The organism is Corynebacterium sp. ACRPZ, assembly GCF_022346205.1.
Lineage (GTDB): Bacteria > Actinomycetota > Actinomycetes > Mycobacteriales > Mycobacteriaceae > Corynebacterium > Corynebacterium lehmanniae.
Window position 1 is genome coordinate 57,672 of the sequence record NZ_JAKRMR010000006.1, and the last position, 56,193, is coordinate 113,864.

The 56,193-nt window shown below is 66.3% G+C and carries 57 protein-coding genes (2 of these 57 running past the window's edge); 15 read left to right on the forward strand and 42 right to left on the reverse strand.

The genetic code is table 11. The annotated features are described in order from the left end of the window. On the reverse strand, positions 1–1,130 hold the 5' portion of the coding sequence (gene gatB / locus MHX64_RS05740; RefSeq protein WP_239356234.1) for an Asp-tRNA(Asn)/Glu-tRNA(Gln) amidotransferase subunit GatB. It extends 373 nt beyond the left edge of the window; only the first 1,130 of its 1,503 coding nucleotides appear in the window; it begins with the start codon at positions 1,128–1,130; its stop codon lies beyond the left edge, outside the window. 36 nt (positions 1,131–1,166) lie between these two features. After that, entirely contained in the window at positions 1,167–2,114 is a 948-nt protein-coding gene (locus tag MHX64_RS05745; protein WP_239356233.1) for a GNAT family N-acetyltransferase, read from the reverse strand. 76 nt (positions 2,115–2,190) lie between these two features. Between MHX64_RS05745 and MHX64_RS05750 the strand changes: the two genes are divergently transcribed. Continuing rightward, a complete protein-coding gene (locus tag MHX64_RS05750; RefSeq protein ID WP_239356231.1) occupies positions 2,191–2,712 on the forward strand; it encodes a hypothetical protein in 522 nt (173 codons plus the stop codon). Further along, a complete protein-coding gene (locus MHX64_RS05755; protein WP_239356229.1) occupies positions 2,712–3,515 on the forward strand; it encodes a PrsW family glutamic-type intramembrane protease in 804 nt (267 codons plus the stop codon). The genes MHX64_RS05750 and MHX64_RS05755 overlap by 1 nt, the downstream gene beginning before the upstream one ends. Here the strand turns inward: MHX64_RS05755 and MHX64_RS05760 are convergent. The 6 genes from MHX64_RS05760 to MHX64_RS05785 all read right to left on the reverse strand — a co-directional run bounded on the left by MHX64_RS05760 (position 3,473) and on the right by MHX64_RS05785 (position 9,319). Then, on the reverse strand, positions 3,473–3,997 hold the full coding sequence (locus MHX64_RS05760) for a mismatch-specific DNA-glycosylase (RefSeq protein WP_239356227.1): 525 nt from the start codon (positions 3,995–3,997) through the stop codon (positions 3,473–3,475). The genes MHX64_RS05755 and MHX64_RS05760 overlap by 43 nt on opposite strands. After that, on the reverse strand, positions 3,998–5,029 hold the full coding sequence (locus tag MHX64_RS05765; RefSeq protein ID WP_239356225.1) for a 6-phosphofructokinase: 1,032 nt from the start codon (positions 5,027–5,029) through the stop codon (positions 3,998–4,000). Between the two features lie 10 nt (positions 5,030–5,039). After that, the gene (locus MHX64_RS05770; RefSeq protein WP_370642077.1) at positions 5,040–6,350 is read right to left on the reverse strand and encodes an MFS transporter; all 1,311 of its coding nucleotides are present in this window, start codon (positions 6,348–6,350) and stop codon (positions 5,040–5,042) included. Continuing rightward, positions 6,325–7,806 (reverse strand): Asp-tRNA(Asn)/Glu-tRNA(Gln) amidotransferase subunit GatA, encoded by a 1,482-nt coding sequence (gene gatA / locus MHX64_RS05775; RefSeq protein ID WP_181888279.1) that lies wholly within the window; start codon positions 7,804–7,806, stop codon positions 6,325–6,327. The genes MHX64_RS05770 and gatA overlap by 26 nt, the downstream gene beginning before the upstream one ends. A gap of 6 nt (positions 7,807–7,812) precedes the next feature. After that, entirely contained in the window at positions 7,813–8,112 is a 300-nt protein-coding gene (gene gatC / locus MHX64_RS05780; RefSeq protein ID WP_070474874.1) for an Asp-tRNA(Asn)/Glu-tRNA(Gln) amidotransferase subunit GatC, read from the reverse strand. A gap of 67 nt (positions 8,113–8,179) precedes the next feature. Next, positions 8,180–9,319: a cytochrome P450 gene (locus tag MHX64_RS05785; RefSeq protein WP_239356221.1), complete on the reverse strand. Its 1,140-nt coding sequence runs from the start codon at positions 9,317–9,319 to the stop codon at positions 8,180–8,182. Between the two features lie 82 nt (positions 9,320–9,401). On the opposite strand from MHX64_RS05785, the gene MHX64_RS05790 reads away from it, so the two are divergent. From MHX64_RS05790 to MHX64_RS05805, 4 genes are read left to right on the forward strand one after another with little or no spacing between them, the layout of a single operon-like run. Continuing rightward, a complete protein-coding gene (locus MHX64_RS05790; protein ID WP_239356219.1) occupies positions 9,402–10,067 on the forward strand; it encodes an amino acid-binding ACT domain protein in 666 nt (221 codons plus the stop codon). A 51-nt stretch (positions 10,068–10,118) separates the two neighbouring features. After that, positions 10,119–10,583: a helix-turn-helix transcriptional regulator gene (locus tag MHX64_RS05795; RefSeq protein ID WP_239356217.1), complete on the forward strand. Its 465-nt coding sequence runs from the start codon at positions 10,119–10,121 to the stop codon at positions 10,581–10,583. Beyond that, complete coding sequence (locus MHX64_RS05800) at positions 10,583–11,596, forward strand: serine hydrolase (RefSeq protein WP_239356215.1); 1,014 nt, start codon at positions 10,583–10,585, stop codon at positions 11,594–11,596. Before MHX64_RS05795 ends, MHX64_RS05800 begins: the two co-directional genes overlap by 1 nt. Beyond that, positions 11,593–11,871 carry a hypothetical protein gene (locus tag MHX64_RS05805; RefSeq protein ID WP_239356214.1) on the forward strand — a complete coding sequence of 93 codons (279 nt, stop codon included), beginning with the start codon at positions 11,593–11,595 and terminating at the stop codon, positions 11,869–11,871. Before MHX64_RS05800 ends, MHX64_RS05805 begins: the two co-directional genes overlap by 4 nt. Here MHX64_RS05805 and ligA read toward each other — a convergent pair. Both ligA and MHX64_RS05815 read right to left on the reverse strand, forming a co-directional pair. Further along, a complete protein-coding gene (gene ligA, locus MHX64_RS05810; RefSeq protein WP_239356213.1) occupies positions 11,816–13,843 on the reverse strand; it encodes an NAD-dependent DNA ligase LigA in 2,028 nt (675 codons plus the stop codon). The genes MHX64_RS05805 and ligA overlap by 56 nt on opposite strands. 18 nt (positions 13,844–13,861) lie before the next feature. Then, complete coding sequence (locus MHX64_RS05815) at positions 13,862–14,614, reverse strand: cyclase family protein (RefSeq protein WP_239356212.1); 753 nt, start codon at positions 14,612–14,614, stop codon at positions 13,862–13,864. Positions 14,615–14,986: 372 nt separating this feature from the next. Here MHX64_RS05815 and MHX64_RS05820 point away from each other — a divergent pair, with 372 nt between their 5' ends. Next, positions 14,987–15,661: a 3'-5' exonuclease gene (locus tag MHX64_RS05820; RefSeq protein ID WP_239356211.1), complete on the forward strand. Its 675-nt coding sequence runs from the start codon at positions 14,987–14,989 to the stop codon at positions 15,659–15,661. A gap of 7 nt (positions 15,662–15,668) precedes the next feature. Here the strand turns inward: MHX64_RS05820 and MHX64_RS05825 are convergent, their stop codons facing one another. The 3 genes from MHX64_RS05825 to mnmA are packed head-to-tail and all read right to left on the reverse strand — an operon-like array spanning position 15,669 to position 17,996. After that, positions 15,669–16,052 (reverse strand): hypothetical protein, encoded by a 384-nt coding sequence (locus MHX64_RS05825; RefSeq protein ID WP_239356210.1) that lies wholly within the window; start codon positions 16,050–16,052, stop codon positions 15,669–15,671. After that, positions 16,049–16,906, reverse strand: coding sequence for a methionine synthase (locus MHX64_RS05830; protein ID WP_239356209.1), 858 nt, complete (start codon positions 16,904–16,906; stop codon positions 16,049–16,051). Before MHX64_RS05830 ends, MHX64_RS05825 begins: the two co-directional genes overlap by 4 nt. 10 nt (positions 16,907–16,916) lie before the next feature. Further along, on the reverse strand, positions 16,917–17,996 hold the full coding sequence (mnmA, locus tag MHX64_RS05835; protein ID WP_239356208.1) for a tRNA 2-thiouridine(34) synthase MnmA: 1,080 nt from the start codon (positions 17,994–17,996) through the stop codon (positions 16,917–16,919). Positions 17,997–18,172: 176 nt separating this feature from the next. On the opposite strand from mnmA, the gene MHX64_RS05840 reads away from it, so the two are divergent. Both MHX64_RS05840 and MHX64_RS05845 read left to right on the forward strand, forming a co-directional pair. Then, entirely contained in the window at positions 18,173–20,314 is a 2,142-nt protein-coding gene (locus tag MHX64_RS05840) for a heavy metal translocating P-type ATPase (RefSeq protein ID WP_239356207.1), read from the forward strand. A gap of 31 nt (positions 20,315–20,345) precedes the next feature. Then, positions 20,346–20,633: a metal-sensitive transcriptional regulator gene (locus tag MHX64_RS05845; RefSeq protein WP_070569367.1), complete on the forward strand. Its 288-nt coding sequence runs from the start codon at positions 20,346–20,348 to the stop codon at positions 20,631–20,633. 36 nt (positions 20,634–20,669) lie between these two features. On the opposite strand, the gene MHX64_RS05850 is transcribed toward MHX64_RS05845, so the two are convergent. Together MHX64_RS05850 and MHX64_RS05855 are read right to left on the reverse strand one after the other, a co-directional pair. Then, positions 20,670–21,353 carry a hypothetical protein gene (locus MHX64_RS05850; RefSeq protein WP_239356205.1) on the reverse strand — a complete coding sequence of 228 codons (684 nt, stop codon included), beginning with the start codon at positions 21,351–21,353 and terminating at the stop codon, positions 20,670–20,672. 5 nt (positions 21,354–21,358) lie between these two features. Then, positions 21,359–21,547 carry a hypothetical protein gene (locus MHX64_RS05855; protein ID WP_181888263.1) on the reverse strand — a complete coding sequence of 63 codons (189 nt, stop codon included), beginning with the start codon at positions 21,545–21,547 and terminating at the stop codon, positions 21,359–21,361. Positions 21,548–21,734: 187 nt separating this feature from the next. Between MHX64_RS05855 and MHX64_RS05860 the strand changes: the two genes are divergently transcribed. Continuing rightward, positions 21,735–22,523, forward strand: a complete 789-nt coding sequence (locus MHX64_RS05860) for a spermidine synthase (protein WP_239356203.1) — start codon at positions 21,735–21,737, stop codon at positions 22,521–22,523. Positions 22,524–22,531: 8 nt separating this feature from the next. Here the strand turns inward: MHX64_RS05860 and MHX64_RS05865 are convergent, their stop codons facing one another. Genes MHX64_RS05865 through MHX64_RS05885 form a run of 5 tightly spaced genes read right to left on the reverse strand, consistent with a single transcriptional unit; the run spans position 22,532 to position 27,585 of the window. Beyond that, on the reverse strand, positions 22,532–23,596 hold the full coding sequence (locus MHX64_RS05865; protein WP_239356201.1) for a glycoside hydrolase family 25 protein: 1,065 nt from the start codon (positions 23,594–23,596) through the stop codon (positions 22,532–22,534). 51 nt (positions 23,597–23,647) lie between these two features. After that, entirely contained in the window at positions 23,648–24,757 is a 1,110-nt protein-coding gene (locus MHX64_RS05870) for a cysteine desulfurase family protein (protein ID WP_239356200.1), read from the reverse strand. 10 nt (positions 24,758–24,767) lie between these two features. Beyond that, positions 24,768–25,907 carry an SAM-dependent methyltransferase gene (locus MHX64_RS05875; protein ID WP_239356199.1) on the reverse strand — a complete coding sequence of 380 codons (1,140 nt, stop codon included), beginning with the start codon at positions 25,905–25,907 and terminating at the stop codon, positions 24,768–24,770. Further along, positions 25,897–26,772: an NUDIX domain-containing protein gene (locus MHX64_RS05880; protein ID WP_239356198.1), complete on the reverse strand. Its 876-nt coding sequence runs from the start codon at positions 26,770–26,772 to the stop codon at positions 25,897–25,899. Before MHX64_RS05880 ends, MHX64_RS05875 begins: the two co-directional genes overlap by 11 nt. A gap of 18 nt (positions 26,773–26,790) precedes the next feature. Next, positions 26,791–27,585, reverse strand: coding sequence for an ABC transporter ATP-binding protein (locus MHX64_RS05885; protein WP_239306089.1), 795 nt, complete (start codon positions 27,583–27,585; stop codon positions 26,791–26,793). 139 nt (positions 27,586–27,724) lie between these two features. Between MHX64_RS05885 and MHX64_RS05890 the strand changes: the two genes are divergently transcribed. Both MHX64_RS05890 and glgB read left to right on the forward strand, forming a co-directional pair. Then, positions 27,725–29,752, forward strand: coding sequence for a maltotransferase domain-containing protein (locus tag MHX64_RS05890; RefSeq protein ID WP_239356197.1), 2,028 nt, complete (start codon positions 27,725–27,727; stop codon positions 29,750–29,752). 8 nt (positions 29,753–29,760) lie between these two features. Next, the gene (gene glgB, locus MHX64_RS05895; protein WP_239356196.1) at positions 29,761–31,950 is read left to right on the forward strand and encodes a 1,4-alpha-glucan branching protein GlgB; all 2,190 of its coding nucleotides are present in this window, start codon (positions 29,761–29,763) and stop codon (positions 31,948–31,950) included. Here the strand turns inward: glgB and MHX64_RS05900 are convergent. The 19 genes from MHX64_RS05900 to rho all read right to left on the reverse strand — a co-directional run bounded on the left by MHX64_RS05900 (position 31,947) and on the right by rho (position 48,165). Beyond that, a complete protein-coding gene (locus MHX64_RS05900) occupies positions 31,947–32,780 on the reverse strand; it encodes a tetratricopeptide repeat protein (protein WP_239356195.1) in 834 nt (277 codons plus the stop codon). The two genes, glgB and MHX64_RS05900, sit on opposite strands and share 4 nt — an antisense overlap. Position 32,781: 1 nt before the next feature. Further along, positions 32,782–33,084, reverse strand: coding sequence for an MTH1187 family thiamine-binding protein (locus MHX64_RS05905; protein WP_181888249.1), 303 nt, complete (start codon positions 33,082–33,084; stop codon positions 32,782–32,784). 10 nt (positions 33,085–33,094) lie between these two features. After that, positions 33,095–33,382: a hypothetical protein gene (locus MHX64_RS05910; protein WP_239356194.1), complete on the reverse strand. Its 288-nt coding sequence runs from the start codon at positions 33,380–33,382 to the stop codon at positions 33,095–33,097. After that, positions 33,382–34,074: an endonuclease NucS gene (gene nucS / locus MHX64_RS05915; RefSeq protein ID WP_239356193.1), complete on the reverse strand. Its 693-nt coding sequence runs from the start codon at positions 34,072–34,074 to the stop codon at positions 33,382–33,384. The genes MHX64_RS05910 and nucS overlap by 1 nt, the downstream gene beginning before the upstream one ends. A gap of 22 nt (positions 34,075–34,096) precedes the next feature. After that, positions 34,097–34,561, reverse strand: a complete 465-nt coding sequence (locus MHX64_RS05920) for a DUF2550 domain-containing protein (protein WP_181888246.1) — start codon at positions 34,559–34,561, stop codon at positions 34,097–34,099. Between the two features lie 140 nt (positions 34,562–34,701). Then, positions 34,702–35,070, reverse strand: a complete 369-nt coding sequence (locus tag MHX64_RS05925) for a F0F1 ATP synthase subunit epsilon (protein ID WP_194989527.1) — start codon at positions 35,068–35,070, stop codon at positions 34,702–34,704. Between the two features lie 11 nt (positions 35,071–35,081). Further along, entirely contained in the window at positions 35,082–36,593 is a 1,512-nt protein-coding gene (gene atpD, locus MHX64_RS05930; protein ID WP_236883397.1) for a F0F1 ATP synthase subunit beta, read from the reverse strand. Between the two features lie 3 nt (positions 36,594–36,596). Beyond that, complete coding sequence (locus tag MHX64_RS05935) at positions 36,597–37,565, reverse strand: F0F1 ATP synthase subunit gamma (protein ID WP_239356192.1); 969 nt, start codon at positions 37,563–37,565, stop codon at positions 36,597–36,599. A gap of 51 nt (positions 37,566–37,616) precedes the next feature. Further along, entirely contained in the window at positions 37,617–39,281 is a 1,665-nt protein-coding gene (gene atpA, locus MHX64_RS05940; protein ID WP_239356191.1) for a F0F1 ATP synthase subunit alpha, read from the reverse strand. Positions 39,282–39,289: 8 nt separating this feature from the next. After that, positions 39,290–40,123 (reverse strand): F0F1 ATP synthase subunit delta, encoded by an 834-nt coding sequence (locus tag MHX64_RS05945; protein ID WP_239356190.1) that lies wholly within the window; start codon positions 40,121–40,123, stop codon positions 39,290–39,292. A 5-nt stretch (positions 40,124–40,128) separates the two neighbouring features. After that, positions 40,129–40,701 (reverse strand): F0F1 ATP synthase subunit B, encoded by a 573-nt coding sequence (locus MHX64_RS05950; protein WP_239356188.1) that lies wholly within the window; start codon positions 40,699–40,701, stop codon positions 40,129–40,131. A gap of 47 nt (positions 40,702–40,748) precedes the next feature. Continuing rightward, positions 40,749–40,994 (reverse strand): ATP synthase F0 subunit C, encoded by a 246-nt coding sequence (locus MHX64_RS05955; RefSeq protein WP_034999811.1) that lies wholly within the window; start codon positions 40,992–40,994, stop codon positions 40,749–40,751. Positions 40,995–41,091: 97 nt separating this feature from the next. Beyond that, entirely contained in the window at positions 41,092–41,886 is a 795-nt protein-coding gene (gene atpB / locus MHX64_RS05960) for a F0F1 ATP synthase subunit A (protein ID WP_181888242.1), read from the reverse strand. A 355-nt stretch (positions 41,887–42,241) separates the two neighbouring features. Then, a complete protein-coding gene (locus MHX64_RS05965) occupies positions 42,242–42,640 on the reverse strand; it encodes a hypothetical protein (protein ID WP_070844173.1) in 399 nt (132 codons plus the stop codon). Between the two features lie 19 nt (positions 42,641–42,659). Then, positions 42,660–43,823, reverse strand: coding sequence for an MraY family glycosyltransferase (locus MHX64_RS05970; RefSeq protein ID WP_070844087.1), 1,164 nt, complete (start codon positions 43,821–43,823; stop codon positions 42,660–42,662). A 6-nt stretch (positions 43,824–43,829) separates the two neighbouring features. Beyond that, positions 43,830–44,486 carry an L-threonylcarbamoyladenylate synthase gene (locus MHX64_RS05975; RefSeq protein WP_239356187.1) on the reverse strand — a complete coding sequence of 219 codons (657 nt, stop codon included), beginning with the start codon at positions 44,484–44,486 and terminating at the stop codon, positions 43,830–43,832. A gap of 25 nt (positions 44,487–44,511) precedes the next feature. Beyond that, a complete protein-coding gene (gene prmC, locus MHX64_RS05980) occupies positions 44,512–45,357 on the reverse strand; it encodes a peptide chain release factor N(5)-glutamine methyltransferase (protein WP_239356186.1) in 846 nt (281 codons plus the stop codon). Continuing rightward, entirely contained in the window at positions 45,344–46,423 is a 1,080-nt protein-coding gene (gene prfA, locus MHX64_RS05985; protein WP_181888238.1) for a peptide chain release factor 1, read from the reverse strand. The genes prmC and prfA overlap by 14 nt, the downstream gene beginning before the upstream one ends. Next, the gene (gene rho / locus MHX64_RS05990; protein ID WP_370642075.1) at positions 46,423–48,165 is read right to left on the reverse strand and encodes a transcription termination factor Rho; all 1,743 of its coding nucleotides are present in this window, start codon (positions 48,163–48,165) and stop codon (positions 46,423–46,425) included. Before rho ends, prfA begins: the two co-directional genes overlap by 1 nt. Before the next feature lie 240 nt (positions 48,166–48,405). Between rho and MHX64_RS05995 the strand changes: the two genes are divergently transcribed. The 3 genes from MHX64_RS05995 (at position 48,406) to MHX64_RS06005 (ending at position 52,950) form a co-directional block, all read left to right on the forward strand. Next, positions 48,406–50,136, forward strand: a complete 1,731-nt coding sequence (locus MHX64_RS05995) for a long-chain fatty-acid--CoA ligase (protein ID WP_239305940.1) — start codon at positions 48,406–48,408, stop codon at positions 50,134–50,136. A 29-nt stretch (positions 50,137–50,165) separates the two neighbouring features. Further along, positions 50,166–51,311, forward strand: a complete 1,146-nt coding sequence (locus MHX64_RS06000; RefSeq protein ID WP_194989515.1) for a glycerol dehydrogenase — start codon at positions 50,166–50,168, stop codon at positions 51,309–51,311. 331 nt (positions 51,312–51,642) lie between these two features. Next, positions 51,643–52,950, forward strand: a complete 1,308-nt coding sequence (locus MHX64_RS06005) for an HNH endonuclease signature motif containing protein (RefSeq protein ID WP_070474839.1) — start codon at positions 51,643–51,645, stop codon at positions 52,948–52,950. Here the strand turns inward: MHX64_RS06005 and thrB are convergent, their stop codons facing one another. The 3 genes from thrB to lysA all read right to left on the reverse strand — a co-directional run. Beyond that, positions 52,951–53,880: a homoserine kinase gene (thrB, locus tag MHX64_RS06010; RefSeq protein ID WP_239305941.1), complete on the reverse strand. Its 930-nt coding sequence runs from the start codon at positions 53,878–53,880 to the stop codon at positions 52,951–52,953. It lies immediately after the preceding gene. 11 nt (positions 53,881–53,891) lie between these two features. Continuing rightward, positions 53,892–55,244, reverse strand: coding sequence for a homoserine dehydrogenase (locus MHX64_RS06015; protein WP_239356185.1), 1,353 nt, complete (start codon positions 55,242–55,244; stop codon positions 53,892–53,894). An 86-nt stretch (positions 55,245–55,330) separates the two neighbouring features. Then, a protein-coding gene (gene lysA / locus MHX64_RS06020) for a diaminopimelate decarboxylase (protein WP_239356184.1) crosses the window boundary here: on the reverse strand, positions 55,331–56,193 show its 3' portion. It continues 502 nt past the right edge of the window; the window shows 863 of its 1,365 coding nt (coding positions 503–1,365); its start codon lies off the right edge, out of view; its stop codon occupies positions 55,331–55,333.

The following is a 56,193-nucleotide window of genomic DNA, read 5'->3' on the forward strand; positions in this document are numbered from 1 at the left end:
TTGCCGTTGATGTAAGAGACCCACCAGGCGCGGGCCTCATCTGGGGTGGCGCCGGCCTCGACGGTGTCCACGATCAGGTCGAGCGCACCGGCGTTGACCAGGTCGCGGAATTCCTTCTCCGGCAGCTGCCACTCCTCCTGGATGCGTGCGCGGCGCACCCACGGCAGCTCCGGCAGGGTCGCGCGAATCTCCTCGACCCACTCCGGCTTCGCGATCACCGGCGGCAGATCCGGGTCGTTGAAGTAGCGGTAGTCGGAAGCCTCTTCCTTCGGGCGGCCCTTGGAGGTGGTGCCGTCCTTTTCCTGGTAGTGGCGGGTCTCCTGCACCACTTCCCCGCCGTCTTGCAGCACGGCGGCCTGGCGCTGCATCTCAAAGCGCACGGCCTGCTCCACGGACTTCAGGGAGTTGATGTTCTTCGTCTCGGTGCGGGTGCCGAACTTTTCCTGGCCGACCGGGCGCAGGGACACGTTGGCGTCGCAACGCATGCTGCCCTGGTCCATGCGGGCGTCGGAGACGCCGAGGGCTTTGACCAGCTCGCGCAGCGCGCCCACGTAGGCCTTCGCCACCTCAGGTGCGCGCTCGCCGGCGCCGATGATCGGCTTAGTCACGATCTCGATCAGCGGGATGCCCGCGCGGTTGCAGTCCACAAGCGACGCGGTTGCGCCGGTGATGCGGCCGGAGGCGGAACCCAGGTGGGTGAGCTTGCCGGTGTCTTCCTCCATGTGCGCGCGCTCGATCTCCACGCGCCACTCGGTGCCGTCCTCGAGCACGACGTCCAGGTAGCCGTCGTAGGCGATTGGCTCGTCGTACTGGGAGATCTGGTAGTTCTTCGGCTGGTCCGGGTAGAAGTAGTTCTTGCGCGCAAACCGCGATGACTCGGCGATCTTGCAGTTCAGCGCCAGGCCGATCTTGATGGCCCACTCCACGCCCTTGGCGTTGACCACCGGCAGCGCGCCCGGCAGCCCGAGCGAGACCGGGTCGATGTTGGTGTTCGGCTCCGCGCCGAAGTGGGCGGAGGAGGTGGAGAACATCTTCGTCTCGGTGGCGAGCTCGACGTGCACCTCAAGGCCCATCACGGGGTCGTACTTTTCCAGTACTTCGTCGTAATCCATCAGGTCGTACGCAGTCATGCGCATCAGTCTACTGCCCCGCCCCGCGCGCCTGCGCTACAGCTCGCCGCGCCGCCGCACCCACACAAATGCGGCGGTCTTCTCACGGCCGACAGCGAGCGCATTGCCTATCGACGGCCCATTGCCCACGTGCACCGTCCCCCACAATGTGTCGCCGGTTTGGGCCGGTAGGACGTCGCAAAGCAACTGCATCGCCGCCGGTGCGAGGCCGCGTCCGCGAGCATTGTCGTCGAGGAGGAACTCGTAGACCTGGAATCCGCGCATGCCGTTTGCGTCGTCGCGGGCGGCGGCGAAGATGCCCGCTCGCCGCCCGTCCACCTCGATTTCGCGCAGCGCGCCCGTGTCCGCGCAGCGTTGCAGTTGCTCCAGAGTTGCGGCCTCCGTCCAGGTGCGCACCTCGGGCAACTGCTTTGCGACGTTGCCGAGCACCTCGTCGGCGTATCCTGCCGTCTCCCCGGGGTCTGCCGGGGTAAGACGCACGCGTTCGTGTTGCGGGCGACGCGGTTTCCGCCGCAGCCCGGAGACGAGCCCGGCGATGATCCACTGGTCGATGTCAGCGTCCTCGGGCGGGTTCGGCAGCTCGAAGCGGATGGCCAGCGGGCCGAAGTCCGCGAACTCGCGGTGCAGCTGCTCGGCGTACGGGCCTAGGCGGTCGTGCTGCGGTGGCACGGATGTCGCGACGACGTGCACGAACGGTTTGTCGGGATCCAGCCCCAGAAAGCGGATCCCCGCGACGCACCAGTGCCCGTCCGCGAACTCCACGCGCCGGTTCGCCCATGCCAGCGGGTCGGGCACGTCCGGCCCGCCGAGAGGTTTCAGGTGGTCGCGGAAGCCGGCGCCGAAGTCCACGTCGGCAGTGTGCTCGGCCTGCGGGCGCATCCCCTCCACCGCGAGCTCACGCCGCTGGTCTGCGGTGTACCACTCGCGTAGATGATGTGGCATCCACGCCTCGTACGCGCGCGCCATCTGTTCAAGCAGCGTCATGCGGGAAACGCTACTGCATCCCGGCACATATAGGCCCCCGCTGCAACCGAGAGAGGGTTTCCCTATGCTGTCGAGGGTGGATTATCCCGATTTTTCTGACAGAAATACCCGCACCGGCACCATAGGGATCGTCGCCGTCGGAGCGCTCATCTTGGCGGCACCATTCGTGGCCCAGGCAGCGGCGGAGGGAGGCGAGCCCGAAACATCCGAGGTCGCGGCGGCTGGCGTCACGCTGCGCGACGCAAACGGCGCACCCCTGCAGTGCACCCAGACTGCTGCCGCCGACAGTGCGGGTGACGGCACCGGCACGTGGGTGTGGGACTGTGACGGCACGAAAATCCAGCTGCGCACCGACTACACCATGACCGACGAGGCCGAGCGCGCCAACGCGGTCACGCGCATGTACTGGCTGGCAGCAGACGGCGAGCGAATCGACACGGACGAGCTCGATCAGCCAGCGCCCGGGGTGTACGCGGTGCACCGCAACGACATTTCCGTCGCCGCCGTCGAACGCGGTGACCTCACGGTGTACGTGGCAACGGCTCTCGCCGCCGGCCAAGAGATCGTCGAGCGTCTAGTCGAAGAGGAGGCCCGGTAGTGCAGAAGAACCGTATTTTCCAAGGCATCGCTGGCCTGGTCATCCTCGCGGGCGTGGCGCGCTACGTCTACGCGCTCACCCAGGTGCCGTGGACGCCCGCGTTCGGCGCTGCAGCGGCGGCATTCGTCCTCATTTCTGTCGCGGTGGCGTGGCTCCTTTTGCACCGCCACCCAGGACGGCCTGAGAATCCGTGGTGGCTGCCAGTCGGCATGATTGCCGCGGCGGGCTTGTGCGGCGTAGTGCCCTTCGTCAACTCCGCGTACCTCGCCGCGGCGCAGGAGCTGCCCGACGCTGTTACGTACCTGTTTTCCTCGATTCCGGAGGAGACTGCCAAACTACTGGCTGCGTTCCTTGTCATCGCCGCTTTCGCGCCGGTGCGCCGGCCCGTCGAGGCAGCCGTGGTCGGCATGGCCATCGGCGCGGGATACACCGTCGCCGAGACCGTGAACAATTCCGCGATCGCGGCGGCGCTAGATCTGCAGTCCGAGTACTACGACGGTGTCGCGTCAATGCTCGTAATGGTTGTCACGGGCCCGTTCTCGCACGCCGTGTACACCGGTCTGGCGGCGTGGGGCCTCGGCCAATTCCTGTGCCGCACCGATCAGCCTCTCGGCTGGCGCGTGTCGCGGCTCATCGGTTGGTTCCTCCTCGCCGCCGCGATCCACGGGGCGTTCAACGCCTCCAAAGAGCTTCCCGGTGTCGCGAGTCTCTTCGGCTCGATTGCGGTGACAATCCTGCTCTGGGTGCTGCTGGTGTGGCTCTACCGCCGTTCCCGAGCCGTCGCCTCCCAGACTTCGCGGTAGCTCTCCGCGAGCGTGGCCACCGTCTCATGCGCGTTGAGCCCGCTGGGGTTGCCCACCACCCACACCGGCACGCCGGCGAGGGTCTCGGGCTGGAGGCCGCGGGTGGCCTTTGGTCGTCGATAGGCATCGCGGTACGCCCCGATGCCTGCGAACATGACGGCAGTGGGCTGATGCTTCTCGACGACACTCCGCACGACCTCGCCTCCCTCAACCAACTCCGCCTTGGTCAGGTCGGACGCCTTCGGCGTCATGCGGTTCACCAGATTGGTGAACCCGATGCCGAGCTCGGCGAGCATGGCCGCGTCCTTGTCGGACAGCCCCTCGTTGGCGTGGACGCGGTAGGGCGTGATGCCCGCGGCCTCGAGCGCCGGCCAGAAGCGGTTACCCGGGAACGCGAACGGCGCGTCCACCTCCTCGGTGAGGCGGCCGGGGTTGATGCCGACAATGAGCAAGCGGCAGGGGTCCGGGATACGGTCGTGCATCTACGTGAACATGGCCTTCGCGGTGGTGTAGCGGCGCTCCGGCACGGTCTTGAGGTGCGCTACGGCGTCCTCGAGCGCCACGAGTTCGATGTCCTCGCCGTGCAGCGCCACGCAGGAGCCGAAGTTGCCCTCGTGGGCGGCGCGGGCGGCGTGGACGCCGTAGCGGGTGGCCAGCACGCGGTCGTAGGCGGTTGGCGTGCCGCCTCGCTGGGTGTGGCCGAGCACGGTGGTGCGCACGTCGTAGCCCAAGCGCTTTTTCACCTCGTCGCCGATGATCTGGCCCATGCCGTTGAAGGTTTTGTGGCCGAACTCGTCTTCCTCGCCGAGACCTGCGTCCATGGTGCCTTCTTTAGGCGTCGCGCCCTCGGCGACGACGATGATGCCGTACTTCTCTCCCATCTGAAACCGGCGCTCCATCGCCTTGCAGATATCAGCGATGTCGAACGGCTCCTCCGGGATCACGGTGTAGTGCGCGCCGCCAGCCATGCCCGCGTGCAGGGCGATCCAGCCGACGTGGCGGCCCATGACCTCCACGATGAGGATGCGGTTGTGGGACTCGGCCGTGGTGTGCAGCCGGTCGATCGCGTCGGTGGCCACGGACACCGCGGTGTCGAAGCCGAAGGTGTAGTCGGTCGCGGCGACGTCGTTGTCGATGGTCTTGGGCACGCCGACGACGGGGATGCCGTTGTCGGAAAGCCACTTCGCGCCCTTGAGCGTGCCCTCGCCGCCGATGGCGATCAGGGCGTCCACGCCGGCGTCGTCCAGGTTGGCCTTGATGGTGTCCAGCCCGGCCTTGAACTTGTCCGGGTGCAGGCGGCCGGTGCCCAGCACGGTGCCGCCGCGCAGGAGGAGGGAGTCCATGTAGGCGTCGTCGTAAAGGTCGACGCGGCGATCCTCCATCAGCCCCACCCAGCCGTCGCGGTACCCCACGACGGTGGAGCCGTACTCCGTGTTGGCGGTGCGGACGATGCCGCGGATGACGGCGTTGAGGCCGGGGCAGTCGCCGCCGGAGGTCAAAGTGGCAAGTCGCATACCTGCCAGGCTACCCGCGAAGCCGAAGCGACGACACCGCGCCGATCAGCATCGCAACGCACGGCAGCGCAAGCGCCCAACCGGCGGTGGATTCGATGGCGCCGGAAGCCAGCACCATGCCCACCAGCGCCACGCCGAGCACCGAGCCGACCTGGCGGGCGGTGTTGTACAGCCCGGAAGCCGCGCCGGTTTCGTGCTCGGGGATGCCGCGCATGGTCACCGCCGCGTTGGGTGCCCACACGAACGCCCCGCCAATGCCCAACAGCGAGGTCACGGCGGTAAACCACCACACGCCCGCCCCGGTGTGAATCAGAGCGATCGCGAGCGCCAGCCCCGCCGCGGAGACGCTAAAGCCCGCCGCGCACAGCTTGCCCGGGTCGCGGCGGTCCGTCAGGTACCCGGCCACCGGGGTGAGCACGAGCGCGAACACGGACATCGGTGCGGTAATCGCGCCGGATGCCGTCGGCGAGGCTCCGGCGACGGTTTGCAGCCAGTACATCAGCGGGATGAACATCGACGCCACGGTAAAGCCCATCGCCGCCACGCCCAGGGCCCCGAGGGCAAACGAGCGGTTGAGCATGAGCTCCACGGGCAGGAACCCGTCGTCGGTGCCGTTGCGGGCCGAGAGCACCAGCACGCCGATCAGCAGCGCACCGAAGAGGATCGAGGGCCACTGACCGAACTGGATGCCATACACAAGCAACCCCAGCCCGCCGAACGACAGCAGCACCGGCAGCAGGGTCACCCGCTCGCCGCTTCGTGGCAGACGCGGCAGGGCAACCACCCCGGCGACAAGCGCCATCGCACCGAGCGCGGCTTGGGCGAAGAACGCCGCGCGCCAGCCGAAGCCGTCCGCCACTGCCCCGCCGGCCACGGGGCCGATCAGGGACGCCACGGAGCCGATCACGCCCCAGGCGGCGAACGCCCGGCCTTGTTTGTCCTCCGCGAACACGCGCGGGATCAGCCCGAACGCCTGCGGCAAAAACACTGCGGCGCCCGCACCCTGCAGGCCGCGGGCCACCACCAGGGCCCAGAACGACCAGGACGCGCCCGCGAACACTAGTGCGGCCACGTAGATGGCCAAGCCGATGAGGAAGACGCGGCGTTGCCCGAAGGCGTCGCCAAGTTTGCCCGTCGCCGGCATCGGGGCCACCGTGCACAGCAGGTAGATGCTGGTCAGCCACACGGCGGAGCTGACGTCGAAAGGCAAAAGCGGCGTGATCACGGGCATGAAGCCCTGATCGATCAGGACAAGAAAATACCCCGCAGCCAGGGCTGCGAGGGTATTCCAGGGATTAACGGCCGGCTTCAAAAGCGGCACCCACGCGGTACAAGCGCGCGTCCTCGAAGGCCGGGGCGATCAGCTGCAGGCCCACCGGCAGGTTGGTGTCGGACGCCTCGCCCGCCGGCACCGACATGCCGGGCAGGCCGGCCAGGTTCAGCGGCAGGGTGAACAGGTCGAAGTTGTACATCGCCAGCGGGTCGTCCACCTTGTCGCCCAGCTTGAACGCTGTGGTGGGCGTTGACGGGGCGGCGATGACGTCGCAAAGCTCGAATGCCTTGGCAAAGTCCTGCGCCACCAGGGTGCGCACACGCTGCGCCTGCAGGTAGTACGCGTCGTAGTAGCCCACAGACAGCGCGTAGGTGCCCAGGATGATGCGGCGCTTGACCTCCGCGCCGAAGCCCTCGCCGCGGGTGGCGGCCATGACTTCCTCGGCGGAGCGGGAGCCGTCGTCGCCGACGCGCTGGCCGTAGCGCATGCCGTCGAAGCGGGCGAGGTTGGAGCTGACCTCGGAGGTCTGAATCAGGTAGTACGCGCCCATGACGTCTTCGAAGCTCGGGCAATCCACCTCGACGATCTCCGCGCCCTGCGCCTCAAGCTGCGCGTAGGCCTTGTCGATGGCGTCCTTCACGCCGTCCTGCGTGCCGGGGCGCTCGAACTGCTTCACGCGGCCGATCTTCACGCCCTTCAGGTCGCCGGAAGCGCCCTCGCGGGCGGCGTCGGCGAGCGCCGGGACCTCGCGGTCCACGGAGGTGGCGTCGAATTCGTCGTGGCCGCCGATGATCTCGTGCAGCAGCGCGGTGTCCAGCACGTTGTTCGCGCACGGGCCCACCTGGTCCAGGGAGGACGCGCAGGCGATGACGCCGTAGCGGGACACGCCGCCGTAGGTCGGCTTCACGCCCACGGTGCCGGTCAGCGATGCCGGCTGGCGGATCGAGCCGCCGGTGTCGGTGCCGATGCCCAGCGGGGCCTCGCCGGACGCGAGCGCCGCCGCGGTGCCGCCGCCGGAGCCGCCAGGGACGCGCTCCAGGTCGTGCGGGTTCTTCGTCTGCTTGTACGCCGAGTTCTCCGTGGACGACCCCATGGCGAACTCGTCCAGGTTGGTCTTGCCCAGAATCGGGATGCCGGCCGCGCGCAGCTTGGCCACCACGGTGGCGTCGTACGGGCTCATGTAGCCCTCAAGCATCTTCGACGCGGCGGTGGTCGGCGCGTCGGTGGTGACCAGCAGATCCTTCAGCGCAAGCGGCACGCCTGCAAGTTTGGAGGCCGGCTCCTCGCCGCTTTTCACCTGCTCGTCCACCTTGTCCGCAGCCGCGAGCGCCTCCTCGGCGCCGACGTGCAGGAAGGCACCGAGATCGCCGTCGACCTCAGCGATGCGGTCGAGGAAGGCTTGGGTGACCTCGCGGGAGGTGACTTCGCCGGACTGGATCATTGCGGCGAGCTCGTGCGCTGGCTTTGCGACGAGACCTTCGGCCGGAATCGTGTACTGCGTCATTTCCTTCTAGTCTCCCTCTCCGAGAATCTGCGGAACCACGAAGCGATCGTCTTCCACGGCCGGGGCCTGGTCCAGCGCCTCGGCCTGCGTCAGCGTCTTCTTCTCCACGTCCTCGCGCATACCTGCGTCGATGGAGTGCGGGTGGCTCATCGGCGTGACACCCTCCGTGTCGACGCTTTGCACCTTCGAGACCGCGTCCACGATCGTGTCCAGCTGCTGGGCAATGTCGTCCAGCTCCTCGTCCTTCAGCGCGATTCGCGCCAGGCGTGCGATGCGCGACACCTCGTCGCGTGAAATCTCAGCCACAGTCCAATCCCTTCCACATCGCGTGGGTTGCGTATGACGCGCCTTATCTTACGTCAACGCAATTCGCTCACCCGCGAGCGGTGAGGCGCACTGGCAGCGAAGCCCAGCCGCCCACAGGGTGAACCTCCCGTTCGCCTTGTCCGGCGCTGGATAGCTCCGCCACTGCGAGGAGTTCCTCGGTGAATGCTTGAAGCTCAACGATCGACAACGTCTTGCCAGGGCAAGCGTGCGGCCCGGCGCCCCAGACCAGGTTCTCGTCGGCGTTCGTCTCCGGTTCGAAGCCGTCCGGGTCTGCAAACGTTTCCGGGTCGCGGTTTGCCGCTGTCCAGTGGATGCGCACCCTTTGGCCTTCGGGCAGATCGTGCCCGTCGAGCGACACCGGGCACGTGGTCACTCGCCGGTTGCTCACAAACGGCGAGTCAGCGCGAAGGATTTCGTCGGCGATCGCAGTGAACTCCTTTTGCGAAACGCCGCCTGCGAGGCGGTCCTGGAGCTCAGGGCGTTCGATCAGCGCGTCCAGCACAACCCCGATGCAGTAGGCCATCGAACTCAAATCTCCCGCAGTCCAGTTGCGTAGCACGGAGACCACTTCCTCGAATTCCAGACGCCGACCGAGACTGTCGTCGTGGACAAGACGCGAGGTGACCGAATCGTCGGGGCTGTCCTGGAGGGGCTGCACGACGGAGCGAATGATGTCGTCGAAACGCTCGGCGACCGCCGCTGTGCGCTTGAGTTCGCCGGACCGCGTTGCCGCGTTGTTGTCGGCCACCCACGCAATGAGGGTGTCGTCGAGCTCGCTGGGCCAACCGAGCCAGGCGGTCATGGCGCGGACCGCATACTGGGCACCCAAGTCGCCGACGGCGTCGACCTCGCCGTTCGACAGCGCTTCTTCAGCCAACTGGCGCGCGATCTTGCGGAACACCGGATCGAGCTGCTCGACCTCCTCCGCCGCGAGGTAACGGTCGATCAACGCGCGCATCTCGGTGTGCTTTTCGCCGTCGAGACCGTTGGGCAACTGCAAAAATCGCGACACCCCCGACGAGAACTGTTCCGGGTTCTCCGCCACTTCGCGGGCGAGAGCGTTGCCCGTGACGACGACCTCCTTGCCGTCGCGAGCCAACTTCGCGCCGTCGCGAAGTAACGCGTCCCCGACCGCGCGAGGTTCGGCGCCGGCGAGTGTGGTCTGCGGGATTTCGGGGCGGCTCATCGTGCTCCTCCTTAGTTAGTAGACTGCTGCGATTTCGACCGTACACCCGCTGCCGGAGTGCCGAATTGCTATAAATAAGGCCATGTCGTACCTCATCCGCGTTTCCCTTCCGGACGTCCCCGGCAGCCTTGGTCAGCTCGCCGAGGCGTTCGGCATGGTCGACGCCGACATCAACTCCGTGGACATTGTGGAAACCTCCACCGACGGCGCTGTGACCGACGACATCGTGGTCACCCTGCCCACCGGTGTGATGGTGGACACCCTGATCACCGCCGTCTCTTCTGTCGACGGCGCGGAGGTGGATTCCATCCGCCCGTTCACCGGACGCGTGGACCGCCGCGGGCAGATCCAGATGCTCGCCCAAATCGCGGCGCAGTCCGGAAGCGTCGAGGACCGGATTAGCGAGCTTGTCGACGTCATACCGAGCGCCGTGACCTCCTCCTGGGCCGTGGTGCTGCGCACCTCAGACGAGGGCCTCACCCGCGCCGCCGCCTCCCCCGCCGCGCCGGAGGACGACGGGTCGCACCCAAAGATGCCGCCCATCGAGGCCGCGCGCATCCTCCAGCCGGACTTCGACGGCTGGGCCCCGGAGTCCTGGTTCCAGCTCGGCACTTCGCTCACCATCACTCCCCTGCCCGGCACCGACATGGTGCTGGTGGTCGGCCGTGTGGGCGGACCGGATTTCCTCGCGTCCGAGGTGCGCGAGATTGGCGACCTCGGCTGTATCACCGGCGCGATGCTGCGGTAGCCGCAACCCACACCGTTGCACACTTTCTAGAATTCTGTAATTCTGGAAACTATGCAACCGATTGAAACACGCCTCTCTGACCTAGAAGCTCGCGTTACCGCGCTCGAACAGACGGCATCGCTGGAACCCACTACTCTCCCCGCTTCCGACGACAAAACGCACCACGGCACAGTCACCTTCAAAGGCGACGTGGAGCTGCCGACCGGCACTTACTCGTACGAGTGGATCCGCCCCACAGCCTGGATAGCAGACCAACCGTGGGACGACGCGATGGACCGCATCGCCGCGCTCGCGCACCCCGTCCGCGGCGCCATCCTGCGCCACCTCTTAGCCACACCAGCGAGTGTCACGGAGCTGGTCGAATCTAAGCTGGTCTCCTCCACCGGCACGGCCTACCACCACCTGAAGGAGCTGCAGGCCGGCGGCTGGGTGCGCAAGCAGAGCGGGGTGTTTGAGATTCCCCCGGCCCGCGTCATCCCGCTCATGGCGATCGTGATCGCAGGGGAGGACCACTGATGCGCGCTACAAACATTGCCACCGGAGGAATCTCCGCCGTCCTCGCCGCCGCGTTGATGCTCTCCACCGGCCCCCGCGATATTTCCGTGGCCTCTGAGCACACCGGCGATACCGAGATCTCCTCCGCCCTCGAACACCTCGCGGAAAACGGCCACCACAACCTCGCCGCCTTCACCTATGACGACGGAGAGGCCCGCTTCGGCGGCCTCGGCGCCGACGAGCACACCGAATTCGAAATCGGCTCGATCACCAAGACATTCAACGCAGAGCTGGTCCGCCAGTTCATCGACGCCGACGAGCTCAGCTTGGACACTCAGGTGCAGGAGCTTATCGACGTCCCCTCCGCCCCCGTCGCCGACGTGACCATCGAGGAGCTGCTCAACCACACCTCCGGGCTCGCCGCCACCGAAAGTCTCAGCCTCGCGGACATGTTCGCGGCCAACATCCGAGACGGCGGCAACCCCTACCGGCGCGACACTCCGCAGGACATCCTCGAGGCCGCCGGTGCCGCCGAGCTGAACAACCGCGGCGAAGAACAGTACTCGAACTACGGCCACGCGCTGCTCGGCCAACTGCTTGCCACACATGCCGGCGTGCCCTACGACGAGTTGCTGCGTACCCGAATCTTCGAGCCCGCCGGCATGACGTCGACCTACGTGGCGCTACCGGGCACCGTCGACGAAGCACCGACAGGCCTGGCCGCCAACGGGCACCCCGCCAGCCCGTGGGACATGGACGGCTGGGCCCCGGCCGGCGCGATCCGCTCCACTGCTGCCGACATGGCGAAGTACGTGGAATGGGTGTCCTCGCACGGTGTGCCCGACTACGGCTGGGCAAGCGTCGACGAAGACGGACAGGAGATCACGTTCCACAACGGCGGCACCGGCGGCTTCCGGACCATGTTGGTCTGGGACCCCGAGCGCACCGACCACAGCCGCGCCACGTTCGTCGCGGGCGACACAGAAGCCTGGGTGGACGCGCTCGGCATCGATCTCATGGAGGAAACCCGATGATCGCACTCGTCATGATTCTGCTGCTCCTTGCGTCCGCGACTTTCAGCGCCGTGCGGAACGTCAAGGGCCTCATTTACACCCTCGTCAACGCGGTCATCACCGCAGCGGTGGTGTGGATGCTCTCATTCGGCGTGAACTGGAATGGCCAGTTCCCCATCTGGCTGTGGTGGGCCCTCGCCGTCTGGGCGGCTGCACTGATCGGCCTGAGCGCCGCGCGCCTTACGCAAGCGCGTCAGGGCCGCCCTCGAGCAGCTGCACAAACTGCGCCTCGGTAAGGATCGGCCGGCCCAGCTCCTCAGCCTTCGCGGCCTTCGAACCGGCGTTTTCGCCCACGACCACGTAGTCGGTCTTCTTCGACACCGAGCCGGCCGCCTTGCCGCCGCGCGACAGGATGGCCTCCTTCACCTCATCGCGGGTGAAGCCCTCCAGCGTGCCGGTGGCGACGATGGTCAGCCCCTCCAGCGTCTGCGGGGCGCGGTCCTGATCGTCGGACTCCATGGTCACGCCGGCGGCGGCCCAGGTGTCCACGATGTTTTGGTGCCAGTCCACGGTGAACCATTCTTTGAAGCTCTCGGCGATCACGTCGCCCACGCCGTCGGTGTCGGCGAGGTCGGCCACGGGGGCGTCGATAAGCGATTGCACCGAGTGGAAGCGCGACGCGAGCGCGCGGGCCGCGGTGGGGCCGACGTGGCGGATGGATAGCGCGACGATGACGCGCCAGAGGTCAGCGCCCTTGGCGGTCTCCAGATTGGCAAGCAGCTTTTTGCCCGACGCGTTGACCTCGCCGTCCTTGCGGGTGTACACGCTGGACTTTTTCAGGTCGTCCTCGGTGAGATCGAACAGTTTCGCCTCGTCCTCGAGCACGCCGGAGGCGATGAGGTCGACCGCGCCCTTCTCCCCGAGGGCTTCGATGTCGAACGCGCCGCGCGAGGCGATGTACTCCAAACGCGTGGCCAGCTGCGCCGGGCACGAGCGGGTGTTCGGGCAGCGCCAGTCCGCGTCGCCCTCCTTCGCGGGCGCGAGCTTCGTGCCGCAGGCAGGGCAGTTTTCGGGGTAGACGAACTCGCGCTCGGTGCCGTCGCGAAGATCCGCCACAGGCCCGAGCACCTCCGGGATGATCTCGCCGGCCTTGCGCACCACCACCGTGTCGCCGATCATCACACCCTTGCGCTTGACCTCGTGCTGGTTGTGCAGCGTGGCCATGGACACTGTCGAGCCGGAGACGAACACCGGCTCCAGCACCGCGAACGGGGTCGCGCGGCCCGTGCGGCCGACGGAGACCTCGATGTCGAGCAGCTTCGTGGTCACCTCCTGCGGCGGGTACTTGTACGCGATCGCCCACCGCGGCGCGCGCGAGGTCGCTCCCAGGGCGCGCTGCTCGGCCACGGAATCCACCTTGACCACCAGGCCGTCCATCTCGTGGATGGCGTCGTTGCGGTGCTCGCCCCAGTAGTTGACCGCCTCGATGACCTCATCGGCGGTCTCGGCCCGGCGCGTGTACTCGCTGACCGGCAGGCCCCACTCGGCGAGTTTCTCGTAGGCCTCGTGTTGGCTTTCCGGGGCGAAGCCCTCGCGCGCGCCGATGCCGTGGCAAATCATGCGGAGCTTTCGCTTCTTGACGTCCTCCGGGTTCTTCTGCCTCAGCCCACCAGCCGCGGTGTTGCGCGGGTTGGCAAACGGCTTGCCGCCTTCCTTCTGGCGCAACTCGTTGAGCTCCGGGAAGTCCTCGGGGCGGATGAACACCTCGCCGCGGACCTCGAGGAACGCCGGGGCGTCGCCAGTGAGCTTCTGCGGGATGTCCTCGATCACACGGGCGTTGGCGGTGATGTCCTCGCCGGTGGTGCCGTCGCCGCGGGTGGCCGCGCGGGTCAGCTCGCCGTTTTCGTAGACGAGGTCGATGGATAGCCCGTCGATCTTCAGCTCCGTCAAGTACGGGCCGGGGGCCTTGGTAAGCCACTCGCGCATCTCGTCTTCGTTGAAGACGTTGTCTAGGCTCATCATGCGCTCGGGGTGGGTAACGTCCGCGAACGCGGTGTCGGTGGCGGGTGCGCCGACCTCCTTCGTGGGCGAGTCCGGCACCGCCAGCTCCGGGTGATCCTCCTCCAACTTCTGAAGGCGGCGGAACAGCTCGTCGAACTCGCCGTCGGTGATCACCGGCTGGCCGTTGTAGTACAGGTCCCGGTGCTTGCGGACCTCAGCGGCCAGCTCGTCCCATTCACGGTGCAGATCAGCGGAAATTTCACTCACGGCAAGCCAGTGTAGGTCTTACACGGGTACATAGTTGTTGAAGAGGGCGAACACGCGTGAGGTGATGCTCGGCGCACCCTTGATCTTCGGCGGCCCAACGACGATGACGGCACCGGTGGCCGGAACTTGGTCCAGGTTTGCCATGACCTCTACCTGGTAGATGTTCTGCTCGAGTACGTAGAGCTCGCCGTACAAAAAGCCGGTTTCGGCAGCAACCACACCGGGATCCGTGTCCAGCGTCTCGTGGCCGATAGCTGAAACGTTGCGCTCCTCCACTAGGAACTTCAGCGCGTCCAGGGTCCAGCCCGGGGTGTGCTGCACGCCGTTGTCGTCGTGGTTCACAAACGCGTCCGGGTCATCCCAGCGTTTGTGCCAATTGCTCGAGAACGCAACGAAGCTACCGGCTGGGATTTCACCGTGCTCGGCTTCGAAGGCTTCGATGTCTTCCACGGTCACCCCGTGGTCAGGATTCTGCGCAACCGAGTCTTCCAGGTGCAGTACGAACAACGGTAGGATCAGTTCGTCTGCACCAATCGCATCGACAAGCCGCTTTCCGGCGGCGAAGTGGCCCGGCGCGTCGATGTGCGTGCCATACGGGGTGGCCAGGGTGTACTCCTTGGCGAAGAAGCGATGCTCTTCAATCGTGTTGACTGTCCGTTCAGTCATCGGGTTGAAAGCTGGGAAGCGCGGGATACCGGCGTGGACATCGTGTGAGAGATCCACGCGCTTTGCGCTAAGGATCTGCTTCTGCCATTCGCTGAGTTCTGTCATGGAATTGACTATCAGCCACCTGCCTGCGCCAGACAAGTTTCTATTCATCGGTGCACTGGTGCACCTAGAATGCGTTACAGGAAAGGAGGACAGCTCATGACCGCAGCACGAACAACTGCTACTTCGACCCCGACGGAATTTTCCCGTGAGGCCGCAGTGGCGTCGATGAAGCTCGAGGGCCGAAGTCTTCCGCCTGAGTACTCGCGATCTGAAACGACGGCAACCATTCTTTCTGACCTCCGAAGGGCACGCGGGTGGGATTAAACCCCGGGTACCGCGACCCAGTGCCTCTGTCGGAGTTCATCAGCGTGCGCACGCTCGGCGAATGACTTGCCCGCTGCCCGTGTCGGCGCGCTCATTACAATGTCGCCCATGGCCACTTTCGACGCCTCCCGCATGCTCTCCTTCGACCTGGAGACCACCTCCGCCAACCCGCGCGAGGCCCGTGTGGTCACCTCTGCGATCGTGCGTATCGACGGCTCCGAGGTCGACGCCAACGAAACCCTCGCCGACCCCGGGGTGGAGATCCCCGAGGAGGCCGCGAAGGTGCACGGCATCACCACCGAGAAGGCCCGCGCGGAGGGACGCGACCACGACGAGGTGGTGCGCGAGACCGTGGAGGCGATCAAGCAGGGCTGGGAGGACGGCCTGACCCTGGTGGTGTTCAACGCCCCCTACGACCTGACGGTGCTGCGCCAGCTCACCGGGGACTTCACGGTCACCGGCCCGGTGTTCGACCCCCTGCTGATCGACCGTGCCAAGGACCGCTACCGCAAAGGCCCGCGCAACCTGACGTCGATGTGCGAGCACTACGGCGTGCGGCTGGACAACGCGCACGAGGCCACCGCCGACGCGTTCGCCGCCGCGCGCGTGGCGTGGATGCAGGTACGCAAGCTCTACCCGGAGCTTGCCCAGATGGACGCCGGCGAGCTCATGGAGTACCAGGCGGTGCAGTACTTCACGCTGCAGGAGGACCGGAAGCGCTATTTCGAGTCCCAAGGCCGCGACGCCTCGAACGTGCTGCCCGGCTGGCCCATGCTCGGCTAGTTCTGGGCTAGTTGAGCGCAAGCTCCGCGCGCAGCTTCTCGGCGAAGTTGTGCAGACCCCGGTTGTCGCCCTCGGATTCGACCGAGTACGTCTCCCCCGACTTCGTCTTCACCACCATTGCGCCCGACTCGCTGATGATCACGTCGGCGATGCTGGCGGCGTCGAGCTCTGTGGTCTCTTTCTTCTCCACCAGGCGCAGCGTCTGCCCGTCAAAATCGGCCTCGCGCTTGCCCGACAAAAGCCCAAACGCGGCGAAGAACGCGATGCCGATGGCAATGCCGAAAATCATGTCGTCCATCATGAGGCCGAAGACGACGAAGAACATCACGCCGAAAACGATCCCTGTGGAGAGGTCGGCCTTCTTCTTGTCCCAGTGCAGCGGTGCGCTCATGCCTCCACTGTAAGTGCCTCGGCCATCTCCCGAGCCGCCCGGTAGTTCGCCGCGCTGTCCACCAGTGTGGCGGCCGGCTCGGCGTAGACGTCCACGGTCGTGGTGGCCGGGTCGATCTGCAGCTCGTCGAAGAGGTTGTACAGCTCGCGTGGGGCCATCACCGGAATCGCGATGCGTGTGCCGGCGTCCAACAGCCGGGCCAGCGCGTCTTTGTCGGCGCGGCGCGGGTCGCAGGTCAGCCACGGGACGTCGACAAGCTTGGGCGTATGCAGCAGGTGCTCGCCGAAGCGCGCGAGTGTCTCCCCCGGCTCGGGGATCGCGCGGATGGTCTCGAAGTCGGTGGTGCCTTGCAGCGTGCCAGCGACGACCTCGGGCAGGCGCGGCTCGTCAAGCTGCAGCACGCTTTTGCCAAATCGCTTCTCGACGTCCCTCCGGTGCCCCACGCACACCTCCAACAGCGCGTCCGTGAGGTCGCGAAGCGCGCCAGGGTCGGTGATCATGCGGTGGCCGTTGGCCATCTCAATCTCGGCGGCGAGCGTGAACGGGCCCGCCAGCTGCACCTTCACGGTGTCTGCTTTGCCGTGCCAGAGCTCCTCGAGGTGGTCGAGGTCGCGCTCCATGCGGTCGGCATCCTTGCGTGCCCGAGCCGCCACGCGCCAGCCGCGGGGCCCGCGCGCCACGGGGATTTCCAGCATCGCGGCGGTGCGGCCGATCAGGTCCGAGCCGACGCCGCGGTCCGGCAGCTGCGGGACGTGCGGCAGGGGCGACTCGGAGAGCACCACGTCCGCAGCCTGCGTGAGGTCGGTGCCGGGAAGCGACCCGAGGCCGAACGCGGTTGGAGGAAGTGTTGTCACGGCGCTGATGTTACGCAGTGGCGCAGATGGTGCCGGAGCCGAGCACGATGTCGCCCAAACCGTCCGGGTCCGGCAGGTAAAGCACTGCTGCCTGGCCGCGGGCCACACCCTCGAGCGGCTCGTGCAGGGCGAGCGTCATCTGATCGCCGTCGATGCGGGCAGTGCAGGGCACGACCCCGCCGTGGGCGCGGATTTGCACGTTGGCCTCGAACTCGCCCTCCATCGCCGGGTGCAGCACCTTCAGGCGGTCGGCGGTGATCTCGTGGACCTTCAGCGCCTCGCGAGGGCCGACGGTGACCGTGCCGGTGGTGGTGTCCACGTCGGTGACGTAGCGCGGCTTGCCGTCTTCCGCAGGCACACGGATATTCAGTCCCTTGCGCTGGCCGATCGTGTACTGGAACGCGCCGTCGTGTTCCTTCAGCTCGCGGCCCTCGGTGTCCTTGATCATGCCGGGGCGCATGCCGATGGAACGGCCCAAAAACGCCTGCGTATTGCCGTCTGGGATGAAGCAAATGTCGTAGGAGTCTGGCTTGGACGCGGTGGCGAACCCGTGGCGGGCCGCCTCCTCGCGGATCTGCGGCTTTTCAGTATCCCCTACAGGGAAGATGCAGCGGTCCAGCTCGTCGCGCGTGAGCACGCCGAGCACGTAGGACTGGTCTTTCTTCGGGTCGGTGGATCGGCGGAGGTTTCCTTGGTCGTCGATAATTGCGTAGTGCCCGGTGGCGATCGCGTCGAAGCCCAAGGTCACCGCGCGGTCGAGCAGTGCCGCGAACTTGATCTTCTCGTTGCAGCGCAGGCACGGGTTGGGGGTCTCGCCGTGCTCGTAGGACCACACGAAGTTGTCGATGACCTCTTCTTTAAAGCGGTCAGAGAAGTCCCACACGTAAAACGGGATACCCAGGTGGTCGCACACGCGGCGCGCGTCGGCGGAGTCCTCCAGGGAACAGCAGCCGCGGGCAGACTCGCGCGTCTGCTGCGCGTCCTTGCTCAGTGCAAGGTGCACGCCGACAACGTCGTGGCCCGCCTCCACCAGGCGCGCAGCAGCGACAGAGGAGTCCACTCCCCCGCTCATGGCCGCCAATACTCGCATGTCGGCGCAGTGTAGTCCCGTGAAGGCGAAAGGTGAAACGTCCGGCTGGTCGCGTGGAAACACCCCCTCGACATATACCCCCCTGGGGTATTAAGGTGGAAGACGGCCGTCGTGCTAGGGCCCCCCGGCACGGCCGAACCGACCACAACGATGAACTGCAACGAGAGGACAGAACCATGAACGACAGACACGCCCACTCCAGCACCGAACCCGGTGGGCACGCCAGCCATCACGAACACAGCAACCACGGAGGCCATGCCGGCCACAACCACACAGAGCACGCGGGCCACGGAGAACATGGAGGCCATGGCCACGCGGGCCACGCAGGCCATGGCGATCACGTAGCCCAGTTCCGCAGGCTCTTCTGGATCATGCTGGTTCTCGCGATCCCGGTCGTCGGATTTAGCGAAACCTTCGCCCACCTCATCGGCTACCAGCTACCTGACGCGGAATGGACCCGCTGGATCTCGCCGCTCCTGGGCACGGTCATTTACTTCTGGGGAGGTCGCCCGTTCTTAACGGGTGCTGTCTCCGAGATCCGCTCACGAAAACCCGGCATGATGCTGCTGATCGCCCTGGCGATCACGGTCGCTTTCGTCTCCTCCTGGGGTGCGAGCCTGAACTTGCTGGACCGCGAGCTGAATTTCTGGTGGGAACTGGCGCTGCTGGTGGTCATCATGCTGCTGGGGCACTGGATCGAGATGCGCTCCCTCGCCCAGACCACCTCGGCCCTGGATTCGCTCGCCGCACTTCTGCCCGACGAGGCCGAGAAGATCGACGGCGACGAAGTAGTGAAGGTCACCCCGGCGGATCTTGAGGTCGGCGATGTCGTGATCGTGCGGCCCGGCGCGTCCGTGCCTGCCGACGGCATAATCGTCGACGGCAGCGCCAGCATGGACGAGTCGATGGTCACCGGTGAGTCGAAAACGGTGCGGCGCGGTGAAGGCGAGCACGTGGTCGCTGGCACCATCGCGACAGACTCGGGTCTGCGCATCGAGGTCACAGCCACGGGTGGCGACACCGCGTTGGCCGGCATTCAAAAGCTCGTCACCGATGCGCAAGAATCGTCATCGCGGGCGCAGCGCCTCGCAGACAAGGCCGCCGCGTGGTTGTTCTGGTTCACCCTCGGCGCCGCCATTCTGACCGCCGTGGTCTGGACCGCCGTCGGCATGCCAAACGACGCCGTAGTGCGCACCATTACGGTGCTCGTCATCGCCTGCCCTCACGCCCTAGGTCTCGCAATCCCGCTGGTCGTCTCGATTGCGACTGAGCGCGCCGCCCGCGGCGGGGTACTGATCAAGGATCGGCTCGCTCTCGAATCCATGCGCACCGTCGACGCCGTGTTGTTCGACAAGACCGGCACCCTCACCAAAGGCGAACCCACCGTCACCGCGATCGACACCATCAGCGGATATGAGGAAGCAGACGTGCTCGCGCTGGCAGCGGCCGCCGAAGCGGACAGTGAGCACCCACTCGCTCGCGCCATCACCGGTGCGGCGAAGACCCGTGACGTGGCTGTGCCGAGTGCCAGCGACTTCTCCTCCTCGCCAGCTGTGGGCGTGAAGGCAACTGTTGACGGTGAGGTAATCGAGGTCGGCGGCCCCTACCTGCTTGAGAAGCATTCCGCCGAAGAGCTCCCCATCGCAGACGAGTGGCGAAAGGAGGGCGCGATCATTCTCCACGTCCTCGCCGACGGCGAAGTGATCGGAGCACTCCGGCTTGCCGACGAGATCCGCCCCGAGTCCCGCGACGCCGTCGACGCACTGCACTCTGCGGGTGCCCAGGTCGTCATGATCACCGGCGACGCGCAGGCCGTCGCGGACACCGTAGCCAAGGATCTGGGCATTGACCGGGTCTTCGCGGGTGTGCGTCCCGAGCACAAGGCCGCGAAAGTCAAGGAACTGCAAGGCGAGGGCCACAAGGTCGCCATGGTAGGCGACGGCGTCAACGACGCCCCCGCGCTGGCCCAGGCCGATGTCGGCATCGCGATCGGTGCCGGCACAGACGTGGCCATCGGCTCGGCGGGCGTCGTCCTGGCAAGCTCCGACCCGCGATCGGTGCTCTCGGTCATCGAGCTCTCCCGTGCGACCTACCGGAAGATGAAGCAGAACCTGTGGTGGGCGGCCGGCTACAACCTGCTGTCCGTTCCGCTGGCTGCCGGTATCCTCGCCCCAATCGGGTTCGTGATGCCGATGAGCGTCGGCGCAATTCTGATGTCGGCCTCGACCGTCGTCGTCGCCCTCAATGCGCAGCTGCTCCGCCGCCTCGACCTCACCCCGCAGAGCAGCGCCGACCGGATGCTTAACCGGTCCAAGTGACCCGACACCGTCCACACCACTCAGGAGGCCCATGATGAACGACCACGGCTACATCAGCGATAAAGACCGCTACCTCGCCCGGCTCAAACGAATCGAGGGGCAAACCCGCGGTATCCACCGCATGATCGACGAAAACGCCTACTGCATTGACATCCTCACCCAGATCAGTGCGGTCAACGCGGCGCTGAAGGGCGTAGCACTGGGTTTGCTGGACGACCATTTGAAGCACTGTGTTGCCGATGCGATCAGCGACGGGCAGGAAGCCGACGCCAAGATCGAAGAGGCGTCCGCCGCAATCGCGCGAATGGTGAAGTCCTAGACAGCCGTGGGGGACTCGTGCGTCTGTTGCGTGTCCCTACTCAGCGAGAGGTGAAACGTCGGTCCACTCCGATGGAGGCTGCACATAACATCCGGCGGAGCGTAATACCTCAACTGCCTTTGCGGGGTCCCGCCGGATAACTGCCTCAGTTTGCATTTCAATGAATCGTCTACGCCCCTCCTCCACGCGTTCCTCCCACCCCGGCATTGGTTGTGCATCGAATTCTCTAACAACTAACTCCACAACATCCTCCACCGTGACGCGGAACTGCGGGTCACCGAGGGGAAAGTGAATATTCTGCTGCTGCGCCGCAGTCTCGTAGCGGCCGCTTCTTGCTAGGAGTAACCCCAACGGTACGGATTCCGCGTGAAACTGAAAATGGCTCGGGGGTTTGTTTCTGGCTTCGCGGTCGAACTCGAAGCGAACAATTGGTACGAAGCGTTGTGTCGCCTTAAATTCGACCTTTATCGAGCTTTTCTCGACGGCTACACCGCTCCCGGAACTGCTTGGACGCAACCGGAACTCGACAGCAAGATGTAATCGATTGCTTCCAGATTTGCCTATTACGAGTTCCTTCGAGATTTTGAACCACGATCGAAGGCTCTCTTTGGAATTCTCGAAAATTTCGAGTGTGGTGGACCCTACTAGTGTGCTTTCGAGCAGATCCTGGATTTCCCCGACGAACGTAGTCGCGTGTTGTACCCAGGCTGTGTCGGTCAAAGCACTTACCCGTTAAGCATCCACGACAAGGCTTCGTGACGTTCCAGCAGACGTTCTTCGTCGAACTTCAAGGCACCTGCGTCTCGCAGCCTACGTAGGACTTCGACGTTGTAGGGCTGCATCTCTTTTTCGATGTTTGCCAATTCCTGGATGATCTCGTCGTTCGAAAGCATTCGGGGAACCGGAGTCGACATTTGCCCTCCTTTCGCGAATATCCCGCAGACGTCGATCCTCTGGATCAGTAGTAGCGATGGTAGCGCAAGACCTTCATTCTTAGGCGTCATACCGCTGTACGACGCGACTGCTCGCGGCAGCCGGCTGGGCCGCCTCGGTGGCCTACCTGCGCGGGACCGACGCGCGCCTCTAGTACCCTCACCTGCCATGGTCGCAAAAAGCGAGTTTTACGAGATCGACACCGGCGTCGCCGAAGTCCTGCACGAACCCGACGGCTCCATGGTGCTGCTGGTCAACGGCGTGCCCAGCTCCCACGTCGTCCCCGGCGAGCCGACCCGGCTGGATTTCGAGTACATGCGCTGGATGGCGGACTTCCTCGATTCCGCCTACCCGGAGACAAAGCGGGCCAAGTCGCGACTGACGCACCTCGGCGGCGGCGCGTGCACCCTCGCCCGCTACTTCGCCGCCGCGTGGCCCGGCTCGCGAAGCACGGTCGTGGAGATCGATTCGGAGCTCGCCGTTCTTGCGCGCGAGCGTTTCGACGTCCCCCGGTCCCCCACCGTGAAAATCCGCGTCGGCGACGCCCGCGAGGTCACCGACGCGTTCAAGCCGGCGACCCGCGACGTGATCATCCGCGACGTGTTTACCTCCGCCACCACCCCGCGCAATCTGACGACGGTGGAGTTTTACCGGGCAGCGTGGACGTCGTTAAGCGAAGGCGGCTTCTACGTGGCAAACTGCGGCTCGCACTCGGACCTCAAGGAGGCCAAGGAGGAGCTGGCGGGGATGCTGGAGGTGTTCCCGCACGTCGCGGCCATCGCGGACCCGCCGATGCTGAAGGGCCGCCGTTACGGCAACATCGTGCTCATCGGCGCGAACTCCCCGCTTGAGGCGAGCGACGCGCTCACCCGCAACCTGCTCAAAGGCGGGGTGCCGGCGCAGTTCAAGGACGAGGCGTGGTGCCGCCGCCTGGCGACGCAACCTCGGCACGACTAGCGCTCGATCTAGCCCTTGTTCGCTTCCTTCGCGGCGTTGTCCAGCAGGATGAGCAGGTCGCCGATCTGGTAGTCGCCGACCATCATCTTCTGCAGGTCCTCGATCGGCAGCTCGCCCTGGCCCGCCAACGCGCGGACGAGGTTGGCGATGTTGTCCGCGTCGGTCGGGTCGAAGCCGGCGAGGCGGGCGGCGTCGATAAGCTGCTGCGCACCCAGACCGCCCGCGGCGAGCGCGAGGATGGCCACCACGAGCTTGGTGCTGTCCTGCTCGAGCACCTTCAGCTCGCCGGAATCCGGCGCCTGGAACTGCTCCAGCACGCCGCCGCCTGCGCGCAGGTCGCCGGCCGCGAACTGGCCCAGCTGCGCGGCGTTGCCGTTGAAGATGTTCATGTCCACCGGCGTGTTGATGCCCACCACTCGGCCGGAATCGCTGCGCTGCCAGAAGGAAAGCTTGTCCCAGCCGCCGACCGGGGCCGGCGGGCGGTTCTGGTAGGCCGCCAGCCACAGCGGGTAGGAGGTGAACGCGCGGGTGTCGTTCATGCGCTCGTACCAAAAATAGCGGTAGGTGTAGATCATCGGGCGCTTGCCTGTGCGCGCCTCCAGCTCGGAGAGGAACGCCTGCGTCCAGCCCGCCAGCTGCACCGGGCCCAGGCCTTCGTCGACCTCGAGGTCCAGCACGGGCGGCAGCTGGGTGGCCGGGCCGTCGTTGACCACGGAGGCGAAGTAGCGCGCCTGCGCCACCGGGTCCTCCGCCGGGCGCGCGTAGTGGTAGGCGCCCACCTTCAGCCCGGCATCGGCCGCGGCCTTGGCGTCCTCGTTGTAGAAGTCGTTCTTCCAGCCGTCGCCCTCGGAGGCCTTCACGTAGGCGAAGTCCTGGCCGCCGGCGGTGCGGACGGAGCCCCAGTCGATGGCTGCGCCGCCCGGGCGCTGGTGGCCCGCCACGTCCACGCCGGAGACAACACCCGGGATGGACTGGGCGTCTGCGGGCCCGGTCACCGGGTTGACCACGCTTAAGCCCACGGCGAGCGCGGTCACGGCGGCGGCTGCGGTACGGATGCGGCGAGAAATCTGCATGACCGACACACTAAACCACTCAAGTCACACGCACCACACGCGACACGCAAGTTACAGCGCGCCGGCGGCTCTCGCCCGCTCCACCACCTCCGGGATCGCGGCGAGGAACTTCTCCACGTCCTCGCGCGTGTTCGTCCGCCCCACCGTTACGCGCAGCGCGCCCATCGCTTCGCGCTCGGAAAACCCCATCGCCTCCAGCACGTGGCTCATGCGCAGCACACCGCTGGCGCACGCCGAGCCGGCCGACACCTGAATGCCCTGCGCATCCAGCAGCATGATCAGCGCGTCCGCGTTCGCCCCGGGGAACATGAAGTGCGCGTGCCCCGGCAGGCAGGGCTCATGCTTTGCGACGATCACCTCCGGCACCGCCTCTTTCACCCCCGCAATCACCGCATCGCGCAGGCCCGCGATCCGCTGTTGCTCCTGCCCCATCTCGGCGACAGCCTCCTCCAGCGCCGCCGCCGTGGCCGCGGCCGAGGCCACGTCCACCGTGCCGGAGCGGATGCCGCGCTCCTGCCCGCCGCCCAGAATCACCGGCTTCGGCGCCGGCGAACGACGCGCCAGAAGCAGGCCCATACCGCGCGGGCCGCCGAACTTGTGCGCGCTAGACGCAAGCGTGGCCGCGCCGAGCTCGTGGAAGTCCACCGGGATGTGCCCGACCGCCTGCACCGCGTCCACGTGCACCGGGGTGCCCGCGGCCTCGGCTCGAGCAACAACCTCGTGCACCGGCTGGATCGCGCCGGTCTCGTTGTTCGCCCACATCACCGCCGCCACCGCGGCTGGGGTATCCAACGCGGAAAGGTCCGAAACCACGCCGTCTCGCCCCACCGGGATCCATTCAGTCTGGCCCAGAGACTTGACTACCTCGAGCACGGCCGGGTGCTCGATCGGGGTGGACACGACGCGGCCGCCGCCGGAGGCGTCGTAAAGCCCGCGCACCCCGATGTTGTTCGCCTCGGTGCCGGAGCCGGTGAACACCACCTCCACCGGGTCCGCGCCAAGTACCGCGGCGATGCGTTCGCGGGCATCGGCGAGCACCGCGTTCGCCTTACGCCCGGCGGCGTGCTGGCTGCCGGCGTTGAGGGCGCCAGCGTGCTCCACCCACGCGTCGATGGCGCTTTGGCGCATGGGAGTGGTGGCTGCGTGATCGAGGTAGACCATGCCCCAAAGGTTAGGCGTGCACGCGCGCGCCGCACACATGCGCCACCGCGTCGTTGCCCACGCGCGCGATCACCACGCCCATCTGCCTGTCCCCGCGCAGCTTGAGCTTCTTGCGCAGCTGGTCCGGGTCCACGTCCACCCCACGCACGAGGATCTCCGCGCTGCCCGCGCCGTGGCCGGCAAGCGTCTTCTTCAGCGCGCGCAGCGGCACCGCCTCGATGAACTCGAAGCCGCTGTAACCCTCCGGGATCGCATTTCCCGTGGTGTAGGCGATGTGCTCGTCCAGCATGCTCAGGCCGTGGCGCGCGGCCCACTGCCGAACCAGCCCGGCGCGCACCACCGCCCCGTCCGGCTCGATGATCCATTTGCGCGGCGCGGTGATTTCCACCTCGTCCGGCTCGTCGTCGGTGACGCGCTCCTCAGAGTCCCGCAGCACTACTGCTTCTCGACGAGCTCCGCCCGCCAACCCCGGCGTATACAGGCACGCCTCCTTGACTCCCCCATCCACGGACACGACACTAACCAGCCCGTCCCACCCGGAGTAGTCGATGCCCGGCGCGCATTTGACCGCCATCTCGCGGCCTGCGTGCGCGGCCAGCAGGTCCGGCAGCGGCGGCAGGAGCTTGGCGGGGTCCGTGATGCGCTTGCCGCCGGCCCGGCGCGCGGGGTCGGCCACCACCGCCCCGCCCTTGCTCACCGGCGCAAGTGCGTCCGCGCGGGCCAGCCAGACGTCCGGCCCGAGGTTGTGGCTGGCCATGACCAGGCGGGCGGCGTCCAGGTCGGAGCCGAGCCAGGCCACGCCAGCATCACGAAACGCCGGCGCCTCCGAGCCCACCGAGCAGGTCACGTCGTGGACGAACTCCACCCCGGCAGCCGCGATCCGCCCAGCCCGCACGCGCGCCACGCGCGCCGGGGTGGCCTGCTGCACCGCGTCGGCGTCGGTGAGCCAATCCTCCGGGAACTTCCCCGCCGCCGCGCGCTGGGAGGAGATGAGCACGCTGACAGCGCGGGCGTACTCGCCGAAGCGGGCATCGAGTACCGCGCGGTCCGCAAACACGGACTGCTTGGTCAGCGCCACCTCCGGCGCAACGTCCGCGATCTCCCTGGCGTGCGCCGCTAGAAAGCGAGCTTCCGCAACGCTAAATCCCACCGCGGCGTCCAATCCTGTCGATGGGCGTGAACGAGAAGAAGTCGTGGTAGCGCAGGTCGTCAACCGGGTCGCCCACCACCGGCGACAAGTCCGCGCGCCACGCGGCGGCCAGCGCCTCTTCCGCGTCCTCGAAGCGCGCCACCTCGTTCAGCTGCGCCCACGTCGAGGGCGCCAGGCGCACCAATCCGTGGCGCCAACCCTCCAAGATCAGCTGGGGCGGAAACCAGTTGGCGTCGTCCGCCTCCTCGGTGTTGGAATCCGGCTCCTGACCCTCCGGGTTGGCGGCGACGAAGGTGAAGGTGTCGAACCAGTTGCCACTTTCAGACTTGCCTACCCACCTCGCGAGCGGTTTGACCAGGTCGGCGCAGACGTTGAGGTTGGACTCGCGGAGCACGTCGGTAAGCGAAAGCTCGTGCGACTCCAGCTTCAGGCGGTGCTCGTGGAAGGGGCGCGCGTCGCCCAGCAACACGCCGTCGTCGTCCACGGCGAGCAGCGTGCCGGTTTCCTCGAACAGCTCGCGCACCGCCGCGAACAGCAGCGCGTGCGCCTTGTACTTGGTCACGCCCAGCTGGCGGGCCAGGGAAATGGCGGAGCGGCCGAGCCACAGCTCGCCGTCGTCCCACGCGCGTGGCGGGAAATCGCGCGAATCCACCCCGCCGCCGGGAAAGACGGTGATGCCGGGGTAGTTCGGCATGGATAACACGCGTTCCTGCATCCACACCTCGAGCCCGTCCGCACCGTCGCGAAGCAGCATCACCGTCGCGGACAGGCGGGCACCTTGAAACCCGCTGCGCTCGTGGACGTCGATGGTGTCGCCGACGTCGTGCGTCAGCACGCCCTGGGTGCGATTCCTTCTCGTGGGCATGGCCGAAAACCCCCAGGCTTACGCCCGGTGCGCACCCCCGCGCTTGGCGCGAGCCCGGCGCGCGGTGAAGCGGCCCTCATCCACCGTGACTTCGATGGGCTGGTGGTATGCGCGCGAGACGTTTTCGGAGGTCAGCACGTCGTCGATAAGCCCCTGGGCGACCACCTCTCCCTCGTCCAGCAGCATGGCGTGGGTAAAGCCCGCCGGGATCTCCTCTAAGTGGTGGGTGATCATGACAATCGCCGGTGCGTCCGGGTCCATGGCCAGATCGCCCAGGTAGGCCAGCAGGTCCTCGCGCCCGCCCAGGTCCATGCCTGCGGCCGGCTCGTCCAGGATCAGAAGCTCCGGGTTGGTCATCACCGCGCGCGCGACCAACACGCGCTTCTTCTCGCCGTCGGACAGCGTGCCCCAAGTGCGGTCAATCAGGTGGATCGCGCCGACCTGCTCGAGCACTTCGAGGGCTTGGTCGTAGTCCATCTGGTCGTAGTCCTCGCGCCAGCGCCCCAGGATGGCGTAGCCGGCGGAGACGACCAGATCGCCCACCTTTTCGTTGTCCGGCACGCGCTGCGCCACCGCAGATGACGTCACGCCGATCGCCGCGCGCAGGTCGCGCATGTCGGTGGCGCCGACGCGCTCGCCGATGATGAACACGGTGCCCTTGGACGGGAACTCCTGGGCCGAGGCCATGCGGATCAGGGTGGTCTTGCCGGCGCCGTTGGGGCCGATGACCACCCACCGCTCGTCCAGCTCAACCTGCCATGTCACGGGGCCCACCAGGGTGTTGCCGCCGCGGATGAACTCCACGTCGCGCATGTCCACCAGCAGGTCCGGGTCTGTCACCAATTCCTCACTCGCATTCACGCATCCATCTTTACCTATTTCGGCCCGCGTGTGTGGGAGGCCCGCGCTACCCTGGCTGATGGAATGCAGGCAGGTTGAGAGGGTCTGAAAAATGGTTGCTCGCTTTGGCATCGACGATGTGCGCCCCCAGGTTTCCGGTCGCACGTTGCCCGCGAAGGCGGTGGTCGGCGAGGTGGTACCTGTTTCGGCGCTGGTGTGGCGCGAGGGCCACGACGCCATCGCTGCGACGCTGGTGCTGGTGTCTCCGTCCGGCGAGCAGTTCTCCGCGCCGATGCACCAGGAGGTCTACCGCCCGGATTACGTCCACGGCATTTTCATCCCCCGCGAGAAGGGGCTGTGGCGCTACCGGGTGGACGCGTGGAGCGACGTGATGGCCACGTGGCGCAATGCGGTGGAAAAGAAGCTCGCCGCGGGCCAGACCGAAGCCGAGCTAGCCAACGACATCGCCCACGGCGCGGACCTGTTCGCCGCGGCCATCGCCCAGACCCCCTCGCCGCAGGTGCTGGAGAACGCGCGCACATTGCTTCTCGACGACACGCTGCCGCTCGCCGACCGCATCGCGCCCTGTGTCTCGCAGGAGGTGCGCGACGTGCTGGCCGAGTACCCGCTGCGCGAGCTGGTCACCCGCGGGCCCGTGGCCGACATCCTTGTGGAGCGCCGCGAGGCGCTGGTGAACTCCTGGTACGAGATGTTCCCCCGCTCCACCGGCGGCGTGGACGCCATGGGCAACCCCGTCCACGGCACCTGGGCCACCACCGCGGCCCAGCTGCAGCGCGTGGCCGACATGGGCTTCGACACCGTGTACTTCCCGCCGATCCACCCCATCGGCGAGGTCAACCGCAAGGGGCGCAACAACACGCTGACCCCGGAGGACGGCGACGTGGGCTCGCCGTGGGCGATCGGCTCGAAGCACGGCGGCCACGACGCCTTCGACCCGAACTTGGGCGGCGAGGACGAGTTCCTGGACATGATGGACCACGCCAACGAGCTGGGCCTGGAAATCGCCCTCGACTTCGCGCTGCAAGCCGCCCCCGACCACCCGTGGGCGACAGAGCACCCGGAGTTTTTCACCGTGCTGGCCGACGGCACCATCGCGTACGCCGAAAACCCGCCCAAGAAGTACCAGGACATCTACCCGCTGAACTTCGACAACGCCCCGGAGAAGCTCTACGCCGAGATCTACCGCGTGCTCATGTACTGGGTGGACCTGGGCGTGACCACGTTCCGCGTGGACAACCCGCACACCAAGCCGGTGGATTTTTGGCACTGGTTGATTGCGAAGGTGCACGAGACCGACCCGGACGTGATCTTCCTGGCGGAGGCGTTCACCCGCCCGCCGCGCATGTACGGGCTGTCCAAGGCGGGGTTCTCGCAGTCCTACACCCACTTCACGTGGAAGACCACGAAGGCGGAGCTGACCGATTTCGCGCAGCTGCTCGTCGACGTCGCGGACGTCTCGCGCCCCAACCTCTTCGTCAACACCCCCGACATCCTGCACGCCACGCTGCAGCAGGGCGGCCCGGCGGCGTTTGCGCTGCGCGCCACCCTGGCCGCCACGATGAGCCCGCTGTGGGGTGTCTACTCCGGCTACGAGCTCTACGAAGATCGCCCCGTTAGCGAGGGCAGCGAGGAGTACCACGACAGCGAGAAGTACCAGCTGCGCCACCGCGACTTCGCCGCCGCGCTGGAAAAGGGAGCCTCGCTTGAGCCGTACCTGACGCTGCTCAACACCATCCGCCGCGACAACCCGGCGCTGCAGCAGCTGCGCCAGATCCGCTTCCACGACATCGCCAACGAGCAGATCATCGCCTACTCCAAGGTCGATGCGGAGACCGGCAACGCGGTGCTCGTGGTGGTCAACCTGGATCCCTCCGCCACCCAGGAGGGCATGCTGCGTGTCGACGCCTCCGCGGTCGGCCTCAACGACGGCGAAACCTTCGAGGTGCACGACCAGATCACCGGCGAGCGCTACACCTGGACCACCGCCGAGACCAGCAACTTCATCCGCCTCGCACCCGAGAAGAACGTCGCGCATATTTTCCGGTTGCCGGAGGTGCCTTCGGTTCGTCGAGAAGCACTTGCGTACCGTCAGATCTCAGACCACGACTACCGTCCCTAAGGAAGCTCATGAACACCGACCTGCTCATCCCCGAAGGCGACCGCCAGCGCCTGACCGAGTGCAAGCACCACGCGCCCCACGATTTCTACGGCTGGCACCGCGTGGGCGCAGGCTCCGTCGTGCGCACCCGCTTCCTCGGCGCCGAGCGCGTGGAGCTGCTCATCCACAACGGAGCGCGCGCCATGGAGCCCATCGGCGACGACATCTGGGCAATTTTGCTTGACGACGAGCACGCGCCCGACTACCGCTTCCGCGTCACCTACCCCGGCGCCGAACCGCGCATCGTGGCGGACGCGTACCACTTCCTGCCCACCCTGGGCTCGCTGGACCTGCACCTGATCAACGAGGGCCGCCACGAGCGCCTCTGGGAGGTCCTCGGCGCGAACGTGCGCTCCTACGAGACCTCGCTCGGTGAGGTCCGCGGCACCTCGTTTGCCGTGTGGGCGCCGAACGCCCAGGGCGTGGCCGTCATCGGCGACTTCTGCGAGTGGAACCCCAACCAGTACCCCATGCGCTCGTTGGGCTCCTCCGGCGTGTGGGAGATCTTCATCCCCGGCATCGGCGACGGCGCGACCTACAAGTACGCCATCCAGACCGCCGACGGCACCCGCGTGGACAAGGCCGACCCCCTGGCCAAGCGCACCCTGACCCCGCCGGAGACCGTCTCCGTGGTGGCCGCGCCGAGCGAGTTCGAGTGGACCGACGAAGAGTGGATGAACGCGCGCGCCGGCATCGACGCCACCAACTCCGCCATGAGCGTCTACGAGTGCCACATCGGCTCCTGGAAGCAGGGCTCCAACTACGCCCAGCTAACCGAGGAGCTCGTGCCCTACCTGGTGGAAAACGGCTTCACCCACGTGGAGTTTCTGCCCGTGGCGGAGCACCCCTTCGGCGGCTCCTGGGGCTACCAGGTCACCGGCTACTACGCCCCGACCGCGCGCTGGGGCAGCCCGGACGAGTTCCGCAAACTCGTGGACACCCTGCACGCCAACGGCATCGGCGTGCTGGTGGACTGGGTGCCCGCCCACTTCCCCAAAGACGACTTTGCGCTTGCGCGTTTCGACGGCTCCGCGCTCTACGAGCACCCCGACTGGCGCCGCGGCGAGCAGAAGGACTGGGGCACCTACGTCTTCGACTTCGGCCGCCGCGAGGTGCGCAACTTCCTGGTGGCCAACGCCCTGTACTGGTGCGAGGAGTTCCACTTGGACGGCCTGCGCGTGGACGCCGTGGCCTCCATGCTCTACCTGGACTACTCCCGCGAGCCCGGCGAGTGGCTGCCAAACCAGTACGGTGGCCGCGAGCACTGGGAGGCGGTGCAGTTCCTCCAGGAGATGAACGCCACCGTCCACCGCGAGCACCCCGGCGTGCTCACCATCGCCGAGGAGTCCACCGCCTGGCCGGGCGTGACCGCGCAGACCGACGCGGACGGGTTGGGCTTTTCCCTGAAGTGGAACATGGGCTGGATGAACGACACCCTGGAGTACTTCTCCCTGGATCCCATCCACCGCTCCTACCACCACAACGAAATCACCTTCTCGCTGGTCTACGCGTTCTCCGAGCGCTACGTGCTGCCCTTTAGCCACGACGAGGTGGTCCACGGGAAGGGCTCGCTGTGGACTCGCATGCCCGGCGACGACTGGAACAAGGCCGCCGGCCTTCGCGCCCTCTACGGCTACATGTTCTCGCACCCCGGCAAGCAGCTGATGTTCATGGGCTGCGAATGGGGCCAGACCACCGAGTGGGACGAGGCGCACTCCGTCAACTGGGACAACATCGCCGACAGCTGGGGCCACGGCTACCACCGCGGCATCCAGCGCCTCGTGCGCGATTTAAACCGCGTCTACCGCGACACCCCGGCGCTGTACTCGCAGGACAACACCCCGATGGGCTTCCAGTGGGTCAAGGGCGACGACGCCGCGAACAACATCCTCGCCTACATCCGCTGGGGCGTGGACGCCACCCCGGTGCTCGCCGTGGTGAACCTCTCCGGTGCCTCCCAGCCCAACTACCGGCTCGGGCTTCCCGAGGCCGGCGAGTGGGAGCTGTTGGTCAACACCGACGACGCCGTCTACGGCGGCGCCGGCAACGACCTGCCACAGGTGCTTCACACCGAGCCGACCGAGTGGGACCGCTTCGAGCAGTCCGCCGAGCTGCACGTGCCGGCGATGAGCGCGCAGTACTACATCCTGCGCCGCTAGAACAGCGCGCTGGCGAGCCGGGTGCGCGCCGCGATCACGCGCTCATCGCCCGGCTCCAACAGCGTCAGCAGCTCCAGCAGCCGCTCCTTGGCGCGCGGCTCGGCCTTGACGTGCTCCAGCAGGCGGTCGAAGGCCGCCTCAGGCTGGCCTGCCACAAACTCCTTGTCCGCGAGCCACAGCAGCTTCTCGACGTCACCCTCCGGCTCCCCCTGCCCCTGCACCCTCTTGAGCACAGCCACGGTCGCCTTGGCCTGCTTGACGTCCGCGTTTCCGGGGTCGTCCGCGAGGATCTCGTCGTAGACGGCCGTGGCGGCGTCGAAGTCACCCGCGTTGAGCGCCTCCGTCGCGCGGTCCAGGCGCGGGTCCTCGGCCTTTTCGGCCGGCGTGGTGTCGTCGGCAAGCCCCTGCAGCTGCGGGCCCACCTGGCTGACCAAAGCACCCACCCACTGCTCGAGCTCGTCCGCCGGCTGGTTGCCCTCAAAGTTGGCCACCGGGCGCCCACCCGCAAGCGCGACCACCGTAGGCAGCACGCGCACGCCCATCGCCTGGGCGACCTGCGGGGTGGCGTCCGCGTCCAGGTAGCCGACCAGGAAGGCGCGCTGGCCCGCCGCCAACTTCTCAAACTGGGCCTTCAAGCTCTCCGAATCCGGGCTGCGCGGCGTGCCGATGAGCAGCACCACGGGAATCTGCATGGAGCGCTCGAAGATGTCCTTTTCAACGTTGGCCTCGGTGACCGTGATAAACGGCTCGAAGCCGCCCTGCGCCTCGTCGTTGCGGTCCGCGAGCGCTCCCAGGTCGATCGCGCCGCCGGTGAACTGCGGGTTGGTCATATTACGCCTCCAGGTGCTTGTTCAGGGATTCGACTTTCTGCTGCATCATGTTCTCGTAGCCGGGGCGGATATCCGCCTTGACCACCAGCGACACGCGCGGGGAGACCTCCTCCACCGCCTGCGTCGCCCGCTTGATCACGTCCATGACCTCGTCCCACTCCCCCTCGATGGTGGTGAACATCGCCGTGGTCTCGTGCGGCAGGCCCGACTCGCGGACCACCTTCACCGCCCGGGCGACAACGTCGGACATCTCCGCGTTGGAATTTTCGGTCATGGTCGGTGCCACAGAAAACGCTGCAATCATGCAGCCAATCCTAGCGCCGCTGCCAGCAGTGCTTGTGCCAGTGCCTCCGGTCGTCCGCGCCCCGGCCGGTATCGCGCGGCCACGCCACCACGTGCGCCACCCCGGGTGGGATGTTCTGGTTGCAGAGCGGGCAGATGTAGTACTTCGTCGCAGCCGCCGACCCGATCTGGCGGACCTTGAAGATTTCCCCGTTGGTCCAGCTCGGCCCCTCCATCTCTTGGGTGCCGAGGAACGTGGAGCCGTCCTTGGGCAGCACGTACCGCGGCACCTGGTGCTGGCGTCGGTTCCTCCGCGGCATCAGAACAGGCGCAGCTCCGCGGACTCGATGCCGCGCAGCTCGTCGTAGTCCAGGGTCACGCACTCGAAGCCGCGGTCGCCCGCGAGCGTGCGCGCCTGCGGCTTGATCTCCTGCGCTGCAAACACGCCGCGCACCGGGCGCAGCAGGTCGTCGCGGTTGAGCAGCTCCACGTAGCGGCTGAGCTGCTCCACGCCGTCGATGCCGCCGCGGCGTTTCACCTCCACCGCCAGCGTGCCTCCGTGAGGGTCGCGCGCCAGGATGTCCACCGGCCCGATCGCGGTCGGGTACTCGCGGCGCACCAAGGTCACCCCGTCGCCGAGCGTGGTGATGTGCTCCGCCAAAAGCTCCTGCAGGTGGGACTCCACGCCGTCCTTGACCAGGCCGGGATCCTGGCCGAGCTCCTTCGTCTCGTCCAGCAGCACCTCGGAGATGGTGATCCGCAGCTGCTCGCCCTTCGGGTTCTCCACGATCCACAGCTCTTCGCCGGTGTCCTCGCCGTCCACGTCCACCACGTGCTCCACCCGGGTGGTGCACGGTGGCGTCATCCAGTTCAGCGGCTTGTAGGCGCGGTCGTCCGCGTGGATGGACACAGACCCGTCCGCCTTGATCAGGATCAAGCGCATCGCCTCCGGCAGGTGCGCATCCAGGCGGCCGACGTAATCCACGGAGCAACGGGCTATGACTAGACGCATGCCTGTCAGGGTACAGCCGCCCTTAACGCTGGTTTGCATCGCGCTGCGCGCGCTGGACCAGCGAACGTACGTCGATACGCTCCTGGCGCACATCCGGTGCCGCCTCCACCCACGACACCAGCCCCATCTCCGTGTGGCGGTCCGCCGCGAACTCGAAATCGCCCTGCGGGCCAGTAAAGCGGAGGACGTGACCAATCTCCGGCATGAACTCGCGTTCGCCCTCGGTCACGTCCCTGAACCCCTCGAACTCCACCCCGCGGCGATCCAGCTCCACGTCGTGGTGGAACGTCAGGGAGCGCAGCTTAAAAAACAGCAGCCGCTCGCCGTCGTAGCGCAGCACGCCATGCCGCCAGCCGTGGATCCCCTCAGCCGGCAGCTCGCGCATCATCGCCCGCGCGCCGGAGTTGCGCACCATGGCAAAGCGCCACCCCGCGGCCGCTGCGAGGACTACCAGGACTAGCGCTGCAACACCTGCGACGACCATCATCCCGGCCCAACCTCCTCGACCACGCTGGATAGACATTTGCCAGTGATCATATCGCACAAATGCGAAACACCCCCTCCCGGTTTCCCGGGAAGGGGTGCGTTCGTGGCGGTCGGCGTCTATGCCTTCCTTGCCAGAGACTTCTACTGGCTCTGACGGCGAACCGCGGCGAGCTCCGCCTCGGAACGTGCCTTGACAACGCGGTCCTCGTCGTGGAGGTGGGACTCCGCGTCAGCGGTGTCAACCTCGTCGGCGAAGATCGCGTAGTCGGCCAAGATGGTCACCTTGTCGCCCACAACGGACAGGAACCCACCCTGGACGGCGGCGACGATGCGCTCGCCGTCGGTCGGGCGGATGGTCACCACACCGTTGTCCTTGAGCTGGCCAAGGAGCGGCTCGTGGCCAGGAAGGATGCCGATCTCACCCTCCGTGGTCTGGGCGGTGACGATGCTTGCCTGGCCTTTCCAGAGCATGCGGTCGACCGCGACCAGTTGAGCGGTAAGTTCAGCCATCTTCTACCCTCCTACGCCTGCAGCTTCTTGTACGCAGCCTCGACGTCGTCCAGACCGCCAAGGCCGTTGAAGGCCTGCTCCGGGTAGTGGTCGAACTCGCCCTCGCAGAGACGGTCGAACGCGTCGATCGTCTCCTCGAGCGGCACGTAGGAGCCCTCGTCGCCGGTGAACTTCTTTGCGACGAAGAAGTTCTGGCCCAGGAAGCGCTGGATCTTACGCGCGCGCTGCACGGTGATCTTGTCTTCCTCGGACAGCTCGTCCATACCGAGGATGGCGATGATGTCCTGCAGCTCCTTGTTCTTCTGCAGGATACCGATCACCTTCTGCGCGACCGCGTAGTGACGCTCGCCGACGATGCCCGGCTCGAGGATACGAGACGTGGAGGTCAGCGGGTCCACGGCCGGGTAGATGCCCTTCGACGCGATCGAACGGGAAAGCTCGGTGGTCGCGTCGAGGTGGGCGAAGGTGGTGGCCGGAGCCGGGTCGGTGTAGTCGTCCGCCGGCACGTAGACGGCCTGCAGCGACGTAATCGAACGGCCCTTGGTCGAGGTAATGCGCTCCTGGAGCACACCCATCTCGTCGGCCAGGGTCGGCTGGTAGCCCACGGCGGAAGGCATGCGGCCCAGCAGGGTCGACACCTCGGAGCCCGCCTGGGTGAAGCGGAAGATGTTGTCGATGAACAGCAGCACGTCCTGGTTCTGCACATCGCGGAAGTACTCCGCCATGGTCAGGCCGGACAGGGCCACGCGCATACGGACCCCCGGCGGCTCATCCATCTGGCCGAAGACAAGCGCGGTATCCGGCAGCACGCCCATGTCCTCCATCTCGAGGAACAGGTCGGTGCCCTCACGGGTGCGCTCGCCGACGCCGGCGAAGACCGAGGTACCGGAGAACTCGCGTGCAATACGCGTAATCATCTCCTGGATCAGCACGGTCTTGCCCACACCAGCGCCACCGAACAGGCCGATCTTGCCGCCCTTGACGTACGGGGTGAGCAGGTCGATGACCTTAATACCGGTCTCCAGGATCTCGGTCTTACCCTCGAGGTCCTTGAACGCCGGCGGCTCGCGGTGGATGCCCCAGCGCTCACCGTTCTCGCCCACCGACGGGTCGTCCAGGCACTGGCCGAGCGCGTTGAACACGTGGCCCTTCACCTGGTCGCCCACCGGCACGGAGATCGGGTTGCCGGAGTCTGCCACCTTAGCGCCGCGGACGAGGCCGTCGGTCGGCGCCATAGCGATGGTGCGCACGAGGTTGTCGCCCAGGAACTGGGCGACCTCGAGCACGATGGTCTTGGACATCTCGCCGAGGTCGATGTCGACCTCGAGCGCGTTGTACAGAGCGGGCAGCTCGCCACGCGGGAACTCCACGTCGACGACTGCGCCGATGACGCGCACGACACGGCCGTTCTCAGAACCGCGCGGGTTCTGAGTGTTCTCGACCTGAGCCGGTGCGGTGTCGGTCTCAGAAGCCGCACCCGCCAGCTCGTCGTTGCGCTCATCAAAAGAGTGAGCAGTAGTCATGATTTAGTCACTTTCTCCACTACCGGACAGCGCGCCAGCGCCGCCGATAATCTCGGTGATTTCCTGGGTGATCTTTGCCTGACGGGCTTGGTTAGCTTCACGAGACAGGTCGTTAGCCAGCTCCGTAGCATTATCCGTCGCGTTCTTCATAGCCGTGCGGCGCGATGCCGACTCCGCTGCAGCGGACTCCAGGAAGATCGAGTAGAGCAACCTGGAGACGTACACCGGAAGCAGTTCTTCCATCAGCGTGTCAGCGTCGGGCTCGAAGTTCATGTCCGGGCCCACCTCGCCGGAGGTGGTCAGCATGTCCTGCTGCTCGTACTTGAACTCCTCCAGCACCGGCTCAATCGGCAGGAGCTGGGTGACCCGGGCCTCCTGCGACAGCATGGAGACGAACTCGGTGTAGACGACGTGCACGACGTCGAAGCCGCGCACGGAACCACCTTTGGCACCGTCGACACGCAGCGGCACCGAGCCTTCTGAGCCTGCCATGTAGCCATCGATGATCTGATGGCGCACGCCGTGGGTGTCCTCCCACGACGGCTGCTGCGAGAACCCGGTCCAAGAACCTTCAACGTCCATGTCGCGGAACTTGAAGTGCGTGACACCCTTGTTGCCGGTGACGTAGCGCACTACCTCGTACCCGGCATCGGTGAGCATGCGCTCCAGCTGCGCCGCCTTCTTCAGGACGTTGTGGTTGTAACCGCCGGCCATACCGCGGTCAGAAGTGACCACGAGGATTGCCGCGACCCGGCCGTTCTCACGCTCATGGAGCATGGGGTGGGCCAGGGAGCTCGCGGACGCGAGGCGTTCCATGACGTCTTTCAGCTCGTCGGCGTACGGCTTAGCCGCCTCGACGCGCTGCTGGGCCTTGGTGATCTGCGCGGTGGCGATCAGCTCCTGTGCCTTCGTAATCTTCTTCGTTGAGTTGACGGACCTGATGCGGTCGCGCAATTCGCGAAGCGTTGCCATGGTGTTTCCTCCCTTCCTTTATGTAGTAGTCCTAGTCGCGTTGCACGCGTACTAGGAGCGGCTGACGTTGAGCTGGTTCTTGGACACGTGCTTGGAGTCGAGCGGCTCCGCCTCGGCCTCACGGACGATGCGCTCGCCGGAGGAAGCCTGGAAGTTACGCGCCAGGTCCTCGTTGATGCGCAGGATCGCGGCCTGAGAGTCGTCGTCAAGCTGCTTGCCGCCCGCAATCTGGTCGTAGACCTGCGGTGCGTTGGCGCGGATGGCCTCGTGCAGCTCTGCCTCGTAGCGGCGGACATCCTCGACGGGAACGACGTCGAAAACGCCCTGGTTCGCGGACCAGATCGAGATGATCTGGTACTCGACTGCCTGCGGAGAGTTCTCGGACTGCTTCAGCAGCTCCACCAGACGCTGGCCGCGCTCGAGCTGCTTCTTGGAAGCGGCGTCGAGGTCGGACGCGAAGGCCGCGAAGGCCTCCAGGTCGCGGTATGCGGCGAGGTCAAGACGGAGGTTACCGGCAACCTTCTTCATGCCCTTGGTCTGCGCGGCGCCACCGACACGGGACACGGAGATGCCCACGTCGATAGCCGGGCGCACGCCCTGGTTGAAGAGGTCAGACTGCAGGAAGACCTGGCCGTCGGTAATCGAGATGACGTTGGTCGGAATGAAGGCGCCCACGTCGTTCGCCTTCGTCTCGATGATCGGCAGCGCGGTCAGGGAGCCGGCACCGAGCTCGTCGTTGAGCTTGGCGGCACGCTCCAGCAGGCGGGAGTGCAGGTAGAACACATCGCCCGGGTATGCCTCGCGGCCCGGCGGGCGGCGCAGCAGCAGGGAGATGGCACGGTATGCCTCGGCCTGCTTGGTCAGGTCATCGTAGATCACCAGGACGTGCTTGCCCTGGTACATCCAGTGCTGGCCCAGGGCGGCGCCGGAGAACGGTGCCAGCCACTTGAAGCCTGCGGAGTCGGATGCCGGAGCCGCCACGATGGTGGTGTACTCCAGTGCGCCGTTGTCCTCCAGAGTCTGGCGCACACCGGCAATGGTGGAGCCCTTCTGGCCGACGGCGACGTAGATGCAGCGCACCTGCTTCGACGGGTCACCGGTCTCCCAGAATTCCTTCTGGTTGAGGATGGTGTCGATGCAGACTGCGGTCTTGCCGGTCTTGCGGTCGCCAATGATGAGCTGACGCTGGCCGCGGCCGATCGGCGTCATGGCGTCGATCGCCTTGAGGCCGGTCTGCAGCGGCTCCTCGACCGGCTGGCGGTCGAGCACGCTTGCGGCCTGGAGCTCCAAGGCACGCTCTTCGTTGGACTCGATGGGGCCCAGGCCGTCAATCGGCTGGCCCAGGGGGTTGATCACGCGGCCGAGGAAGTTCTCGCCGACCGGGATCGAGAGAACCTCGCCCGTCCGCTTGACTTCGTCGCCCTCGGAAAGGGTCTCAAAATTACCCAGCACCACGACACCGATGGAATCGGTCTCGAGGTTCTGTGCGACGCCGATGACGCCGTTCGGGAACTCGAGCAGCTCGTTCGTCATGCAACCTGGCAGCCCGGAAACCTGGGCAATACCATCTGCAGCCGAAGTCACCACGCCGACCTCCTCACGGGAGGCCTCCGCGGAGTAGCTCGAGGTGTAGTTCGCTATCGCGCTACGGATCTCATCGGAGGAGATCGTCAGCTCCGCCATGTTCTTCCTGCTCTCGGTAGTTTCTTCCAGCATGTTGTTTTCTATTTGGTCGCTTGGGCCGCCATGTCGGTGCGCAGGCGGTTAATCTTCCCGCGCGTCGAACCGTCGATGACCTCATCGCCCACACGGACAACCATTCCGCCGAGGAGGCTGGGGTCAACCTCAGAGTGGATGGCCATCTCGCGACCGTAAATCTGCTCCAGCTTGCGGGCCAGTGCATCGCGCTGGGTGTCGCTGAGTGCCTCAGCGGCCTTCACGCGTGCGACAGCCTTGCCACGCAGCTCCGCGACGCCCGCGGCCAGCTCGGCCAAGTCGTCGACGGGGTTGTGGTTGGGGCGGCCGATAACCTGCAATGCCAGTGCCTCGGTGAACATCGTCACCTTGCCGTAAATCACGCTAGCCAACAGTCCGCGCTTCTGCGCCGGGGTCGCGGTGCGGTCGGAGAGCAGCTGGGTCAGCTCCTTCTCCCCTTCGAGCAGCGTGGAGAGCTGGTACAGCTCGTTTTCCACCTGCTCCAGCTGGCCCTGCTCCTTGGCACCCAGCTCCAGCGCATGACGGCCGAGGTTGACCAGACCGGCGCGGAACTCGCGCGGGGTCGACCACTCCTGCTGCGCCGCAGCGGTGAGGATGTTCAGGGTGGGCTCCGCAACCTTGTTGCCGAAGACGTCGCGAATTATGCCCTCGCGCTGCGAGGACTCCAGCGACGTGTCGGCCACGGCGATACGCAGCGCGCGCTCGGTGTCGAGCTGGTCCACGGTGAGGAACAGCTCGGTACCGATCTGCGCAGCCACGGCGACGGAATTGTCGGCGTTCCGGATCAGCTCCTCGAGCTTGCCCGTAACGTGCGACTGTGCTTCGCGACTAGCTGCCTTCATCTCGCCTACTTCCTCGTCGACACGTGGTCGAGCTCGCTCAGGAACTCGTCGATCGTGTTCGAGCGGCGGGTCGAATCCGACAGCTCGGTGCCCAGCAGACGCTCAGCCAGCGAGATGGAGTTCTGGCCCATCTCGTTGCGCAGCTCAGCGACAACCTGCTCGCGGGAGGCCAGCAGCTGCTTCTCACCGGACTCGATGATGCGGCGGGCCTCTTCCTCGGCGCGGGCACGAGACTCAGCCTCGATTTCCTTGCCGCGGGTGCGGGCGGCTTCACGGATCTCAGCGGCCTCGTGGCGCGCCTCCGCAAGCTCGGCGTTGTTCTTCTCCAGGGCAGCCTTGGCTTCTTTTTGGGCGACCTCAGCACGCTCGATGCCACCCTTGATTCGGTCTTCGCGCTCCGCCAGCACTTCCTGGAACTTCGGAATGACGTACTTCGCAAAAAGTAGGCCGACGATGATGAAAACGACAAGAGACCAAACCACGTCGTACGCTGCCGGCAGAAGAATGGAAGGTTCCTTCTCCAGCGGCAGCTTCTCGCTGGCCTCTGCGGCAGCGAGGAATGCAGTGACGTCAGTCATTGGTTGCTCCTGATCTAAAAAATGTACGGGTTACTCGTTCGTGTTTTTTAGAACAGGAAGCCGGCGACGAGGCCGATCAGGGCAAGCGCCTCAACGAAGGCGATGCCCAGGAACATGGTGGTGCGCAGCTGGCCAGCCATCTCCGGCTGGCGAGCCATGCCCTCGACGGTCTTGCCGACGAGCATGCCGATGCCGATGCCCGGGCCGATGGTTGCGAGGCCGTAGCCGATGGTGCCGAGACCCTCGTAGCGGTTCACGGTCTCCGCTGCCTGAGCAAGAATGATGTCGTTCATGTGAAAGTCGTTCCCTTTCTAGGTGCTCTCCCGCGGGGTGCGGGTGAGCGAGTGACAGATGGTGGGGTTATTCAGTTGGCCGTGTGGTCGCGCTTTGTTAGTGCGCATCCGCGTGCAGCGACAGCTCGATGTACACCGCAGTCAGCAGAGCGAAGATGTACGCCTGCAGGAAGATGATGATCAACTCGTATGCGGTGAACAGCAGCGCTGCGATGAGGGTCAGGCCACTCACTGCCGTCCATGCGTTCAGCTGCCAGAAGAAGAAGTTCGTGGCGGAGTACAGCAGGACGAGAATGATGTGGCCAGCCAGGAAGTTCGCCATAAGACGAAGAGCCAGGGTGACCGGACGCAGAATAAACGTCGAGAAGAACTCGATCGGCACCACCAGGAGGTGGAGCAGCGGCGGAAGGCCGGGAATCACGGTCGAGTGCTTGAAGTATGCGATGCCGTAGCGCTTCACGCCGGCGTAAATCATCGCAATGTAGGCCGCAACCGCCATGACGATCGGCATGCCGATACGTGCGTTAGGCGAGATGTTCAGGCCTGGGATGATCGTTGCGACGTTCATGAACAGCGTGGTGAAGAAGATGGTGCACAGCAGCGGCAGGAACCGCTTGCCGTCCTTCTTCCCCAGCGTGTCCTCCGCGATATGCACGCGGACGAAATCGACACCGATCTCGGCGACATTCTGCAAGCCCTTGGGAACCAGCTTCGGGTTCCGGAAGGCAATAACAAAGAGGAGCACCAAAATCGCCGCCATGAACAGGCGGACGAGCATGATGCGATCGAGTGCGAACCACCCATTAGCGAAGTCTTCGCCAATGAGCTGGCCGTACGTCTGCCCCGGGAAAAATTCTGGACCAAGCGAAGGTGCGTGGAATTCACCCTTCATGGCCAAAGTTGTAACGCTCAGCGTTCTCTCCCGTTCTCGGGCCGCGCTCCGATGCGCTCGGCGCGCGGTGCGATGGACGTCTTCAACAAAGACTGCCTCCGCGGCGGACTCCGTCGCACATCTGCTTCCGCGGGGGCAGGGGATGTCGTTCTTGCGCCGGTTTCCCCTGCTTACGAGGGTTAATATCGACTCGGAACAAACCCAGCGGTAATCCTAACAGGCCGTCCGCGCAAAGTAGGTTTTACCTGTGTAGTTGTCCCCCCGACGCACCACCCCAACCCACGAAACCGGGCAACTACCCAGCTCGGACGCTTTTCCGCCCTGCTGTTAGGTCTGTCACAGCTTGCGCGTACCTCTAATCCAGGTAGGTGGTGCGGGTGGTAATCAGACCCCAGGTTTCGGCACCCAGGGCGACAACTAGCGCCGCCATCGTGGTGATGCCGAACGCCTGGTGGTCGTAGAAGTCGAAGCCGCGGATCCACAGGAAAAACAGCACCAGCACACCCATCTTGAGCAGCCAGCCGCCGAGCACGATCGCCATCGTGGCGTTCGGGGTGGAGTTCGAGGTGGCCAGCACGGTTGCGGCGGTGAGCAGCACGAAGCTTCCGCCCACTGCGACGCCCATCAGCGCGGCCCAGATGCCGGGCAGGTCGCGGGCGGCGCCCCACCCCATCAGCGCGACCACAGTGAGCACCACGAGCGCCCAGCTGGCCACCTTCAGCGCGCGCACGAGAGGCTTGCGGTGGTCGGTCATGGCGTTAGCGTCGTTGACTTCAAGCGGTTTCACGCTGCGTCATCCTACCCGCCGGGCCGATCTTTCCCTTGGCCAAGGGCACCAGCGTGAGCAAAAACGCAACCAGCAGCGCCGCCACGCTTAACGACGCCGCGACTTTGAACGGCACCACGGAAAAGCTCACTGCACCGAAGGCGACGGCGGAGACCCACATGTAGAGCACCAGCACGGTGCGGCGGTGCGTGTGCCCGAGCCGAAGTAGGCGGTGGTGGATGTGCCCTGCGTCCGCGGCAAACGGGCTCTGCCCGCGCGCGGTGCGGCGGATCACGGCCCACACCAGGTCCAGCACTGGCAGCGCGATCGCGGCCAGCACAACGATGATCGGGCTGACCAGCGCCACTAGGTCGGCGGCGCCGTAGAGCGACATGTTGATCTTGCCGGATGCCGAAATCGACGCCGCGGCGAGCAGCAGCCCGATCAGCATCGCCCCGGAGTCGCCCATGAAGATGCGCGCGGGCTCGAAGTTGTGGGGCAAAAATCCCGCGCAGATCCCCACCAGGATCGCGCAGATGATCGCCGGCGGGTAGGCGGAGACTGCCCCGCCCTGGTCGTGGAGCACCGCCAGCGAATAGATCAGGATCGCAGAGCCCGCGATCATGCCCAGCCCGGCGGCGAGCCCGTCGATGCCGTCGACGAAGTTCACTGCGTTGATGAGCAGCACCGTAAACAGCGCGCTCAAGACCATGCCCTGGGCTTGATCCAGGATGAGCGTGGTGCCCTCCCCGAACGGCAGATAGAACACGGTGAAGATAATGCCCAGCGCGGTCATGATGATCGCGGCGGCGAACTGCCCGATTAGCTTGGTCAGCGCGCGCAGCTCGTACAGGTCGTCCACCACGCCGACGAGCACGATGGCGAGCCCGCCCACCAGTACCGCAGTCATTTCCGGGGTCACTGGGGCGAACCCGCGGGTCAGCGCCGGCAACTGCTGCGCGAGCCCGTAGGCAGCCAAGAATCCGGTGAACATGGCCAGCCCGCCTAGCGACGGGGTCGGCTGCGTGTGCACGTCGCGCTGGCGAATCTCCGCCACCCTGCCCGTGCGCACGAGCATGGATCGCACCGGCCCGGTGGCCAGGTACGTGACTGCGGCCGCCACGAGCAGGACCAGTCCCAGCTCACGCAGCGGAACACCGGAGGCGTTCATCGGCGGCTACTTCCTCCGCAAGCTCTCCGGGTCAAGCCCTAAGACCTGACCAATGCGTTCGGCGGAGATCGCCCCCTCGCGCAAGATCCGCGGCACGGGCCCGGAAATGTCGATGATTGTGGACGGCTCCCCGATCTCCGCCGTGCCCCCGTCGAGGTAGATGGGCACCGCGTCGCCGAACTGCTGCCGCGCCTCGGCGGCGGTGGTCGCCGGCGGGTTGCCGGAGATGTTGGCGGAGGACACGGCCATCGGCCCGGTCTCCTGCAAAAGCTCGAGTGCCAGCGGCTGGTTCGGCATACGCAGCAGCACGGTGCCGCGCGTGTCGCCCAGGTTCCACGGCAGGCTGGGTGCCTCGGGCACGACGATGGACAACCCACCCGGCCAAAACGCCTCGACCAGCGTCTTGGCGGTTTCGGTGAATTCGCGCACGAGCCCCTGGATGGTCACCCAGGAGCCCACCAGCACCGGCACCGGCATGTCGGGCCCGCGGCGTTTGGTGGCCAGAAGTGTTTCCACGGCGTCGTTGTTGAACGCGTCGCAGCCGATGCCGTACACGGTGTCCGTCGGCAGCACGACGCAGCGGCCGGCCCGGACGGCGTCGGCGGCCGCGCGCACGCCTTCGATGCGCTTCTGCGGGTCGAGGCAGTCGTACGTTTCCCTCAATGTTCGCTCCTTGGCCGTCGGGCAGTTACCGGGCTAGCTTACTCGCCGTGACAAACCGGGCCCGCCCAGTCATGTCCTCCAGCGGGCGCACGTCCGCGAAACCGCCGGCGCGCAGCTCGGCCTGCACAGCCTCGGAGGTGGTGTCGTCGTGCTCGATGCCCACCGCGCCCCCATCTTTGAGCATTTGCTTGACCGCGGGCACGAGCCCGCGAATCGCCGCCATCCCGTCCGCGCCCGAAAACACTGCCTCGTGCGGGTCCGCGTAGACCTCCGTCTGCAGCTCAGGCGTCTCCGGCACATACGGCGGGTTGGACACCACCACGTCCGCGCCGATCCCGGCGAGCAGCTCCGGGTCGGTCATGTCCCCCGCCACCACCTTGACCTGGGGCGCTTGTTTTTCGACGTTGCGCTGCAGATAAGCGCGCGCGGTCTCCGAGCGTTCCACCGCGTAGACGATCGCATCCGGCCTGTCGCGGGCCACCGCTATGGCTAAGGCTCCGGTGCCGGATCCGAGGTCGACGACGGTGGGGGCCGAAGGGGCGTCGATAAGCTTTCGCACCGCCCACTCGGCGAGGACCTCGGTTTCGGGCCTGGGGATGAACACGCCGGGGCCGACGGCGAGATCGACGCCGTAAAACGGCGCGGTGCCGATGATGTGCTGCAGCGGCTCGCGCGCGGCGCGGCGGGCGACGAGTCCGGTGTAGCGTTCGGCGAAGTCCGCCGGAGCGTCGGCGAACATGAGCTGCATCGGCGCGACGCCGAGCACGTGCGCGGCAAGCAGGCGCGCGTCCACCTCAGGCGAGTCGACGCCCGCCTCGCGCAGCGTGTTTGTGGCGCTCGCGATCTGGGAGCGGACGCTACTCTGCTTCAAGACGCTCCTGGCGCTCGTGGGTCTGCAGCGCCGTGATGAGGTCGTCCATGTTGCCGTCCAGCACCGAATCCAGGTTGTTGGACTTGTAGTTGATGCGGTGGTCCGAGATGCGGTTCTCCGGCCAGTTGTAGGTGCGGATGCGCTCGGAGCGGTCCATGGTGCGCACCTGGGACGCGCGGCCCTCGGCCTCCTCCGCCTCCTGCTTCTCGCGCTCGAGCTGGTCCAAGCGGGCCTGCAGCACCTGCATGGCACGGGCGCGGTTCTGGATCTGCGAGCGCTCGTTCTGGCAGGTCACCACAATGCCGGTGGGCAGGTGGGTGATGCGCACGGCCGAGTCGGTGGTGTTCACGCCCTGGCCGCCCTTGCCGGAGGAGCGGTACACGTCGACGCGCAGATCCTTCTCGTCGATGTTGACGCTTTCAATCTCGTCGGCTTCCGGGAAGACGTACACGCCGGCGGCAGAGGTCTGGATGCGGCCCTGGGACTCGGTGACGGGAATGCGCTGCACGCGGTGCACGCCGCCCTCGAACTTCAGCTTGGACCAGGCGCCGTCGCGCGACGGGTTCTTGGACTTGACCGCGACGGTCATGTCCTTCACACCGCCCAGATCGGACTCTGCGACGTCGAGGACCTCCCAGGTCAGGGCATGCTTCTCGCAGTACTTCTGGTACATGCGCGCCAAGTCGCCGGCGAACAGCGCGGCTTCTTCGCCGCCGGCGCCGGCCTTGAGCTCCATGATGATGTCGTCGCCGTCGTGCTCGTCGCGCGGAGCGAGCAGGTCGGCCAGCTCCTCCTCCAGGCGGACAATCTCGCCCTCGAGGCGCTTGGCTTCCTCGGCGAACTCCTTGTCCTCGTTGGCCATCTCGGCGGCGGCCTCGTGGTCCTCTTGTGCCTGGGTCAGGTCGTTGTAGACGTTGATGATCGGCTGCAGCTCCGCGTAGCGCTTGGACAGCTTGCGGAACTGGTCCTGGTCGCCCGCTACCTCCGGGTCGCCCATTTGGGCCTGGATGCCCTGGTATTCGGCGACGTAGTCGTCGACAAGCGAAACCTGCGTCTTGTCTGCCATTAGGAGTAGTCCTCCTCCATCTCGGTCTGCGCCATCGGCGCGGAGTTGGCCACGCCGATGAGGAACTCGCCGTTGGTCTTCGTCTTCTTCAGCTGCTTGATCAGCATGTCAATGGACTGCTGCGGATCCAGAGCGGAGAGGATGCGGCGCAGCTTGTGCATCACGCGCGCCTCCTCCGGGCTCATCAACAGCTCGTCCTTGCGGGTGCCGGACGGGTTGACGTCCACAGCCGGGAACACGCGGCGCTCCGCGATCTTGCGGTCCAGCTTGAGCTCGGCGTTGCCGGTGCCCTTGAACTCCTCGAAGATCACCGTGTCGCCGGCCGAGCCGGTCTCCACCATCGCGGTGGCGATGATCGTCAGCGAGCCGCCCTCCTCGATGTTGCGGGCGGCGCCCAGGAAACGCTTCGGCGGGTAGAGCGCGTTGGAGTCCACGCCGCCGGAGAGGATGCGGCCGGACGCCGGGGATGAGTTGTTGTACGCGCGGCCCAGTCGGGTGATGGAATCCAGCAGGACCACCACGTCCTGGCCCATCTCCACCAGGCGCTTCGCGCGCTCGATTGCGAGCTCGGCCACGGCGGTGTGCTCTGACGGCGGGCGGTCGAACGTGGAGGCAATCACCTCGCCGTTGACGCTGCGCTGCATGTCCGTGACTTCCTCCGGACGCTCGTCCACCAGCACCACCATGAGGTAGCACTCCGGGTTGTTGGTGGCGATCGCGTTGGCGATGTTCTGCAGAATCGTCGTCTTACCGGCCTTCGGCGGGGAGACGATCAACGCGCGCTGACCCTTACCAATCGGCATGACCAGGTCGATCACGCGGGTGGTGAGGATCTTCGGCTCAGTTTCCAGACGCAGACGGCGGTTCGGGTACAGCGGGGTGAGCTTGTGGAACTCCTTGCGCGCCTTCGCCGCCTCCGTGGTCTGGCCGTTGATGGAATCCACGCGCACGACCTGGTTGTAGCTGCGGCGGTTGCGGCCGTTGCCCTGCGAGTGGGACTGGCCGTTCGCGCGCACCTGCGCCGTCACCGCGTCGCCGGAACGCAGTCCGGACTGGCGCACCAGCTTCTGCGGCACGTAGACGTCCGCGTTGGACTGGCGGTAGCCGGTGGTGCGGATGAACGCGGAGCCGTTGTCCTGCACGTCTGCGATACCCGCGACATCCTGCAGGTCCTCCGGGTTGAAGTTCTGGTTGTCGTTGTTGGCGTTGTTTCCGCCGCCGTGGTTGTGGTCCCGGTTGCGATTACGGTTGCGGCGCCCGCGGCGGCCGCGGCGGCCCCCGCCGTGGTGGTCGTCGTTGTTGTTTCCGCCGTGGTTGTTGTTGCCGCCGTGGTTGTTGCGGCCGCCACGGTCGTTGTTGCCGCGCTCCTGATTGCCGTCCTGCTCGTCGCGGTTGTCCCGGTTGTCCCGGTTTTCGCCGCCCTGCTGCTCGTCGTGCTGCGAGCGCGCGCGGTTGCGGCGGGCGCGGCGTGCCGCGGAGCGCGACGCCCCGCGGGACTCGTCGTCGTCGCCAGGCTGCTGCTTCTCAGCTGGCTCGGCCGGCTTCTCCGCCTTCTCCGGCTTCTCCACCGGCGCAGCCTTTTCGGCGGCGGCCTTGCGCGGCACCTGCCCGGTGACGATGGCCTGGATGAGTTCCCCCTTGCGGAGCCCAGAGATCCCCTTGAGTCCCTTCTCGGCGGCGAGCTTGCGCAGCTCCGGAATCTTCATTGCGGCGAGGTCGGCCGCGGTGCCGGTTTCGGTCACGTGTGTCCTTTCGTCGCTAAGCCAGCTGCTTCATCGCGCAGATATTCGCGTTTGCATACACCGGTAGCGGTCGTGTGCGGTCTTACGGATCCCGCGGGCCCGGGGAAACGTTCCTCCCGGTTGCTCCGCCAGCACCCTCGACCGGAAAAGTTCCGGGACGGGTGCAATTCGCACGATCCACGCAAAAGTGTAGCGCATAGAAGGCCCTGCGCTAATCAGGCCCGCGCTAACATGGCCTGCATGCTTTCAACGATGCAGGAGGTGCCGTTCTCCGTCGCCAGGATTTTGGAGTTCGGCACCACCGCCCACGCCAACACGAAGTGCACGACGTGGCGCGCATCCGGCGCGGAGGAGACTACGTTCGCCGAGATTGGCGCGCGCGCCGCGGCTTTTGCGCACGCGCTGCACAGCGACCTGGGCATCGACGGCGACCAGCGTGTCTCCACGCTGCTGTACAACTGCGCGGAGCACATCGAGGTGATGTTCGCCGTCGCCGCGAAGGGCGCGGTGTTCAACCCGTTGAATGTGCAGCTCATGGTGGATCAGATCGCGTACGTGGTCAACCACTCCGAGTCCGAAGTCATCGTCGCGGACCCGCGCCTGGCGGAGAAGCTCGGCGCAATCTTGCGGGACTGCCCCACCGTGCGCGCGGTGGCGTTTACAGGCATCGCCCCGCTTGACGACGCCGCTGCGCACCTCCCCGACACAGTCCAGGTGTACAGCTACGAGCAGCTTCTCGACGGCCGGCCGACGTCCTACCCATGGCCCGAACTGCCGGAAAACACCGCCGCAGCGCTGGTGTACTCCACCTCCACCACCGGCGCCCCGAAGGGCGTGGCGTATTCGCACCGCTCCCTGTGGTTGGAGGCCACGGGCCTGCGCGCCACAGACTCGTTGGCCGTGACCCACGGCGAGACCTTTTTGTGCTGCATCCCCATCTACCACGTGCTCAGCTGGGGCGTGCCGCTCGCCGCGTTTTTGGCCGGCACTCCACTGGTGCTGCCGGATTCGGACATGTCCGCGCCCACCCTGGCCAAACTCATCGCCGGCACCCACCCTCGCGTGGCGCACGGCGTGCCCACCCTGTGGATCCAGCTGATGGTGCACTACCTGCACAACCCGCCCGAGCGCATGAGCCTGCAGGAGATCTTCGTTGGCGGCTCCCCCGCCCCGCCCGCACTGATCAAGGTTTGGGAGGAGCGCTACGGCGTGGACGTGGTGCACGTGTGGGGCATGACCGAGACCTCCACCGTCGGCACCGTGGCGCGGCCGCCGTCGGGCGCGTCGGGTGAGGCCCGCTGGGCCTACCGCGTCTCCCAGGGCCGCTTCGCCCCCACCCTGCAGTACCGCGTGGTCAACGACGGCCAAGTCATGGCGCCCACCGACCTCACCCAGGGCGAGATCCAGGTGCGCGGCAACATGGTCGCCGCCAGCTACTACCACTCGCCCACCCAGGAGCCCGGCGAGATCGCCTCGCGCTTCCGCGGCGAAGATGTCGACGACGAGCGCGAGCACTTCACCGCCGACGGCTGGCTGCGCACCGGCGACGTGGGCACCGTGACCAACGCCGGCTTCCTCACGCTCTACGACCGCGCCCGCGACGTCATCCGCTCCGGCGGCGAATGGATCTACTCCGCCCAGGTGGAAAACCTGATCATGGAATCCGAAGAAGTCATCGAGTGCGCCGTCATCGGCATCCCCGACGACAAGTGGGGCGAGCGCCCCCTCGCTGTGACCAAGCTGACCGCCGAGGTCGCCCCCACTGCGGAGACCGCCGCTCGCCTGCGCGCCGGGCTCGCCGACGTGCTGCCGAAGTGGATGGCGCCCGAGTACTGGACCTTTGTCGACTCCATCGACAAGACGTCCGTGGGCAAGTTCGACAAGAAGGACCTGCGCAAACACCTCGCCAAAGACGAGTTCGACATCATCGCCTTGCCCGGCCCCGGCAGCCGGCCGAAGGCGACGTCGTAAAGCGAAAAGTCACGGTACGATGGCGGGGCATGACAGCAAAGCCAAGCATTTTCTCCAGTCCATCCCGCTACGTGCAGGGCAAAGATGCCATCCACGAGCTGGGCAAGTACCTGAAGCAGCTCGGCGAGAACCCGCTGCTGCTTTCCGACGACACGGTGTGGGGCCTCGTCGAACAGTCCCTCACCGACGGGTTTGAAAAGGAAGGCCTCCCGGTCAACCGCGTCAAGTTCGAAGGTTTCGCAACCGCCGAGCGTGTCGACGACACGGTCAAGCTGATCAAGGACAATAACTACGACGTGGTGGTCGGCCTCGGCGGCGGCTCCGCCATCGACTCCGCGAAGGCCGCCGGCTTCGAGGCGGACATCCGCTGGGCTTCGGTGCCCACCGCGGCGTCTTCCGACGCTCCGACTTCCACGCTTTCGGTGATCTACACCGAGGACGGCGCCTTCGACGAATACCGCTTCTTCCCCCGCAACCCCGACTTGGTGCTCATTGACACCCAGCTGGTCGCCGGCGCCCCGGAGCAGTTCCTCGTCGCTGGCATCGGCGACGCCATGGCTACCTGGGTGGAGGCACGCGCGACCGCAAGGGGCAACGGCACCACCATGAACGGCGGCCACCCCACTCGCGCAGGCGCTGCTCTTGCAGAGCTGTGCGCTGACATTCTGCGCAAGGACTCCTTCGCCGCCCTCGATGCGGTTCGCGCAGGCGTAGTCACCCCGGCGCTTGACGCCGTGGTGGAGGCGAACACCCTGCTGTCCGGCCTCGGCTTCGAGTCCGGCGGCTTGGCCGCGGCGCACGCCATCCACGACGGCCTGTCCGCCGCCGAGCAAACCCACGGCCTCTCCCACGGCGAGAAGGTCAACATCGGCACTCTCGCCCAGCTGATCATGGAGGGCGCCGACTCCGAGGAGATCGAAGACTTCATCGAGTTCACCACCAAGGTCGGTCTGCCTACCACGCTGACTGAGGTGGGCCTGTCCCCCGAGGACACCGACGTCCTCGAGGCTGTTGCCAAGGCCGCGACCGCCGAAGAGGAGACCATCCACAACATGCCGTTCCCGGTCGAGCCGGCCCAGGTTGTCGAGGCGCTGATCACCCTCGAGCACACCGCCCGCCGCGTCCGCGAAGAGCGCGGCCTGCCGGAACCGAAGAAGTACGAGGCGAAGCACTAAGCTCGCGCGATCCGGGGCCGCACGATGCTTTCGTGCGGCCCCTTTTTATGCCTGTTTTTATGCCTGTTTCCGCAATTGCAGAACGTTCGGACACAATCGGACATATCGAACATACCCCCGTTTTCCATTTTCCATTTTCCATTCTGCAGTTGCGGAACGATCGGACACAATCGGACATTTCCCTAAATGTGCACTTGAGATGGTTCCGCAATTGCAGAATCCGCCCCCAGATGTCCACTAAAATAAACACAAAAATCCTTTATATCGAACACTCTTGCGTTTACGCTCGACGCCAAACAGCAACCGCCAAACCATCCCCGGGGGACCTGCCATGACAGCAGCCATCGAAACCGAGCGCACATCTCTGCTTATCGACGAGCTAAAGCACCACCACCGCAATTCCCACTTCCACCGCGCCGAAATGCTTAACGCCCTCGGCCAACTCGATGAAGCCGACATCGCCTCCCAGCGAGGTGAGACATCCACCGCCACCTGGCTCAAACGCGAGCTCAACCTTGCCACGGCCACGGCTTACGAATACGTCCACGTCTCCCGGGGTCTTCGCAGATTCCGCCTGCTGTATGAGACGTTTCGCTCCGGCATCATGCCGTACTCCACCATGCGCCTGCTGCTGCGCTACATGCACGAGCAGAACGAGGAAGAACTGGTAGACCTCGCTCTAATTCACGGTTACTCCGAACTCGAGCAGGTCCTTGCCGGCAGCGATCCCGCCGAGGAACGGGAGCCGGAGGAACCAGTGGTGACCGCGAAGTTTCGCACGGACGGCATGCTCGATTTCCGCGCACTGCTTCCGGCTGTCCAGGGCCAGGCGCTGCTCTGCGCGCTGAAAATCGCGCAGTTGGCGAACTACTGCGCAGAACTCCCCGATGTGGACGAGCTTGCAGACCCAGAGGAGCTAGAGAGGCTCATTGACGCAGTAGAAAACGAACCGGAGGCGTGCCCTGCAGACGAGACGGTGGAAACAGAACGCCCACGGACAAAGTTGGACATGGACAGCATCTTGCGGCCCCCGTCCCGCTACGGCAATCCGGAAAGGAAGGACCTCTACCCCGCTTTTGTTGCCATGATGGAGATGGTGCGTACGAACCCAGTCAGCGCCCTGCGCGCACCGGGCGCCCACGTCAATATTGTGCTCACGGAGGACGGCGGGGCATGGATGCCGCAGAACACCTCGGCTCGCTCAGCGGAGGTTCGAAGCTACATCGCAAACGCGAATGTTCGGCTGCACCTGCTAGACAAGAAAGGACTGACTATCCACGTCGGCCGGTCCCGCCGCTTCGCCACGGACGCCCAGGTGCTCGCCTTGCTCACGGCCTGGGGCCACCAGTGCGCGATGCCCGGTTGCAACCACAAGCGTTTCATCGAGATCCACCACATCCGGGAATGGGAAGAAGGTGGCGAGACGAACATGGACAACCTGATCCCACTGTGCTCGAGCTGCCACGCAAAGATTAGCCACGGGCTCGCCTATATTCAGCCGCACGGCCCTGACCTGTACTTCCGACTTCAGGACGGAACGCAGTATGTGTCTAGGAACCGCTCCCTGCCGACGAGGACGCGCGACCACACTGGTCCGCTGCGCGACACAGTTACGCCGGGTGACTCGTTCGCGGAATAGTTAGTCGCGCACGAGCTCCGCGGTGGCTGGGCCTGCGACGTCGAGTTCGATGACGCGGAGGCCGGCGGAACGGGCTTCGTCGAGAAGCGAAGGCTCCACCCCGGTCGTGGTGAGCACCAGCGCGGTCGGGCCGGCGCCGGAGAGGTAGGCGGCGTGGCCGCGGTTGCGCAGGCGGTTGACCCACTCAGCCGTCACCGGCAGGACGTCGGCGCGGTACGGCTGGTGGAGGCGGTCGCGGGTGCCCTCGAAGAGCAGCTGCGGGTGATGCTGCAGCGCGGCCGTCATCACTGCTGTGCGCGAGACGTTGAAGCGTGCGTCGGTGTGGGTGACGTGGCTGGGCAGCACCTTGCGCACGGCGTTGGTGGAGGCGTGGAAATCAGGAACGAGGGCGACGGCCTTGATTGACTCGTCCACCGGGATGCGCACGGCGCGGTAAGACGGCTTGGACTGGCCGTCGACGGGGATGTCCGTCCAGGACACTACTGCCCCGCCGAGGGCGGACGCGCCGGCGTTGTCGGGGTGGCCCTCGAACTCGGAGGACAGCTGCACGACCGCATCCTCGTCCAGCGGGAAGCCTGCCAGCGCGTTGGCGGCGACCACCCCCGCGACGGCGGCCGAGGCGGAGGAGCCGAGGCCGCGGGACTGCGGGATGGTGTTGTGGCACACCACGCGCAATCCGGGCGCGGAGACGTCGGCGGCGGACAAGCCGGACTGGATGGCCCGGACGACGAGGTTGGAGCTGTCGCGGGGTAGGTCGTCGGCGCCCTCGCCAAAGATTTCCACCTCGAGGCCGGATTCGGTGACCTCCACCTCAACGGTGTCGTAGATGCTCAGCGCGATGCCGAGGGTGTCGAAGCCGGGGCCCAGGTTCGCCGACGAGCCGGGGACGGTGACCTTGACTTTCAGGCCGGGCTGCAGATCGATAGCCATAGACGGAAACCTTAGGAGTCGAGGCGGATGACGGAGTTGACGGCGAGCACGTCGTCGTGGCCGGAAAGCTGTTCCACGATCGCCTTGAGGTCCTCCTCGAGCGCGGCGTGGGTGACAACGATCAGGTGGGCCTCGTCGCCGGACTCCTCCTGACGCACCGCGGACAGGGAAATGCCTGCCTTGGCGAAGCGGGCGGTGAGGCCGGCGAGCACGCCGACGCGGTCGTTGACCGTCATGTTGATGGTGTAGCGAGTGGTCACCTGCTCAAACGCGACGACCGGGTAGTCCGCGTAGGGGTTCTCGGCCGGGGCGCGGCCGCCGTGGACCTTGTTGCGGGCGGCGCCGACGAGGTCGCCGAGCACTGCGGATGCGGTGGGGGCGCCGCCGGCGCCGTTACCGTAAAACATAAGTCGACCTGCTGCTTCTGCCTCGACGAAGATGGCGTTGTAGGACTTGTCCACGGTAGCGAGCGGGTGCTCGTTGGGCACCAGCGTCGGGTGGACTCGGGCGTTGACGCCGGTGGTGTTGCCGGCGTCGTCGACAAGCCGCTCGCAGATGGCCAGCAGCTTGATGGTGTGGCCGGACTTCTTCGCGGCCTCGATGTCGTCGGCGGTGATTTTGGTGATGCCTTCGCAGTACACGTCGTCGAAGGTCACGCGGGTGTGGAAGCCCATGGAGGCGAGGATCGCGGCCTTGGATGCGGCGTCGTGGCCCTCCACGTCCGCGGTCGGGTCGGCCTCCGCATAGCCGAGGCGGGTGGCCTCGGCGAGCGCTTCCTCGTAGCTCGCGCCGGTGGAGGCCATGGCGTCGAGGATGAAGTTGGTGGTGCCGTTGACGATGCCGGAGATGCTCTGCACTTGGTCGCCCGCCAGCGAGCGACGCAGCATGCCCACCACCGGGATGGCGGCGGCGACGGCCGCCTCGTAGTAGAGGTCGACGCCGGCGGCATTGGCGGCGTCGGCAAGCTCAGCGCTGTGGGCGGCCACCAGCGCCTTGTTCGCGGTGACCACGGATTTGCCGGCCTTGAGCGCCTCCAGCACGAGCTCGCGCGGGTAGTCGATGCCGCCGATCAGCTCGACCACGATGTCCACGTCGTCGCGGGTGACCAGCTCGCGCGCATCCCCGGTCAAGTACAAGCCCTGGACCTCGGGAGCATCCTTATGCTTCTCGACGTCCGATACCGCGACACCCCTCACCTCGATCGGGCCGCCGATGCGCTGCTCCAAGCTGGAAGAGAACTCCGACAGCAGGCGCAGCACCTCGGTACCGACGGTGCCCTTGCCCAGCACGGCGATGCCCACGGGGGTGCCGATGCCCTTGCCCGGGTAGTTGCCGTTGTATCCCTCGGCGGTGGCGGAAGTCATGTTGCGTGTAGCTCCTTCGTCGTACGTGGCGGGGATCAGCGGTGAACCGCTTTGTCTACTATCGCGCAAATGGCACCGACGGTCAATTAATATTCGCGGGCGATGAGATCCTCGACGGCCTCCCGGCGCACCATCGGCGTGACCTCTCCGCCGCGCACGGAGACCACTGCCGGGCGGCCGAACGCGTTGTAGTTCGAGGCCATCGAGTAGCAGTAGGCGCCGGTGGCGGCGAGGGCGATGAGGTCGCCTGGGGCGATGTCGTCGGGCCAGGAGGCCTCCTCCACCAGAATGTCGCCGGACTCGCAGTGGGATCCCACCAGGCGCGTGTCCGTGGGGGCGCCATCGGTGAAACGGTTGACCACGCGGGCGTCGTAAAGCGCGCCGTACAGCGAGGGGCGGATGTTGTCGCTCATGCCGCCGTCGACGGCGATGTAGCGGCGCGAGGTGGTGTACGAGGTGTCCACGTCCTTGATCACGCCGGCGGTGTACACGGTGACCGCGGACGGGCCGGCGATCGCGCGGCCGGGCTCGACCACCACGGTGGGCGCGGCGATGCCCAGCTCGTCGGCAACTTCCTGCACCGCGGCGAGCAGGTCGCGCGCCACAGCGTTGACGTCCAGGGGCGACTCCCCCGGCATGTAGGCGATGCCGTAGCCGCCGCCGAGGTCGAGGTAGCCCAGCGCCACGCCCTGGGTCTTCCAGATCTCGGCGTACAGGCCCAGCACACGCTCGGCGGCGAGCTTGAAGCCCTCGGCGTCGAAAACCTGGGAGCCGACATGGCAGTGCAGGCCGGTCAGCTCCAGCCAGTCGGACGCGATGGCTGCGGTGGCGGCGGAAAGCGCGTCGCCGGTAGCGAGCGAGATGCCGAACTTCTGGTCCTCGTGGCTGGTGGCGATGAATTCGTGCGTATGCGCGTCCACGCCGGGCTTCACGCGCACGAAGACATCCT

Bases quoted from the DNA above. Each gene is read 5' to 3' on its own strand.
- MHX64_RS05745 (WP_239356233.1), bottom strand. From the start codon at position 2,114: ATGACGCTGCTTGAACAGATGGCGCGCGCGTACGAGGCGTGGATGCCA.
- MHX64_RS05760 (WP_239356227.1), bottom strand. From the start codon at position 3,997: ATGCACGACCGTATCCCGGACCCCTGCCGCTTGCTCATTGTCGGCATC.
- MHX64_RS05765 (WP_239356225.1), bottom strand. From the start codon at position 5,029: ATGCGACTTGCCACTTTGACCTCCGGCGGCGACTGCCCCGGCCTCAAC.
- gatA (WP_181888279.1), bottom strand. From the start codon at position 7,806: ATGACGCAGTACACGATTCCGGCCGAAGGTCTCGTCGCAAAGCCAGCG.
- MHX64_RS05785 (WP_239356221.1), bottom strand. From the start codon at position 9,319: ATGAGCCGCCCCGAAATCCCGCAGACCACACTCGCCGGCGCCGAACCT.
- MHX64_RS05790 (WP_239356219.1), top strand. From the start codon at position 9,402: ATGTCGTACCTCATCCGCGTTTCCCTTCCGGACGTCCCCGGCAGCCTT.
- MHX64_RS05795 (WP_239356217.1), top strand. From the start codon at position 10,119: ATGCAACCGATTGAAACACGCCTCTCTGACCTAGAAGCTCGCGTTACC.
- MHX64_RS05800 (WP_239356215.1), top strand. From the start codon at position 10,583: ATGCGCGCTACAAACATTGCCACCGGAGGAATCTCCGCCGTCCTCGCC.
- MHX64_RS05805 (WP_239356214.1), top strand. From the start codon at position 11,593: ATGATCGCACTCGTCATGATTCTGCTGCTCCTTGCGTCCGCGACTTTC.
- MHX64_RS05815 (WP_239356212.1), bottom strand. From the start codon at position 14,614: ATGACAGAACTCAGCGAATGGCAGAAGCAGATCCTTAGCGCAAAGCGC.
- MHX64_RS05820 (WP_239356211.1), top strand. From the start codon at position 14,987: ATGGCCACTTTCGACGCCTCCCGCATGCTCTCCTTCGACCTGGAGACC.
- MHX64_RS05825 (WP_239356210.1), bottom strand. From the start codon at position 16,052: ATGAGCGCACCGCTGCACTGGGACAAGAAGAAGGCCGACCTCTCCACA.
- mnmA (WP_239356208.1), bottom strand. From the start codon at position 17,996: ATGCGAGTATTGGCGGCCATGAGCGGGGGAGTGGACTCCTCTGTCGCT.
- MHX64_RS05840 (WP_239356207.1), top strand. From the start codon at position 18,173: ATGAACGACAGACACGCCCACTCCAGCACCGAACCCGGTGGGCACGCC.
- MHX64_RS05845 (WP_070569367.1), top strand. From the start codon at position 20,346: ATGATGAACGACCACGGCTACATCAGCGATAAAGACCGCTACCTCGCC.
- MHX64_RS05855 (WP_181888263.1), bottom strand. From the start codon at position 21,547: ATGTCGACTCCGGTTCCCCGAATGCTTTCGAACGACGAGATCATCCAG.
- MHX64_RS05860 (WP_239356203.1), top strand. From the start codon at position 21,735: ATGGTCGCAAAAAGCGAGTTTTACGAGATCGACACCGGCGTCGCCGAA.
- MHX64_RS05865 (WP_239356201.1), bottom strand. From the start codon at position 23,596: ATGCAGATTTCTCGCCGCATCCGTACCGCAGCCGCCGCCGTGACCGCG.
- MHX64_RS05870 (WP_239356200.1), bottom strand. From the start codon at position 24,757: ATGGTCTACCTCGATCACGCAGCCACCACTCCCATGCGCCAAAGCGCC.
- MHX64_RS05880 (WP_239356198.1), bottom strand. From the start codon at position 26,772: ATGCCCACGAGAAGGAATCGCACCCAGGGCGTGCTGACGCACGACGTC.
- MHX64_RS05885 (WP_239306089.1), bottom strand. From the start codon at position 27,585: ATGCGCGACGTGGAGTTCATCCGCGGCGGCAACACCCTGGTGGGCCCC.
- MHX64_RS05890 (WP_239356197.1), top strand. From the start codon at position 27,725: ATGGTTGCTCGCTTTGGCATCGACGATGTGCGCCCCCAGGTTTCCGGT.
- glgB (WP_239356196.1), top strand. From the start codon at position 29,761: ATGAACACCGACCTGCTCATCCCCGAAGGCGACCGCCAGCGCCTGACC.
- MHX64_RS05900 (WP_239356195.1), bottom strand. From the start codon at position 32,780: ATGACCAACCCGCAGTTCACCGGCGGCGCGATCGACCTGGGAGCGCTC.
- MHX64_RS05905 (WP_181888249.1), bottom strand. From the start codon at position 33,084: ATGATTGCAGCGTTTTCTGTGGCACCGACCATGACCGAAAATTCCAAC.
- MHX64_RS05910 (WP_239356194.1), bottom strand. From the start codon at position 33,382: ATGCCGCGGAGGAACCGACGCCAGCACCAGGTGCCGCGGTACGTGCTG.
- nucS (WP_239356193.1), bottom strand. From the start codon at position 34,074: ATGCGTCTAGTCATAGCCCGTTGCTCCGTGGATTACGTCGGCCGCCTG.
- MHX64_RS05920 (WP_181888246.1), bottom strand. From the start codon at position 34,561: ATGATGGTCGTCGCAGGTGTTGCAGCGCTAGTCCTGGTAGTCCTCGCA.
- MHX64_RS05925 (WP_194989527.1), bottom strand. From the start codon at position 35,070: ATGGCTGAACTTACCGCTCAACTGGTCGCGGTCGACCGCATGCTCTGG.
- atpD (WP_236883397.1), bottom strand. From the start codon at position 36,593: ATGACTACTGCTCACTCTTTTGATGAGCGCAACGACGAGCTGGCGGGT.
- MHX64_RS05935 (WP_239356192.1), bottom strand. From the start codon at position 37,565: ATGGCAACGCTTCGCGAATTGCGCGACCGCATCAGGTCCGTCAACTCA.
- atpA (WP_239356191.1), bottom strand. From the start codon at position 39,281: ATGCTGGAAGAAACTACCGAGAGCAGGAAGAACATGGCGGAGCTGACG.
- MHX64_RS05945 (WP_239356190.1), bottom strand. From the start codon at position 40,123: ATGAAGGCAGCTAGTCGCGAAGCACAGTCGCACGTTACGGGCAAGCTC.
- MHX64_RS05950 (WP_239356188.1), bottom strand. From the start codon at position 40,701: ATGACTGACGTCACTGCATTCCTCGCTGCCGCAGAGGCCAGCGAGAAG.
- MHX64_RS05955 (WP_034999811.1), bottom strand. From the start codon at position 40,994: ATGAACGACATCATTCTTGCTCAGGCAGCGGAGACCGTGAACCGCTAC.
- atpB (WP_181888242.1), bottom strand. From the start codon at position 41,886: ATGAAGGGTGAATTCCACGCACCTTCGCTTGGTCCAGAATTTTTCCCG.
- MHX64_RS05965 (WP_070844173.1), bottom strand. From the start codon at position 42,640: ATGACCGACCACCGCAAGCCTCTCGTGCGCGCGCTGAAGGTGGCCAGC.
- MHX64_RS05970 (WP_070844087.1), bottom strand. From the start codon at position 43,823: ATGAACGCCTCCGGTGTTCCGCTGCGTGAGCTGGGACTGGTCCTGCTC.
- prfA (WP_181888238.1), bottom strand. From the start codon at position 46,423: ATGGCAGACAAGACGCAGGTTTCGCTTGTCGACGACTACGTCGCCGAA.
- MHX64_RS05995 (WP_239305940.1), top strand. From the start codon at position 48,406: ATGCTTTCAACGATGCAGGAGGTGCCGTTCTCCGTCGCCAGGATTTTG.
- MHX64_RS06000 (WP_194989515.1), top strand. From the start codon at position 50,166: ATGACAGCAAAGCCAAGCATTTTCTCCAGTCCATCCCGCTACGTGCAG.
- MHX64_RS06005 (WP_070474839.1), top strand. From the start codon at position 51,643: ATGACAGCAGCCATCGAAACCGAGCGCACATCTCTGCTTATCGACGAG.
- thrB (WP_239305941.1), bottom strand. From the start codon at position 53,880: ATGGCTATCGATCTGCAGCCCGGCCTGAAAGTCAAGGTCACCGTCCCC.
- MHX64_RS06015 (WP_239356185.1), bottom strand. From the start codon at position 55,244: ATGACTTCCGCCACCGCCGAGGGATACAACGGCAACTACCCGGGCAAG.